This window comes from Stutzerimonas kirkiae (assembly GCF_004327335.1).
In the GTDB taxonomy this organism is placed as follows: Bacteria; Pseudomonadota; Gammaproteobacteria; order Pseudomonadales; family Pseudomonadaceae; genus Stutzerimonas; species Stutzerimonas kirkiae.
Genome location: NZ_QJUO01000030.1, coordinates 1 through 57671, shown reverse-complemented (window position 1 = coordinate 57671; position 57671 = coordinate 1). Strand labels below are relative to the sequence as shown.

At 65.3% G+C, this 57671-nt stretch carries 42 protein-coding genes and 3 pseudogenes (1 of these 45 running past the window's edge); 25 read left to right on the top strand and 20 right to left on the bottom strand.

All coding sequences use genetic code 11. The annotated features are described in order from the left end of the window. The 5 genes from DNJ95_RS15225 to DNJ95_RS15205 form a co-directional block, all read left to right on the top strand. On the top strand, window positions 1–7698 hold the 3' portion of the coding sequence (locus DNJ95_RS15225; protein WP_220445720.1) for a DUF5801 repeats-in-toxin domain-containing protein. 273 nt of this gene lie to the left of the window's left edge; the window shows 7698 of its 7971 coding nt (coding positions 274–7971); its start codon lies off the left edge, out of view; it ends in the stop codon at window positions 7696–7698. Window positions 7699–7917: 219 nt separating this feature from the next. Continuing rightward, complete coding sequence (locus tag DNJ95_RS15220) at window positions 7918–8181, top strand: tryptophan synthase subunit beta (protein WP_338069370.1); 264 nt, start codon at window positions 7918–7920, stop codon at window positions 8179–8181. Between the two features lie 121 nt (window positions 8182–8302). Then, the gene (locus tag DNJ95_RS15215; RefSeq protein ID WP_131185581.1) at window positions 8303–8632 is read left to right on the top strand and encodes a tryptophan synthase subunit beta; all 330 of its coding nucleotides are present in this window, start codon (window positions 8303–8305) and stop codon (window positions 8630–8632) included. A gap of 72 nt (window positions 8633–8704) precedes the next feature. Continuing rightward, window positions 8705–9331 (top strand): cysteine protease LapG, encoded by a 627-nt coding sequence (lapG, locus tag DNJ95_RS15210; protein ID WP_207388750.1) that lies wholly within the window; start codon window positions 8705–8707, stop codon window positions 9329–9331. A gap of 5 nt (window positions 9332–9336) precedes the next feature. Then, on the top strand, window positions 9337–11295 hold the full coding sequence (locus DNJ95_RS15205; RefSeq protein WP_131185579.1) for an EAL domain-containing protein: 1959 nt from the start codon (window positions 9337–9339) through the stop codon (window positions 11293–11295). Window positions 11296–11610: 315 nt separating this feature from the next. On the opposite strand, the gene DNJ95_RS15200 is transcribed toward DNJ95_RS15205, so the two are convergent. The 3 genes from DNJ95_RS15200 to DNJ95_RS15190 all read right to left on the bottom strand — a co-directional run bounded on the left by DNJ95_RS15200 (window position 11611) and on the right by DNJ95_RS15190 (window position 17938). Continuing rightward, window positions 11611–13899, bottom strand: coding sequence for a DEAD/DEAH box helicase (locus tag DNJ95_RS15200; protein WP_131185578.1), 2289 nt, complete (start codon window positions 13897–13899; stop codon window positions 11611–11613). A gap of 3 nt (window positions 13900–13902) precedes the next feature. After that, window positions 13903–17346, bottom strand: a complete 3444-nt coding sequence (mfd, locus tag DNJ95_RS15195; protein ID WP_131185577.1) for a transcription-repair coupling factor — start codon at window positions 17344–17346, stop codon at window positions 13903–13905. A gap of 139 nt (window positions 17347–17485) precedes the next feature. Further along, window positions 17486–17938, bottom strand: a complete 453-nt coding sequence (locus DNJ95_RS15190) for a thioesterase domain-containing protein (protein WP_131185576.1) — start codon at window positions 17936–17938, stop codon at window positions 17486–17488. 270 nt (window positions 17939–18208) lie between these two features. On the opposite strand from DNJ95_RS15190, the gene DNJ95_RS15185 reads away from it, so the two are divergent. Both DNJ95_RS15185 and DNJ95_RS15180 read left to right on the top strand, forming a co-directional pair. After that, window positions 18209–19222, top strand: coding sequence for a class 1 fructose-bisphosphatase (locus tag DNJ95_RS15185; RefSeq protein WP_131185575.1), 1014 nt, complete (start codon window positions 18209–18211; stop codon window positions 19220–19222). A 148-nt stretch (window positions 19223–19370) separates the two neighbouring features. Further along, window positions 19371–20309 (top strand): Rpn family recombination-promoting nuclease/putative transposase, encoded by a 939-nt coding sequence (locus DNJ95_RS15180; RefSeq protein ID WP_131185574.1) that lies wholly within the window; start codon window positions 19371–19373, stop codon window positions 20307–20309. A 372-nt stretch (window positions 20310–20681) separates the two neighbouring features. On the opposite strand, the gene rep is transcribed toward DNJ95_RS15180, so the two are convergent. The 3 genes from rep to DNJ95_RS15165 all read right to left on the bottom strand — a co-directional run bounded on the left by rep (window position 20682) and on the right by DNJ95_RS15165 (window position 25065). Continuing rightward, on the bottom strand, window positions 20682–22691 hold the full coding sequence (rep, locus tag DNJ95_RS15175) for a DNA helicase Rep (protein ID WP_131185573.1): 2010 nt from the start codon (window positions 22689–22691) through the stop codon (window positions 20682–20684). Window positions 22692–22936: 245 nt separating this feature from the next. Further along, window positions 22937–23695 (bottom strand): sulfite exporter TauE/SafE family protein, encoded by a 759-nt coding sequence (locus DNJ95_RS15170; protein ID WP_131185572.1) that lies wholly within the window; start codon window positions 23693–23695, stop codon window positions 22937–22939. Window positions 23696–23925: 230 nt separating this feature from the next. Beyond that, window positions 23926–25065, bottom strand: coding sequence for an aminotransferase class V-fold PLP-dependent enzyme (locus DNJ95_RS15165; RefSeq protein ID WP_131185571.1), 1140 nt, complete (start codon window positions 25063–25065; stop codon window positions 23926–23928). A gap of 213 nt (window positions 25066–25278) precedes the next feature. On the opposite strand from DNJ95_RS15165, the gene DNJ95_RS15160 reads away from it, so the two are divergent. From DNJ95_RS15160 to DNJ95_RS15140, 5 genes are all read left to right on the top strand, one after another. Then, complete coding sequence (locus DNJ95_RS15160; protein WP_131185570.1) at window positions 25279–25755, top strand: Lrp/AsnC family transcriptional regulator; 477 nt, start codon at window positions 25279–25281, stop codon at window positions 25753–25755. A gap of 395 nt (window positions 25756–26150) precedes the next feature. After that, complete coding sequence (locus DNJ95_RS15155) at window positions 26151–26933, top strand: substrate-binding periplasmic protein (protein WP_131185569.1); 783 nt, start codon at window positions 26151–26153, stop codon at window positions 26931–26933. A 151-nt stretch (window positions 26934–27084) separates the two neighbouring features. Further along, on the top strand, window positions 27085–27456 hold the full coding sequence (locus tag DNJ95_RS15150; protein WP_131185568.1) for a DUF4398 domain-containing protein: 372 nt from the start codon (window positions 27085–27087) through the stop codon (window positions 27454–27456). Next, window positions 27453–28241: an OmpA family protein gene (locus DNJ95_RS15145; RefSeq protein WP_131185567.1), complete on the top strand. Its 789-nt coding sequence runs from the start codon at window positions 27453–27455 to the stop codon at window positions 28239–28241. Before DNJ95_RS15150 ends, DNJ95_RS15145 begins: the two co-directional genes overlap by 4 nt. 274 nt (window positions 28242–28515) lie before the next feature. Continuing rightward, window positions 28516–29955 carry an aminotransferase-like domain-containing protein gene (locus DNJ95_RS15140; protein WP_131185566.1) on the top strand — a complete coding sequence of 480 codons (1440 nt, stop codon included), beginning with the start codon at window positions 28516–28518 and terminating at the stop codon, window positions 29953–29955. 145 nt (window positions 29956–30100) lie between these two features. Here DNJ95_RS15140 and DNJ95_RS15135 read toward each other — a convergent pair whose 3' ends face one another. Further along, entirely contained in the window at window positions 30101–30928 is an 828-nt protein-coding gene (locus tag DNJ95_RS15135; RefSeq protein ID WP_131185565.1) for an ABC transporter ATP-binding protein, read from the bottom strand. Continuing rightward, window positions 30925–32442, bottom strand: a pseudogene (locus tag DNJ95_RS15130) (ABC transporter permease); the annotation flags it as partial. The gene DNJ95_RS15135 and the pseudogene DNJ95_RS15130, both read right to left, overlap by 4 nt. A 351-nt stretch (window positions 32443–32793) precedes the next feature. Between DNJ95_RS15130 and DNJ95_RS15125 the strand changes: the two are divergent. Then, window positions 32794–33873 carry an ABC transporter substrate-binding protein gene (locus tag DNJ95_RS15125; protein ID WP_131185563.1) on the top strand — a complete coding sequence of 360 codons (1080 nt, stop codon included), beginning with the start codon at window positions 32794–32796 and terminating at the stop codon, window positions 33871–33873. 120 nt (window positions 33874–33993) lie between these two features. Here the strand turns inward: DNJ95_RS15125 and DNJ95_RS19830 are convergent. Further along, window positions 33994–34251: pseudogene (locus tag DNJ95_RS19830) on the bottom strand (AMP-binding protein); the annotation flags it as partial. Window positions 34252–34372: 121 nt separating this feature from the next. Between DNJ95_RS19830 and DNJ95_RS19825 the strand changes: the two are divergent. Both DNJ95_RS19825 and DNJ95_RS15115 read left to right on the top strand, forming a co-directional pair. Next, a pseudogene (locus DNJ95_RS19825) lies at window positions 34373–34429 on the top strand (hypothetical protein); the annotation flags it as partial. A 27-nt stretch (window positions 34430–34456) separates the two neighbouring features. Then, window positions 34457–35206, top strand: a complete 750-nt coding sequence (locus tag DNJ95_RS15115; RefSeq protein ID WP_242671922.1) for a LysR substrate-binding domain-containing protein — start codon at window positions 34457–34459, stop codon at window positions 35204–35206. A 41-nt stretch (window positions 35207–35247) separates the two neighbouring features. On the opposite strand, the gene DNJ95_RS15110 is transcribed toward DNJ95_RS15115, so the two are convergent. Continuing rightward, complete coding sequence (locus DNJ95_RS15110; RefSeq protein WP_131185562.1) at window positions 35248–36174, bottom strand: LysR family transcriptional regulator; 927 nt, start codon at window positions 36172–36174, stop codon at window positions 35248–35250. Window positions 36175–36392: 218 nt separating this feature from the next. On the opposite strand from DNJ95_RS15110, the gene DNJ95_RS15105 reads away from it, so the two are divergent. From DNJ95_RS15105 to DNJ95_RS15095, 3 genes are read left to right on the top strand one after another with little or no spacing between them, the layout of a single operon-like run. Beyond that, window positions 36393–38777 (top strand): TonB-dependent receptor, encoded by a 2385-nt coding sequence (locus DNJ95_RS15105; RefSeq protein ID WP_131185561.1) that lies wholly within the window; start codon window positions 36393–36395, stop codon window positions 38775–38777. 19 nt (window positions 38778–38796) lie between these two features. Next, on the top strand, window positions 38797–39696 hold the full coding sequence (locus DNJ95_RS15100; protein WP_131185560.1) for a TauD/TfdA dioxygenase family protein: 900 nt from the start codon (window positions 38797–38799) through the stop codon (window positions 39694–39696). A 15-nt stretch (window positions 39697–39711) separates the two neighbouring features. Beyond that, entirely contained in the window at window positions 39712–40602 is an 891-nt protein-coding gene (locus tag DNJ95_RS15095; protein ID WP_131185559.1) for a TauD/TfdA dioxygenase family protein, read from the top strand. A gap of 336 nt (window positions 40603–40938) precedes the next feature. On the opposite strand, the gene rhlB is transcribed toward DNJ95_RS15095, so the two are convergent. Then, on the bottom strand, window positions 40939–42357 hold the full coding sequence (gene rhlB / locus DNJ95_RS15090; RefSeq protein WP_242671921.1) for an ATP-dependent RNA helicase RhlB: 1419 nt from the start codon (window positions 42355–42357) through the stop codon (window positions 40939–40941). A 104-nt stretch (window positions 42358–42461) separates the two neighbouring features. Then, the gene (locus DNJ95_RS15085) at window positions 42462–43124 is read right to left on the bottom strand and encodes an alpha/beta hydrolase (RefSeq protein ID WP_131185557.1); all 663 of its coding nucleotides are present in this window, start codon (window positions 43122–43124) and stop codon (window positions 42462–42464) included. A gap of 398 nt (window positions 43125–43522) precedes the next feature. Here DNJ95_RS15085 and DNJ95_RS15080 point away from each other — a divergent pair, with 398 nt between their 5' ends. After that, on the top strand, window positions 43523–44176 hold the full coding sequence (locus DNJ95_RS15080; RefSeq protein ID WP_131185556.1) for a YiaD family glycine zipper/OmpA-like lipoprotein: 654 nt from the start codon (window positions 43523–43525) through the stop codon (window positions 44174–44176). Window positions 44177–44327: 151 nt separating this feature from the next. Here DNJ95_RS15080 and dauA read toward each other — a convergent pair whose 3' ends face one another. After that, the gene (gene dauA / locus DNJ95_RS15075) at window positions 44328–46034 is read right to left on the bottom strand and encodes a C4-dicarboxylic acid transporter DauA (protein ID WP_131185555.1); all 1707 of its coding nucleotides are present in this window, start codon (window positions 46032–46034) and stop codon (window positions 44328–44330) included. A gap of 184 nt (window positions 46035–46218) precedes the next feature. Here dauA and DNJ95_RS15070 point away from each other — a divergent pair, with 184 nt between their 5' ends. From DNJ95_RS15070 to DNJ95_RS15055, 4 genes are all read left to right on the top strand, one after another. Continuing rightward, a complete protein-coding gene (locus DNJ95_RS15070; RefSeq protein ID WP_131185554.1) occupies window positions 46219–46506 on the top strand; it encodes a PA4642 family protein in 288 nt (95 codons plus the stop codon). Window positions 46507–46755: 249 nt separating this feature from the next. Further along, entirely contained in the window at window positions 46756–48279 is a 1524-nt protein-coding gene (gene mqo / locus DNJ95_RS15065) for a malate dehydrogenase (quinone) (protein ID WP_131185553.1), read from the top strand. A 304-nt stretch (window positions 48280–48583) separates the two neighbouring features. Next, the gene (locus DNJ95_RS15060) at window positions 48584–49168 is read left to right on the top strand and encodes a YajG family lipoprotein (RefSeq protein ID WP_131185552.1); all 585 of its coding nucleotides are present in this window, start codon (window positions 48584–48586) and stop codon (window positions 49166–49168) included. 375 nt (window positions 49169–49543) lie between these two features. After that, entirely contained in the window at window positions 49544–49795 is a 252-nt protein-coding gene (locus DNJ95_RS15055) for a hypothetical protein (RefSeq protein WP_242672142.1), read from the top strand. Window positions 49796–49862: 67 nt separating this feature from the next. Here DNJ95_RS15055 and DNJ95_RS15050 read toward each other — a convergent pair whose 3' ends face one another. Continuing rightward, window positions 49863–51029, bottom strand: coding sequence for a 1-acyl-sn-glycerol-3-phosphate acyltransferase (locus tag DNJ95_RS15050; RefSeq protein WP_131185550.1), 1167 nt, complete (start codon window positions 51027–51029; stop codon window positions 49863–49865). A gap of 325 nt (window positions 51030–51354) precedes the next feature. On the opposite strand from DNJ95_RS15050, the gene DNJ95_RS15045 reads away from it, so the two are divergent. After that, window positions 51355–52293 carry a class I SAM-dependent methyltransferase gene (locus tag DNJ95_RS15045; protein WP_131185549.1) on the top strand — a complete coding sequence of 313 codons (939 nt, stop codon included), beginning with the start codon at window positions 51355–51357 and terminating at the stop codon, window positions 52291–52293. Here DNJ95_RS15045 and DNJ95_RS15040 read toward each other — a convergent pair whose 3' ends face one another. The 6 genes from DNJ95_RS15040 to DNJ95_RS15020 form a co-directional block, all read right to left on the bottom strand. Further along, a complete protein-coding gene (locus DNJ95_RS15040; protein WP_131185548.1) occupies window positions 52294–52704 on the bottom strand; it encodes a type IV pilin protein in 411 nt (136 codons plus the stop codon). It lies immediately after the preceding gene. Beyond that, the gene (locus tag DNJ95_RS15035; RefSeq protein ID WP_165491589.1) at window positions 52701–54701 is read right to left on the bottom strand and encodes a pilus assembly protein; all 2001 of its coding nucleotides are present in this window, start codon (window positions 54699–54701) and stop codon (window positions 52701–52703) included. Before DNJ95_RS15035 ends, DNJ95_RS15040 begins: the two co-directional genes overlap by 4 nt. Before the next feature lie 235 nt (window positions 54702–54936). Further along, window positions 54937–55470: a pilus assembly protein PilX gene (locus tag DNJ95_RS19240; RefSeq protein ID WP_165491588.1), complete on the bottom strand. Its 534-nt coding sequence runs from the start codon at window positions 55468–55470 to the stop codon at window positions 54937–54939. Next, entirely contained in the window at window positions 55467–56213 is a 747-nt protein-coding gene (locus DNJ95_RS15030) for a PilW family protein (protein ID WP_131185546.1), read from the bottom strand. The genes DNJ95_RS19240 and DNJ95_RS15030 overlap by 4 nt, the downstream gene beginning before the upstream one ends. An 8-nt stretch (window positions 56214–56221) precedes the next feature. Continuing rightward, window positions 56222–56713 (bottom strand): PilV family protein, encoded by a 492-nt coding sequence (locus DNJ95_RS15025; protein WP_131185545.1) that lies wholly within the window; start codon window positions 56711–56713, stop codon window positions 56222–56224. Window positions 56714–56837: 124 nt separating this feature from the next. After that, a complete protein-coding gene (locus DNJ95_RS15020; RefSeq protein ID WP_242671918.1) occupies window positions 56838–57410 on the bottom strand; it encodes a GspH/FimT family pseudopilin in 573 nt (190 codons plus the stop codon). A gap of 17 nt (window positions 57411–57427) precedes the next feature. Between DNJ95_RS15020 and DNJ95_RS19550 the strand changes: the two genes are divergently transcribed. Then, window positions 57428–57671 (top strand): FAD-dependent oxidoreductase (locus DNJ95_RS19550; protein WP_244944427.1); only part of this gene is annotated, 244 nt, incomplete at its 3' end.

The following is a 57671-nucleotide window of genomic DNA, read 5'->3' as shown; positions in this document are numbered from 1 at the left end:
TGGAGCGGCGACGCCGCCAATCTGGCGGATGTCACGTCACTGCCGTCCTCCATCACCATTGCGGGTGGCAAGTCGCAGGAAACCTTTACGGTGACCAGCAAGGTCGACAGTGCCTACGAAGTTTCCGAACCGCTGACCGTCACTATCGACGGTGTCAACGGCGGTGCCGCGAATGGCTTCGAGGATCTGCGCGTCGGCGCCCAGGACACCGCTGCGTCCACTATCTATGACAATCCGAGCATTACGCCAGTCGATGCGAACGGCAATGCGAGCGGCCAGATCACGGTCTATGAGAAGGGCCTGAGCACGGGCAGCGAGGCCGCTGGTGATAGCGAGAAGGCCGATGGCGTACTGAAATTCGAGTCCAGCACCGGCCTGCAGAGCGTCACCATCGCCGGCCAGGAAATCAGCCTTGCCGACTTGCAGGCGCTGCCTGGAACGCCGCTGACGATAACCGTCGCGGGCCACGGTACGCTGACCCTGACCGGCTTTACGCCCGATACGCAAGGCGGTTCGGTGGTCTCCGGGGAGATCACCTATACCTATGAGCTGACGAACAGCCAGGCCCATGCCGATGCGGATGGCGCCAACGAGCTGCTCAAGGAACTCGCGCTCGGCGTCAAGGCCGGCCCCCTGCCCGGGGCCAGCGGCAGTGTCTCGGCTGGCGGGACTCTGGGCGTCCAGGTCATCGACGATGTGCCCGAGGTCGAGTTGACCGGGACCCAGGTCAATGGCCTGACGGTCGACGAGTCCAACCTGGGGACGGCCACGGCGTCTTCCTCGGAAGATTTCGCCTCCGCCTTCAATCTGGTCCAGGGCGCGGACAGCGCCAGCATCACCGGCTATGAGCTGGGCCTGGGCAGCAATGTGGCGACCGGCCTTGTCGACAGCCTGACGGGGCAGGCGATCACGCTGTCGCTCAACAACGGTGTGGTCGAAGGCAAGGCGGGTGGTGTCACGGTGTTCACCATTTCGGTGAATGCGACAGGCAACGTCACGCTGACCCAGCTACGCGCCGTCGAGCATGCCGACACGGCGGATCACAATGACGAAAGCAGCCCGTTCGCTTCCTCCGCGATTACCCTGAAAGCTGTCGCCAAGGACAGCGATGGCGATATCGCACGCTCGGAAGCGCTGGAAATCGGCGATAAATTCACCTTCCTGGATGATGGCCCGGCCATCACCGCGCCCCAGGATGCCACGGTGAGCGAGTCCGCCCTGGCGACGGGGACGGCGCCGAACAGCGGCCAGACCACGGTGAGTGGCAGCCTCGGTGTGGACTATGGTTCCGACGCCGGCGCCAGCAAGGCCACCTATTTCACCAATGACACGCTGGACGCGCTCGACCAGTTGCAACTGGCGTCCAACGGTGCGCCGCTGGTCTTCAGCCTGGCCAACGACGGCACGACCCTGAACGCCGTCGCCGCTGGGCAGGCCGTGTTCCAGGTGCAGATCAACGCTAACGGCACCTACAGCTTCACCCTGCAGGGTGCGCTGGATCACCAGGTCGCGAACGGCGCTGGCGGCTTCGAGGCGCTCGACCTGCCATTCCTCTTCACGGCCCGTGACAGCGATGGCGATACCGCCACTGGCAGCTTCAAGGTCGCGGTCAGCGACGATGTGGAGCGGGCATCGCACGTCATTACCGTGACCGAGGACAGCACGGTGGCCACCGCCGCCAACAATTTCTCGCTGGGCGCCGACGTGGCCGCCAGCGAGATCAAGATCCTTGCCGCCGATGGTGTCACGGTCATCGGCAGCGGGCCCGGGAGCTATGGCGTCGAGACCGGCCACGGCCTGCAGGGCACCGTGATCGTCAATGCCAATGGCAGCATCAGCTATGTGCCGACCGGCAACTACAGCAACCAGTTGCAGGGCAGCAACCAGTTCGCCGCGGATGTGCTGAAGTATTCGATCAGCAAGGACGATGGCTCCGCCGTCGAGGGCAGCGTCACGGTCAATGTCCGGGCGGTCGCGGACCAGCCTGACCTGGGCCGCGGCAGCGCATCGGTCACGACCGACGAGGATGTAGCCATCGCCCTGGGCTTCAAGGCCCCCGTGGTGAAGGACGCGACCGACCAGAGCGGAGCCGATGCCGGTGATAACCCCGAGCTGCTGGGCGCCATCACCCTGTCCGGCTTCCCGGTCGGGGCCGTGCTGCAGGATGCGAGCGGCAACACGCTGTTCACTTCCACCAGCGGCAAGACATCGGTCACCATCAAGCTGAGCGATGGCAGCCATACCAGCGACAGCAGCGCCGAGCTGACCATGACCAAGGCGCAGTTCGAGGCGCTCAAGGTGCTGCCACCAGCGGAAAGCCATGTGAACTTCAGCGTGAAAGCCAGCGTGACCAGCTTCGAGGTGGACGCTACCGGCGTGAAGCTGAGCCAGGTCAATGGCAGCACCAGGAACACCAGCGTGGAAGTGAAGGTACAGGCCGTCACCGACCCCATCGAGCTGAAGATCAATGGCGAGGACAGCCATGACCTGACGCTTGCCGAGGACAGCACCTTCAACCTGAAGTCCCTGTTGCAGGTCACGCTGGACACCAGTACCGATGGCAACAGCGGTGCCGATGTCGATGGCAGCGAAAAACGCTGGTTCGAAATCACCGGCCTGCCGGTCGGCTCCAAGGTCAACGGTACGGAAATCACCAGCGCCGATCAGGTCGTCAAGGTGGATATCACCAGCAATGACGCCAGCACCCTGCCGGACCTGAACATCACCCCGCCCAAGGATTTCAGTGGCGATATCAATAGCATCACCGTGACCCTGAAGGCCCAGGACCTGGACTCGGATGGGCCGGCCCATGGCGTGGTGCTGAGCGATCCGGTGACCCTCAATCTGCATGTCACCCCGGTGGCGGGCGATGTGCTGGCCAGCAACCCGGCCGCCGTGCCGGAAGACACCGCGGTGGCCTTCCTGGCCGGTGTGCGGGTGACGGACGAAGGTTCGGCCAACGGCACCGAGGTCATCACCCAGGTGCAGTTCGCCCTGGCCGATGGCTGGACGCTGAGCGACCAGCCCGCCGCCGGCTCGGCAGGCGATGCCGTCTGGACGGTCAGCGGCAGCGGCAGCGCGGCCGATCCCTATGTCATCGAGTTCAGTGCGGGTTCCGAGGCCAACCGCGAGCTGGCCCTGGATGCCTTCAAGGTCACCCCGCCGGCCCATAGCAGCCTGGATGCGACGGTGCAGGTTGCCGTCACCACGACCGATAGCAATCCGTCGGTGACCGGTGGCGGGGCTACCAGCGATACGCAGACCAGCGTATTGCCGATCAAGATCACCGTGACGCCGGTGGCCGAGAGAACCTCGACCAACGATTCCGACGGGAACGGCACGGCGGACCTGATCGTCCCCACCACCAACCACCTGTATACCGCCGTGGGCAAGGAAGACACGGTGTTCGACCTGAATGCCGAGAGTGTCGCCCTGCTGAACAAGGCCGGCTGGATCAACGAAGACGCGGACGAAACCACGACTGCGCTGCTGACGCCGGTGAAACTGGCGGCCGATGGGGTGAGCACGACTCCGGCGATCGGTTCGGTGTTCACCTGGGATGGCGGTTCCGCGACCTTCAATGGCACGCCGATCGAAGTGCCACTGGATGCCCTGGCCAGCCTCAAGTTCCAGGCGCCGCTGAATGATGCCGGTACCTTCCAGATCAAGGTGCAGGCGAAAACCTACGACTGGGATGACGACAACGAGGGCAGCGGTACGCCCGATACGGCCATCTCCGACGCCGCGACGCTGACCATCCGGATCACGCCGGATGCGGACCTTGCGAGCCTGTCGGTCAGCCCGACGCAGGGCCTGGAAGACACGGCAATCGCACTGTCGATCCGCCCGGCCACCTCGGACAGTTCGGAAACCCTCAATGTCGGCATCGACAAGATCCCGGCGGGCGCCAAGCTGAACTACGGCGGCGTGGAGATCACGGCGGACACCACGGGTGTCGCCGGTATCGAGGTGACCTCCAACGGCGATTCCTGGTCGGTGGTGATCTCCGGCTTCAACCCGGCCACCCCGCTGACGGTGACGCCGCCACTGAACAGTAACGTCGATTTCACCCTGGAGGTGAAAGCCCAGACGGTCGATGCCCTGCCGGGCTTCGATACCAGCGTTGGCGCCTGGAGTTCGGTGCAGAAACTGCCGATCAAGGTCACCGGTGTGGCGGACGATGCCAGCGTGCTGGCCAAGGCCCATACCTATACCGAGGCCGACCTGGACAGTGGCGCGGCCACCGTCAAGCTGGCCGACCTGATCGACAGCGTGAGCCAGTTCGACACGGACGCTTCCGAGAAGCTGACCTTCAGGATCACCGGTCTGGCCGAGGAGTTCAGCCTGCAAGGCGCTCGCTACCTGGGCGGCAGCGGTGCCGACCGGGTCTGGGAAGTGGACTCCGAGGCGGCCCTGAAGGCCCTGACCATCAAGGTGCCCGAGCACTTCAGCGGCACGGTCGCGGTGACGGTCACACCGATCACCACGGAGAACGATGGTGACTGGAAAGTCAATGCGCCGACGACCCTGGCGGCCATCGTGACGCCTTCTCCCGAAGCGACTGGCGGCAATGGCTCGACCCTGCTCGAGGACCAGGTTTCCCCGGTGGGCTTCTCCATCTCCGGGCCGGATGGCAACGAAACTCTGAGCGGTGTGCATATCAAGGTCGAGGACTTCGCGGCCAAAGGCTTCACGCTGTACCTGAATGGCGTCGAACTGGATGCCTCGGGTGTGGCCACTGTCACGGATGTCAACGGCGACCAGTGGTATGTGCTGGATGCCACGCAGGCCGGCCAGGTGACTGCGCTGGCGACCACCGAGCACAAGGCTGACAACCAGGCGGATGCGCCTGAGCTGAAGTTCACGGTCAGGTACGAGGTCACCGACATTTCCAATGACGGTACTGTCGCTCCCGTGAGCGAACTTGGCGATCCGCTGGAGTACCAACTGAGCGTGGCGCCGGTGACCGACGCGGTCGAGGTCAACCTCGAATCCATCACTACTGATGGCGCGGCGCTGACGGCGGATCTGGGTGCTGCGGTGCCGACGGTGACCCTGCAGAGCAGCGGCAAGTTCAATGTCGGCATCGAGCTGAGCACGGCGGATGTCGATGGCAGCGAGGCCTTCACCCAGGTCATCGTCACCGGTGTTCCGAATGGCCTGCTGGTCAACGGCCTGAGTATCGATGGCACTTCCGTCGGTGTCGCGCGCCAACTGGATGATGGCAAATGGCTGATCGAAGTGGCGCAATCGCAGTTGTCGAAGTTCGTCGAGGCGACCAACAACGGTGCCATCGATGCCCAGGTATCCTTCACCGCGGGCTCCGAACTGGCGGCTGATATCGGTGCGACCATCGGCATCCAGGTATTCAGCCACGATACCGGGGCCAGCAACCTGGCGAGCGACACTACGCAATACCGCTTCAATACCGCCTCGGACTACCAGGGCGGCACCGGTGTCGGCGCGAATGTCTCCCTGACGTTCGCGCAGGACGACAGCTTCACGGCAACGGAAGATACGCCTTTCACCCTGGACCAACTGTTCGATGCCGGGATCGGCAACAACCTGGATGGCCAGGACGTCAACTTCACGCTGAGCCTGAAACTGCCGGCGGGTGCGGTCATTACCCAGGACGGCAATGCCCTGACGGCCACCAGGGTTGGCGATGGCAGCGAAGAGCTGTGGCTGATTTCCGGTACGGCGAGCACCACGGAAGAGCTGCAGGCCCTGCTGAGCAAGGTCGTAGTCACCCCTCCGGCCAACCTGAACGATAACTTCGGCGGCCTGAACGTCGATGCGACCCTCGCCGGGAGCGTGTCCGCCACGGGCCAGCAGACGGTGGTGAAGGTGCCGGCGGTGCTGCCCATCACTCCGGCTACCGATGGTGTCAGTGTCGGCGTGACCCTGTCGGCCGCCGACGCCACTGGCGCCGCGACTTCCGGCAAGCCGGTGGAAGGCAGCGACATCGCCATCACGGTCGATATCGGCCGAGGTGTGGATGGGCCGTCGCAACTGGGCGAAACCCTGAGCATCCGGCTGACCGAAGGCGATGGCTTCAGCGGCGGCAAGCTGTATTACGGCAACTCCGAACTGACCCAGGAAAGCGACGGCAGCTACACGCTGGTGCTCGACCAGGCCACGCGTGAAGCACTGCTGTCGAGCGGCGATACCTCCATCGGCGGGTTGCGCTATCAGCCGGCGGACGGCCAGAAGTATGTCGATGGCAGCCTGAAGGTCGAGGTTTCCGTGGAGAGCCAGGAGCAGGGCTCGGAAGACTGGAACACCGCGCAAGGCTGGGCTTCCAGTGAGGGCGACAGTGGCGCCGTGGTGGTCGACAAGATCAACAACAGCTTCGAGTTCACCGCCGTTGGTTCCAACGACCCGTACCAGGATGGCAGCATCGGCACCCTGACCGGCGTGGAGAACCAGGATGGTACGAGCCGCATCCCGCTGAACATCTCCGGGCAACTGCTGGACGCCGATGGCTCCGAGCAGGTGCATACGGCCATCCTGGAAAACCTGCCCAATGGCTTCCTGGTGTTCTATACCAATGCCGACGGTGACGAGGTGCAGGCCTCCAACACCGGCACGGGCTGGAGTATCCCGGTGGACGGTGCAGGCTTGCCCGCCATCAGTATCCAGGCGCCGCAGAACTGGAGCGGTACGCTGGATGACCTGAAACTGAGCGTGCTCAGTGGCGAGAAGTCCGACCTGGAGAACCAGCGTGTCGATACCGCAACCTTCAATCTGGAGGTGACGCCGCTGGCCGATGGTTTCGAGTCCGATACGCCGGTCGTGGAGAAATCCTTTGGCCGCGAAGGGAACATCATTGCTCTGAACCTGAACCTGGCGATGAAGGACCGGCAGCAGGCGGGGGCGACCGACACTTCGGTCGAGGCGATCATCCTGACCCTGATCGGCCTGGGGGCGAATGCGACCTTCTTCGTCGGCAGTACCGCCGTCGCGGCGGACCAGGTGACCTACGCCGACGGCACCTATACGCTGACCGGCCTGAGCCAGGGTGACCTGGACAGCCTGGGCTTTATCCAGGCGAAGGATTCGCTGGTCGACCAGGACGCCGGCAAGAGTGGCGTACAGATCGGTTTCACTGCCAGGACGGTGGATGGCGACAGTGAGTCGGCCGAGGTTTCCGGCACGTTCGATCTCACGCTGTTCGACCAGGTCGGCAGCGGTGTGGTACTGGATGGTTCCGGCAATAGCCTGAACAACCTGATCGGCGGTGCCGGCGATGACATCCTGACTGGCGGCGACGGCGACGACATCCTGCGTGGCGGTGCCGGCGATGACACCCTGATCGGTGGCGCGGGCAACGACATCCTGATCGGCGGCGACGGCGACGATATCCTGATCGGCGGTAGCGGTGACGATATCCTCACCGGCGGTGCCGGAGCCGATACCTTCAAGTGGCAGGCCGGTGATGGCGGCAATGACAGGATCACCGACTTCGATGCCGACGAAGGTGACAAGATAGATCTCAGTGGCCTGTTGGCCGAGCTGCATGGCAGCAACGACGATTTCGTCATCGAGAACTATGTCACCCAGGCCGTTTCGGGCAGCGATACCGTGTTGACGATCAAGTCCGGCGAGGATGTCAAGGCCACTATCACCCTGGAAGGGGTGAGCAATTTCGACCTTGGCAGCATCATCGCCACCCCGACGCAGCAGGAAAACCCTTGATACCTATGGTTGAATAGGCGCGTTTGGGCCCTGCCGGGGCGCTTCGAGCGCTTCGGCAGGGCCCGTCACGATGAGCGAGGTATTCCCGCGTCGGCTGGAATGCCCTTATTGTCAGGCGTCTTCAACGTGAGGGGCACGACCATGCTCTATGTTCAACATGATAGTGCGGGCAATCTGTTGCGGGTCGAAGAGCAACCCTTTCCGGAGATGAATGGGAAAATGGCAGCGAAGACTTTCGAGATACAGTCCTGGCAACAACAGCAGGCGATCAAGCAGAGCCTGCAGCATCTGCGCCAGAGCGACCTGGATATGATCCGTGTGCTGGAGGATCTGATCCAGGTGCTGATCGGCAAGGGCGTGATCAGCATCACCGATCTGCCGGAGGCGGCCCAGGCGAAGCTGAACAGCCGTTTCGAAACCCGGGCGAACCTCAGCGAACTCGGCAATCTGATTGCCGAGGACGAGGATGTGCGACTGGCCTGAACAGGCGCTGATATGGTGTCATGCCGGGCCGTAGGCGCGGGCTTGCCCGCGAATGGGGCGCCGCTGGCCAGAAACTTCGCGGCCAAAGGCCGCTCCTACGATTGTCCTGTGCGTGAGAGCCATGTTTTATATCCAGCGAGATGACAAGGGGTTGATCGCGCATGTCGCCTCCCAGCCCTTCGAGCAGGCGACCGAGATCGTCGAGAGCGCCACGCCGGAGATCGAGCTGTGGCAGTCCCGGCATGCGGGCATGCGCTCGCTGGCCGAGCAGGATCTGTCGATGGTGCGTGTCCAGGAAGACATCATCGAAGCCTTGCTGAGCAAGGCCGCTTTCAGCATCACCGACCTGCCTTCGGTTGCCCAGGAGAAGCTTTACAGTCGCATGGCGGCGCGTCGTGCGCTCAGTGATTCGGTCGAGCCGCAAGGTGATGATGACAGCCTGCTGCCCTGAGCGGATGTCGTGTCGTTGAGCCGACGGCATAACAAGGTGTGCTCCGCAGGCCGGTTCGCCTGCCTGTTTTTTCTGTTCGCGTGCGTCGGATTTTCCTTTGGCTGGGACTTCCAGCGCATTCTGCGCCAGAGCGACCAGTTGTATGGTCCGGCAGCGGCGGAGGCGCGGCAGCGGGTCGGGGATTGGCAGGCGCTGCTGCGCCAGGGCCAGGCGGAAAGCGAGCAGGCCACCCTGGCGCGCGCCAACCTGTTCTTCAACAGGGCGCTGGAGTTCCAGGACGACCGGGTGATCTGGCGCCAGACGGATTACTGGGCGACGCCGATCGAGGCCTTGCGCAAGGGCGCGGCGGACTGCGAGGACTACGCCATCGCCAAGTATTTCACCCTGCGTCAACTGGGTATTCCCAGCAGCAAGCTGCAGATCACCTACGTCAAGGCGATTCGCCTGAACCAGGCCCATATGGTGCTGACCTATTACCCCACGCCGAGCAGCATCCCGCTGGTGCTGGACAACCTGACCGACTCCATCCTACCCGCCACTGAACGTACCGATCTGGTGCCCGTCTATTCGTTCAACGCCGACGGCATGTGGTTGCCGGGGGCCGCGGGCAACCGGCGGGTGGGGGATAGCAAGCGCCTGTCCCGCTGGCAGGACCTACTGACAAAAATGCGGGCTGAAGGCTTCGTGATCGAGGATTGACGACTATGTCTCTATTTAAGCAACTGCTGGTTGGGATCACGCTGTTCGCCCTGCTGATTTTCACCGGCAGTTTCGTGGTCGGGCTGGAAAGCTCGCGCGAGCAGTTGAACAACCAGTTGAGTTCCCATGCCCAGGATGCGGCGACGGCGCTGGGTGTTTCGCTGACGCCGCATATCGACGATCCGGTGATGATCGAGCTGTTGCTCAACTCGATCTTCGACAGTGGCTATTACTCCAGCATTCGCCTGATCGACCAGCGCACCGGCCAGGCGCTTGATGAACGTGTCTCCAATATCCGCCAGAGCAGCGTGCCCGACTGGTTCACCGGGCTGGTGCGGCTGCAGCCGGGGATCGGCGAAGCGGTCGTGATGCGCGGCTGGGAACAGGCGGCGCGGGTCGAGGTGGTCAGCCATCCGCAGTTCGCCCTGGAACGTTTGTGGAAAGGCACCCTGGGCAGTCTGTTGTGGCTGCTGCTGTGCAGTGTCGCCAGCCTGGCGCTGGGTGCCTGGCTGCTGAGCCGGCAATTGCGGCCATTGATCTATATGGTCGAGCAATCCCTGGCGATCACCCGGCGCGAGTTCATCAGCCTGCCGGATCTGCCGTCCACCCCGGAATTCCGGCGGGTGGTCGAGGCGATGAACCTGATGGTCGAGAAGCTCAAGGCGCTGTTCGCCGAAGAGGCCAGGCGCACCGAGGAATTGCGTGTCCAGGCTTATCAGGACAGCCTGACCGGGCTGGCCAACCGGCGTGCCTTCGATATGCATGTGCAGGACCAACTGAACGATACCGACATATCCGATGGCTATCTGTTGCTGGTGCGCATCTGTGACCTGGCCGGGCTGAACCAGAAGATCGGTGGCGAGCGTACCGACCGCCTGCTGGCCGCCCTGGCGGAGCAGTTGCTGCAGATCTGCCCGAGCACCGACGATGAAGGAGGCTTTCAGGCGGCGCGGGTCCGCGGCGGCGAGTTCGCGATGTTCATGCCCGGGCTGTTGCGTTTCGAAGCGCAGACGATGGCTGAGGAGCTGGCCCTGGCCATCGAGAACCTGCATACCATCGGCGAGGCGCCCTCCACGCCGGTCGCCCACCTGGGGTTGGTGCCGTTCCAGCATGGCGATTCGCTTTCGGCGCTGATGCGCCTGGGCGACCAGGCCCTGTGCGATGCGGAGAACCAGGGCCTGGGGGGCTACAGCATGGCGCAGTGGCAACATGGTCAGGTGCTGGCCGATGATCGTCATGTATGGTTCGAACGGTTGGACCAGGCGCTTTCGGGGGGGCAGGTAGCGCTCTATCTGCAACCGACCCACGATGCCCGGGATACTTCGCGAATCCTGCATCACAAGGTGCTCGCGCGTTTGCAGGGCGCCACTGGCGAACCGATTGCCGCTGGCCAGTTTCTGCCGTGGCTCAATCGCTTCGGCTGGAGCGGGCGGCTCGACCGCTTGATGTTGCGCAAGGTGTTCGAGTCGTTACCTCGCAGTGACGTGCCCTTGGCGCTCAACCTGTCCACCGGAACCCTGAGCAATCTCGAATTGCTCAAGGAACTGCTGCAGCCTTTGCCCGATGCGGGTGGCAAACTGATCCTCGAGGTCGAGGAAAGCCAACTGCAAGCCAGTGTCGAACTCGAAGCGCTGGCCGGGTTGCTGGCTGGCCATGGCTGCCTGCTCGGGGTCCAGCACTTTGGCGGGCGTTTCAGCATGATCGGCAACCTGTCCCGGCTTGGCCTGGCCTATCTCAAGGTGGACGGCAGCTTTATCCGCCAGATCGACCAGGAGGACGACAAGTGCCTGTTCATCGAGTCACTGCAGCGCGCGGCCAACAGTATCGACCTGCCGCTGATCGCGGAGCGGGTCGAGACGGCGGGGGAGTTGCATGTGCTGGCGGAAATGGGCATTCACGGCGTGACCGGGCGCCTGTTCGGCGAGCCGCAGCCCAGCGCTGTCTTCATCGGCAAGCAGGCGTAGGCGCGGGGCCTGCCCGCGAAGCCCTTTGCCCCGGCAGCGCCGTTCGCGGCCGAAGGGGGCGAGACAGTGCGAGCGGATTGGCAATCAAGTCTGCGACAGATCGTATGCCGCTGGCGGTGTCCTGATGCCCGTGGTGCCGTGAACCCGGCCAGCTCCGCTACGCAACACGCATGAACCCGTCCCGCCAGCAGGCATTCGCACAGGGACGGTTACGCTCCAGAAGCCAGCACACTATTGCCAATCCGTTCGCAACGAGGCCGCGTTGCGACGAAGACGCAGAGGAAGCTCATGCGGTTGGAGCGCCGCAGTACCGGGTCAGGTACCCGGTTTCGGCAGGGGCGCGAACAGGCTGTCCACTTCCCGCTCGTCCAGTGCCCAGTTGCCTTCGCTGTCACTGCCCAGCAGTTCCTGGGCGAGGCGGGACTTTTCCAGTTGCATCTGGCGGATGCGTTCCTCGACGGTGCCGCGGGTGATCAGGCGATAGATGAATACCGGTTTGTCCTGGCCGATGCGGTAGGCGCGATCGCTGGCCTGGTTTTCCGCCGCCGGGTTCCACCAGGGATCGTAGTGGATCACGGTGTCGGCGGCGGTCAGGTTGAGGCCGGTACCGCCGGCCTTGAGGCTGATCAGGAACAACGGCACTTCGCCGGCCTGGAAGCGCTCGACCGGGGTACGGCGATCCTGGGTCGCACCAGTCAGCATCAGGTAGTCGATGCCACGCTTGTGCAACGCCTGCTCGACCAGTTCCAGCATCGAGGTGAACTGCGAGAACAGCAGCACCCGGTGCCCCTCCGCCAGCAGTTCGTCGAGCATTTCCAGCAGGCTGTCGAGCTTGGCCGAGCTGCTGCCGCGCAGCGGTCGGGCCGGCTTCAGCAGGCGCAGGTCGCAGCAGGCCTGGCGCAGGCGCAGCAGGGCGTCGAGGATGACGATCTGGCTACGCGCCAGGCCGTTGCGTTCGATCTGCGCGCGGACCTTGTGCTGCATCTCTTCGCGCACCCATTCGTAGTATTCGCGCTGGGCCTCGTTCAGTTCCACCCAGTGGACGATCTCGGTCTTGGCCGGCAGTTCGCGGGCCACGTCCTCCTTGCGCCGTCGCAGCAGGAAGGGCGCGATGCGTTGGCGCAACTGTTCCAGGCGCAGGCGGTCGCCCTGTTTCTCGATCGGGGTGCGGTAGTTGCGGGTAAAGGCGCGCAGGTCGCCCAGCCAGCCCGGCATGAGGATATGGAACAGCGACCAGAGTTCGCCCAGGTGGTTCTCCACCGGCGTGCCCGACAGGCACAGGCGCTGCCCGGCCTGCAGTTGCTGGGCGGCCAGGGCGGCCTTGCTCCTGGGGTTCTTGAGGTTCTGCGCCTCGTCGAAGATCAGCAGGTGCAGCGGTTGCTCGCGCAGGTAGTCGATATCCCTGGGCAGCAGGGCGTAGGTGCTCAGCAGCAGGTCGTACTCGGCCAGCTCCTGGCGATGACGGTGGCGGTTGCCGCCGTGCAGGGCGAGCACGCGCAACTGTGGGGTGAAGCGCGCGGCCTCGTCCTGCCAGTTGGGGATCAGGCTGGTCGGCATGATCGCCAGCGCCGGCTGGCGCTGGCGCCCGGCCTGTTTTTCCTGCAGCAGGTAGGCGAGGCTCTGCAGGGTCTTGCCCAACCCCATGTCATCGCCGAGGATGCCGCAGGCACCCAGTTCGCGCAGGTGGGTCATCCAGGCCAGCCCCTGCAACTGGTAGGGCCGCAGGCTGGCCTTGAGGCCGCTCGGGGAGACGCCGGCGGTTGCCGGGGCGGCCGCTGCCGGCAACTGCCGGTCACCCTGCCAGCGCAGGCCGTTCTGGCCCAGTTGGGCCAGGCGCGACAGGTCGAGGCGATGCAGCCTGAGGCTGTTGCCGCCAGGCTGGTCGGGCAGGTACAGCTCGCCGAGGGTGCCGAGGATGGCGTTCAGGCGGGCGAACGGCAGTATCACGTTGGCGCCCGATTCCAGGCGTACCCGCAGCCCGCCACGGGTCTTGTGCGAACGGCTGTTGAGCAGTTCCGGGGCCTGTCGCAGCAGCCGCACCAGCAAGGGCAGCAGGCTGTGGCGATGCCCGTCGATGACGATGCCCAGCTCCAGTTCGATATGGTTCGGCTCGCCATCGCCATGGCGGATGTCCAGGTACCAGTCATCCACCGGGCTGAAGTCGTAGAGGAAACCCGGCTGGATCTCGATCCGCCAGCCCTCGCGGCGCAGTTCCGGCAGGCCATGCTGGACGAACTGCAGCCAGCCTTCCTCGCTGGCGGCCTGGAACATTTCCGCCGAGTCGTTGGGCAGCGCCTGGCTCTGCCGCAGTGCCGGGCTCAGCCCCAGTTCACGCAGGCGCTGGCGCAACGCCTGTTCCGCCTGCGGCTGGCGGGCGATCAGGCGTTCGCCGTCGGCCTGCGGCAGGCGCACTGGTTCGCCGTCGCGCCGGCCATGCACGCTGGCGCCGGCATAGACGAACACCAGGCCGGCGCGGTGCTGGTACTCGCGCACCATGCGCTGTTGGCCCGCGCGATAGGTCAGCCCCAGGTGGCTGGCCAGGCTCAGGCGGGCGACGGGCTGCACACCCTGCTCCGGATGTACCTGCTCGGCTGGCGGCGTCATGGCTCAGCCACTGGCTTGCATGCGTTCGAGCAATGCTTCCAGGGTGTTGAAGCGTTCTTCCGCGCGCTCCATCGGTACCTGGAAGCGGAACGAGGTGGCGCCGTCGAAACGGTAGCGCCTGGGCTGGGCCTGGATCAGCTTGATCAGCACCATCGGATCGACGCTGGTCTGGGCATCGAATTCGATACGCCCGCCCTGCGGGCCGGCGTCGATCTTGCGGATGCCCAGGGTGGCCGCCTGCAATTTGAGCAGGGTCAGGCGCATCAGGTGCTTGGCCGGTTCCGGCAGCAGGCCGAAGCGGTCGATCATCTCCACCTGCAGCTCCTTCAGGCCATCCTCGTCGCTGGCGTTGGCAATGCGCTTGTAGAGGATCAAGCGGGCGTGCACGTCCGGCAGGTAGTCCTCTGGGATCAGCGCCGGTACCCGCAGGTTGATCTCCGGGCCGTTGCCCAGCGGCTGCTCCAGGTTCGGCTGTTCGCCCTTCTGGATGGCCTTGACCGCACGTTCGAGCATTTCCATGTAGAGGGTGAAGCCGACCGCCTGGATCTGCCCGCTCTGGCCGTCGCCGAGCAGTTCGCCGGCGCCGCGTATCTCCAGGTCGTGGGTGGCCAGCACGAAGCCGGCGCCGAGGTCCTGGGCATTGGCGATGGCCTCCAGGCGCCGGCTGGCGTCCTCGGTCATCTGCTTGCGCGGCGGCGTCAGCAGGTAGGCGTAGGCCTGGTGGTGGCTGCGCCCGACGCGGCCGCGCAACTGGTGCAGTTGCGCCAGGCCGAACTTGTCGGCGCGCTCGATGATGATGGTGTTGGCGCTGGGCACGTCGATGCCGGTCTCGATGATGGTCGAGGCCACCAGCACATTGAAGCGCTTGTGGTAGAAGTCGCCCATCACCTGTTCCAGCTCGCGCTCACGCATCTGCCCGTGGCCGATGCCGATGCGCGCCTCGGGCACCAGCTCGGCGAGGTCGGCGGCGCACTTGTCGATGGTCTTCACATCGTTGTGCAGGTAGTAGACCTGGCCGCCGCGCAGCAGCTCGCGCAGCAGCGCTTCCTTGATGGTCGGCTTGTTCGCCTCCATGACGAAGGTGCGCACCGACAGCCGCCGCGCCGGCGGGGTGGCGATGATCGACAGGTCGCGCATGCCGGCCACCGCCATGTTCAGGGTGCGCGGGATCGGCGTGGCGGTCAGGGTGAGGATGTCCACCTCGCTGCGCAGCGCCTTGAGCTGTTCCTTCTGGCGTACGCCGAAGCGGTGTTCCTCGTCGATGATGACCAGCCCCAGGTTGGCGAACTTCACGTCGTCCTGCAGTAGCTTGTGGGTGCCGATGACGATATCCAGCTTGCCTTCGGCCAGTTGTCGCACCGCGCTTTCCACGTCCTTGGCGCTCTTGAAGCGGCTCATCACCTCGACCTTCACCGGCCAGTCGGCGAAGCGGTCGCGGAAGCTGTTGTAGTGCTGCTGGGCGAGCAGGGTGGTGGGCACCAGCACGGCGACCTGCCTGCCGCTGTGCACGGCGATAAAGGCGGCGCGCATGGCCACCTCGGTCTTGCCGAAGCCGACATCGCCGCAGACCAGGCGGTCCATCGGTCGCGGCGCCAGCATGTCGGCGCGCACGGCGTCGATGGCGGCCTGCTGGTCCGGGGTTTCCTCGAACGGGAAGCCGGCGCTGAAGGTTTCGTAGTCCAGTTGCGGGTCGCGGAAGGCATAGCCTTCGCGGGCGGCGCGGCGGGCATAGATGTCAAGCAGCTCGGCGGCGACATCGCGTACCTGTTCGGCGGCCTTGCTGCGCGCCTTCTGCCATTGCTCCGAACCGAGCCGGTGCAGGGGCGCCAGGGCATCGTCGCTGCCGGTGTAGCGGGCGATCAGGTGCAGGCTGGCGACCGGCACGTAGAGCTTGGCCTCATCGGCGTATTGCAGGGCGAGGAATTCGGCGGGCTGGTCTTCGATCTCCAGGGTGACCAGCCCCAGGTAGCGGCCGACGCCGTGGTCGATATGCACCACCGGCGCGCCTTCGCGCAGCTCGGTGAGGTTCTTGATCACATTGTCGCCGCCATCGCGGCCTTTCTCGCGGCGCCGGCGCTGCATGATGCGCTGGCCGAACAGCGGGCTTTCGGCGATCAGCGCCAGCTCCGGGTGTTGCAGCAGCAGGCCGTCGTCCAGCGGGGCGATGGTGATCGCCAGGCGTTCCTCGCTGGCGAGGAAGCCCGGCCAGCCGTCGACGCTCTGCGGCCGCAGCTTGAGCCGCGCCAGCAGCTCCAGCAGCACTTCCCGGCGCCCCGCCGATTCGGCGGTGAACAATACCCGTCCGGGGAAGCCGTCGAGGAAACGGCGCAGGGCGCCCAACGGCTCGCTGGCCTTGGCTTCTATCGCCAGCTCCGGCAACGCTTGCGCCGGGAAACGCTCGCGCCCGATGCCGGGCTCGATATCCTGTGTGTCGGCGACCACCCGTGGCCACTGTTTCAGGCGCGCGAAGCAATCCTCCACCGGCAGGAACAGCTCGCCCGGCGGCAGCAGCGGGCGCTCGGGATCGACCCGGCGGTCTTCATAGCGGCTGCGCACGTCCTTCCAGAACTGCTCGGCGGCCTGCTCGATGCCCGGCAGCGAGAACACCTGGGTGTCGGCGGGGATATAGTCGAACAGCGTGGCGGTTTCGTCGAAGAACAGTGGCAGGTAGTACTCGATGCCCGCCGGGGTGATGCCGGTGGACAGGTCCTGGTAGATCGGGCAGCGGCGGAAGTCCACGTCGAAGCGCTCGCGAAAGCGTGCGCGAAAGCCGGTCACCGAGGTTTTCTGCAACGGGAACTCGCGGGCCGGCAGCAGGCGGATGGACTCCACCTTGTCGATGGAGCGCTGGTTCTCCGGGTCGAAGGTGCGCAGGCTCTCGATTTCGTCGTCGAACAGGTCGATGCGGTAGGGCAGCGGGCTGCCCATCGGGAACAGGTCGATCAGCGCCCCGCGCACGGCGAACTCGCCATGCTCGTAGACGGTTTCCACGCAGCGGTAGCCGGCGCCTTCCAGGTTGCTGCGCATCTGCTCCACGTTGAGCTTCTGCCCGACATCCAGCACCAGGCTGGAACCGAGCAGGAAGCGCTTGGGCGCCAGCCGGTGCAGGGCGGTGCTGACCGGCACCACCAGCACGCCGTGCTCCAGTTGCGGCAACTGGTAGAGCGCGGCGATACGCTGGGAAATGATGTCCTGGTGCGGCGAGAACAGATCGTAGGGCAGGGTTTCCCAGTCGGGAAAGTGCAGCACCGGCAGCTCGGGGGCGAAGAACGCCAGCTCTTCCTGCAGGCGATCGGCGCTGCGGCTGTCGGCGGTGAGCAGCAGGGTGAATCGTTTGGCGCTGCTGGCGGCCTCGGCGATGGCCAGGCTCAGCGCGGCACCGGGCAGGTTGCCCCAGTGTTGCCTGCCGCTCGCGGCAGGCATGGACGGAAGGCGCAATACGGACACGGGCGGGCGTGGCTCCGGGGGTGATTGAAACAGGGGATTGTAGCGTCAGATGCGGTTGGAAGCTGGAAGTAAAAAGCCGACAAGAGCGCTGGAGGCTGGAAGGCGCTCTTGTCGGCTTTGGGGCGTGCGTAGCGCGTTATTACCTGTGCAGCACGAACTGGCCACTGAAGCGCACGGCTTCGCGACCGTCGGCGGTCAGGATGTGGCTGTCGAGGGCGATACGCGAGCGGCCGCGGCGGCGGTAGATGGTCTCGAAGCGATTCCATGCTTCGTCCGTGGGCGGTGGGCAGACGGCGACCGCATCGTCGACCACCGGCAGCGGGTAGGCGATCTGTCCTTCATGGATGACGATATGGCCATCCTCGATACCGGCCTCGCGCAGGCGCAGGTGCATCCAGCCCCAGCCGGCCAGGACCGATACGCAGTAAAGGCTGCCACCGAACATACTGCTCTTGTGGTTGATGTTCTCCTGCAGTGGCGCACGCAGGCGCAGCTCGTGGTTTTCCCACTGTTCGACGCGCAGGCCCATGGCGCGCGTCAGCGGGATATCGTGATGAAGGATGGCTTCCAGGTAACGGCTATCGCGGCTCATGCCGGGGAGATTCCTAAAACAGAACGTTGCGGATACAGGCAGACGCCAAGCATGACGCTTGAGTCACCGTTTTACCAGCGTCGAACGCTTTTTTAGCGTGCTCGCAGTCAATTGGTAACCTCGCTCTGGTAGGCGCGCTGGGCATGGCAGTCGTTGCACAGGACCTGTGCCATGGAGCACCCTGTAACGGCTTCAAGCCTATGGCTGCTTTTACCATTGCACGCCGAGTCGCGCTAAACTGCGCGCATTTTCCAGCCCCGGAGCCTTTCCATGTCCCGCGTAACCCTGAGCCGCTACCTGATCGAACAGACCCGCAGCAATGACACGCCTGCGGATCTGCGTTTCCTTATCGAAGTGGTGGCGCGTGCGTGCAAGGAAATCAGCCATGCGGTTTCCAAGGGCGCGCTGGGTGGCGTGCTGGGCAGCATGGGCACCGAGAACGTGCAGGGCGAGGTGCAGAAGAAGCTGGACGTGCTCTCCAATGAAATCCTGCTGGAGGCCAACGAGTGGGGCGGGCACCTGGCCGGCATGGCTTCCGAGGAAATGGACAATGCCTACCAGATCCCCGGCAAGTACCCCAAGGGCGCCTACCTGCTGGTCTTCGACCCGCTGGACGGCTCCAGCAACATCGATGTCAACGTTTCGGTCGGCACCATCTTCTCGGTGCTGCGTTGCCCGGGCGAATGCTTCAGCCAGAACGATGCCCTGGGCGAGGAAGCCTTCCTGCAACCCGGCACCCGCCAGGTAGCGGCCGGTTATGCGATCTACGGGCCGCAGACCATGCTGATGCTGACCCTGGGCAATGGCGTCAAGGGTTTCACCCTGGATCGCGAACTGGGCAGCTTCGTACTGACCCATGACGATATCCGCGTGCCGCCGGCCACCGCCGAGTTCGCCATCAACATGTCCAACCAGCGCCACTGGGAAGCGCCGGTGCAGCGTTACGTCGAGGAACTGCTGGCGGGCGAGACCGGGCCGCTGGAGAAGAACTACAACATGCGCTGGATCGCCTCGATGGTGGCGGACGTGCACCGCATCCTCACCCGTGGCGGCGTGTTCATGTACCCACGCGATGCCCGCGAGCCGGAAAAGCCCGGCAAGCTGCGGCTGATGTACGAAGCCAACCCGATGTCGTTCATCATCGAGCAGGCCGGCGGCGCCGCCACCAACGGCCACCAGCGCATCCTCGATATCCAGCCCGAGTCCCTGCACCAGCGCGTGGCGGTCTTCCTCGGTTCGAAGGACGAAGTCGAACGTATCACTGGGTATCATCGGGAAGGCTAGAGGCTGGAAAGGGGGTGCTTGGTTTTCCCCCCTTTCCCTTTGCGAGGAATCATCCCTACTGGCGTGTTCCATCCGTGAACGGCTTCACGGTCTTTCCTGGCGAGACTCGATACAGTGCGGGCATCCATCAGCGACAAGGATGCCCGCCGTGCCCGGACAGCCCCTGCTCGACCCCAAGCTCGATGTCATCTTCAAGCGCCTGTTCGCCGAGGCACCGGATCTGTTGGCCAACCTGATCAACGCCGTGCGCAGCAACGAGCCACCGATTGTCGAGCTGCAGGTGCTCAACCCGCAGATCGCCCCGGAGGAGCTGACCGACAAATTCATCGTACTGGACATCCTCGCCCGCGACGGCAACGGGCAGTTGTTCAATATCGAGATGCAGACCCGCAACCACGCCGGCTGGCCCTCGCGCAGCCTCTACTACCTGGCGCGCAACCTGGGCCGGCAATTGCAGGCGGGCGATGGCTACCAGCAGGTGCAACCGGTAATCGGCATCCACCTGATGGACTTCGACCTGTTCGAGGAGGAACAGGCCTGCTGGGCCTTCGAACTGCGCGACCGGCAACGGCCGCAGATACGCCTGGACCGCAGCCTGCAACTGCACCTGATCGAGCTGCCCAAGGCCGACCGCCTGCATTCCCAAGGTGGCAGCACTCTGGCAGACTGGATTCTCTATTTGAAGCACTGGCAGGAGGTCGTCCTCATGCAAAGCATCGAAAGCCCGGCAGTCAAGAAGGCCCACGCGCGCCTGCAAGCACTCTCCGACGATGACGAAGCCCGGCGCCTGGCCTTCGTGCGTGAGCGCGCACTGCATGACGAGGTAACGGAAAAGGCGGAAGCCGAAGCCAGGGGGCGTCTGGCAGGCAAGGTCGAGGGGAAAATCGAAGGAAAGATCGAAGGAAAGATCGAAGGCCGCACAGACACCCTGCGTCGCCAGTTGCAGCTCAAGTTCGGCGCACTGCCCGATGCGCTCGAACAGCGCCTGCAAAGCGCCGATGAGGCCACACTGACCACCTGGTCCGAGCGGGTGTTGTTCGCCGAGCGGTTGCAGCAAGTGTTCGGGGCGGATGGTATCAAGGGGTAAGGCCTGCGCAGGGTGGAACGTTTGAGCGCCAACAGAGCATCCGCAGGCTCGTGTGCATACGCTAGCCCCTCGCGGGAGAGGGCTGGGGAGGGGCTGCCGCCAGGCAGTCAGGCGTTTCGAACTGAACAACAGCGCCCTGGCGAGCGCTACCCCTCTTCCCCAGCCCTTCTCCCGCAAGGGGAGAAGGGCGCCGTACTGCGTCACCCCAGCGGTAGATTACCCACGACACCTCGCGGGTAGGCTGGACGAAAGCGCGTGGCAAGCAGTGTTTTTCGTCCAGCTTTCCAGCGCTTTTATCGAAGCACCTTCCCGCTGAATAACGGCATAGCGCGATCGCCTTGCCTTTCACGCTGATTAAGCTTGCAGCCGCTTCTATCGCTTCAACATCGCCCGGATATCCGCCAGGGCGGTGTTGCCGCGGGCGGCCTTGACTTCCACCGGGGCTTCTTCCTGGCCTTCCCATTCCAGGTCTTCGGGCGGCAGTTCATCGAGGAAGCGGCTGGGCAGGCAGTCGATCACCTCGCCGTACTGCTTGCGCTTGGCGGCGAAGGTGAAGGCCAGGGTCTGGCGTGCGCGGGTGATGCCGACGTAGGCCAGGCGGCGTTCTTCCTCGATGGTGTCGGCCTCGATGCTGGAGCGGTGCGGGAGGATTTCTTCCTCCATGCCGATGACGAACACATAGGGAAACTCCAGGCCCTTGGAGGCATGCAGGGTCATCATCTGCACGCCCTCGGCGCCGTCTTCCTCTTCCTGCTGGCGTTCCAGCATGTCGCGCAGCACCAGCTTGGCGATGGCCTGCTCGATGGTCATGTCGCCATCCTCGTCCTTCTCCAGGGTGTTCTTCAGCGCTTCGATGAGGAACCAGACGTTGCCCATGCGGAAGTCGGCGGCCTTGTCGCTGGAGGTGTGCTGGCGTATCCAGTTCTCGTAGTCGATGTCCATCACCATGCTGCGCAGGGCGGCGATCGGGTCGTCCTGGGCGCACTGCTGGCGCAGCCGGTCCATGTAGTGCTTGAAGCGTTGCAGGCGGTCGATGTAGCGGCTGTCGAGGTGTTCGCCGAGACCGATCTCGTCGCAGGCGTCGTACATCGAGGTCTTGCGTTCGGTGGCGTAGTTGCCGAGCTTTTCCAGGGTGGCCGAGCCGATTTCCCGGCGAGGCACGTTGATCACCCGCAGGAAGGCGTTGTCGTCGTCCGGGTTGACCAGCAGGCGGAAGTAGCTCATCAGGTCCTTGACTTCCTGGCGGGCGAAGAAGCTGGTGCCGCCGGACAGCCGGTAGGGAATCTGGTGGTGCTGCAGTTTCAGCTCGATCAGCTTGGCCTGGTGGTTGCCCCGGTAGAGGATGGCGAAGTCGCTGTAGGGGCGCTGGTGGCGCATGTGCAGGGTGAGGATTTCCAGCGCCACGCGCTCGGCCTCGGCGTCCTCGTTGCGGCAGCGGATCACGCGGATCGGGTCGCCGTGGCCCATCTCGCTCCACAATTGCTTCTCGAAGGCGTGGGGGTTGTTGGCGATCAGCACGTTGGCGCACTTGAGGATGCGGCTGGTGGAGCGGTAGTTCTGCTCCAGCATCACCACCTTCAGCGACGGGAAGTCCTCCTTGAGCTGCATCAGGTTCTCCGGCCGCGCGCCGCGCCAGGCGTAGATCGACTGGTCGTCGTCGCCGACCACGGTGAAGTGCGCGCGCTCCTGCACCAGCAGCTTGACCAGCAGGTACTGGCTGGCATTGGTGTCCTGGTATTCGTCCACCAGCATGTAACGCACGCGGTTACGCCATTTCTCCAGCACCTCGGGGTGCTCCTGGAACAGCTTCACCGGCTGCAGGATCAGGTCGTCGAAGTCCACCGCGTTGTAAGCCTTGAGGGTGCGCTGGTAATGGGTGTAGACGATGGCGGCGGTCTGCTCCCTGGGGTTGCGCGCCTCGGCCAGCGCCTGTTCCGGCAGCACCAGGTCGTTCTTCCAGTTACCGATGTAGCCCTTGATTTCGTCCACGCCGTCATCGCCGGAATATTCCTTCTGCATGATGTCGGACAGCAGCGACTTGATATCGCCTTCGTCGAAGATCGAGAAACCGGGCTTGTAGCCCAGCCGGGCGTATTCCCTGCGGATGATGTTCAGGCCCAGGTTGTGGAAGGTGGAAACCGTCAGGCCCTTGCCCTCGCCGGGGCGCAGCAGGCTGCCGACGCGCTCCTTCATCTCGCGGGCGGCCTTGTTGGTGAAGGTCACCGCGCAGATGTACTGGGCGCGGATGCCGCATTGCTGGATCAGGTAGGCGATCTTGCGGGTGATCACGCTGGTCTTGCCGGAACCGGCGCCGGCCAGCACCAGCATCGGGCCACCGATGTAGTGGACGGCTTCCTGCTGGCGGGGATTGAGGCGGGACATGGCGATGATCGGCTGTCGTGCGAAAGGCCGGGCATTCTAGCAGTTCGGTCGCCGCTGCCGTAGGGTCCGTCGTGCGCACCGCAGGGCACGGCAAACAGCCGAAAACAGCGCTGGAGGCTGGACGAAAGCGCGTGGCAAGCGGTGTTTTTCGTCCAGCCTCCAGCCTCCAGCGCTTTTGTCGAAGCTCCTTTCCGGGAATAACGGCATAGTGTGATCGCCCTGGTGCGCATGGCGCACGCTGCGATTCAGGTGATGCAGAAATAGTAGAGGGTCATCCCGCCGCCGACGGTGATGACCAGCACGCGCAGCCAGCGCGCCGGCAGTTTCTGGCTCAGGGCGCCGCCCGCGTAGCCGCCGAGGATGGTACCGGCCAACAGCACCAGCAACTCGGGCCAACTGACGCGCCCGGCGATGATGAAGGTCAGGCTGGCGACGCTGTAGATCACCGCCGAGATCAGGTTCTTCAAGGCATTCGAGCGTACCAGTGGGTGCCCTTCGATGGAGAAGGCCGCCAGTTGCAGGATGCCCATGCCGGCGCCGAAGTAGCCGCCGTAGACCGATACCAGCCCGTGTGCGGCGAGGGAGGCCGGTGTGTGCGGCGGGCGCTCGGCTTCTTCGCGTCGGGCCGCCAGCAGCCGTCCCAGCCAGGGGCTGAAGGCGAACAGCAGGGTCGCGACGAGCAGCAGCCAGGGGATCATCCGGCGAAACACATCGTCGCCGCCGCCCAGCAGCGACAGCCCGCCCAGCAGGCCACCGGCCAGGCCCGCCAGCAACAGCGGCAGCAGGTAGCGCCCGAGGGGTTGCAGGCTGGAACGGGCCGCCCAGGCGCCGGACAGGCTGGCCGGCCAGAGCGCGACGGCATTGGTGGCATTGGCGGTGACCGGTGGCAGGCCGATGGCCAGCAGCGCCGGGAACGAGAAGAAGGTACCGCCGCCGGCCAGTGCATTCATACCGCCTGCGGCAAAGCCGGCTAGCACCAGCAGGAGAATATCGCTGAGGGACATGGGCTGCTCCGTCGATTGTTTTTATTGGAATCGTCGCGGAGTGGGATCATAAGCAAGCTACAAGCTACAAGCTACAAGTCGGAAGGCTGTGGTGTCAGGGCGATCGTGTTACAGGTCAGGGGCTTCGATAAAAGCGCTGGAGGCTGGAGGCTGGACGAAAAAGCATCCGAAACCAAGGCTTCCACGTCCAGCCAGCGCTTTTAATCGGCTCTTTGGGCTTGCTGCTGCCTCTATCCCGCCAATGCCTGGCGGATGATTTCGATGGCCCGTTGCACTTCCTCGCGCCGGGTGTGCCGGCCCAGGCTCAGGCGCAGGCTGCTGTAGGCCTGGGCCGGGCTCAGGCCGAGGGCCAGCAGCACATGGGAAGGGCCGCCGCTGGCCGAGTTGCAGGCGGAGGTGGTGGACAGCGCCAGGTCCGCGCCGAGGTCGCCGGGTTCGAAGCCGGGGCGCTCGATCAGCAGGTTGAGGGTGTGCGGGATGCGCTGCTTGGCGCTGCCGTTGAGGCGCACGCCGGGCAAGGCCAGCAGGGCATCGCGCAACAGCGCGGAGAGCTCGCCGATACGCTGGCGTTCTTCCGCCATTTCCGCCCGGGCGAAGGCGAAGGCGCTGCCCATGCCGACGATCTGGTGGGTGGCCAGGGTGCCGGAGCGCAAGCCCTGTTCATGCCCGCCGCCGTGGATCTGCGCCCGTAGCAGTTCGCGGGCGCGCTCGCCGACGTAGAGCATGCCGATGCCCTTCGGCCCATAGGTCTTGTGCGCGGAGAAGGACATCAGGTCCACCGCCAGCCCGGCCAGGTCGATGTCCACCTTGCCGGTCGCCTGGGCGGCATCGACGTGGAACAGGGCGCCATGCTCACGGACCAGCGCGCCGATGGCGGCGATGTCGGTCAGGGTGCCCAGCTCGTTGTTGACCCGCATCAGCGACACCAGCAGGGTGTCGTCGCGCAGGGCGGCGCGTACCGCCTCGGGCTGGATCAGGCCCTCATGGTCGGGTTCCAGCCAGGTCACCGGGAAACCTTGCTGCTCCAGTTGCAGGACCGTATCCAGCACCGCCTTGTGTTCCAGGCGGCTGGTGATGATGTGCCGGCGTGTGCCGTCGCCGCCCTGGGCGACGCCCTTGAGGGCCAGGTTGTTCGATTCGGTGGCGCCGGAGGTCCAGATCAGGTCGTCCGCACTGGCGCCGACCAGTTCCGCCACCTGGCGCCGCGCCAGCTCCACGGCGGCGCGGGCATGCTGGCCGAAGGCATGGGAGCTGGAAGCGGGGTTGCCAAAGGTGCCGCTATTGCCCAGGCAGCCGAGCATGGCCTGGATGACACGGTCGTCGACGGGGGTGGTGGCGGCGTAATCGAAGTACAGGGGTAATGTGGTCATGGTGTTTCGCGGACGATTTCGGTGGATATGTGGCTGGAAATGCTACTAACGCTGTTGGAGAATTTTTTTGATTATTGATCCCTGTTTTTGTATTAATGGAGAATATTTTTTCATTTCGGCCATTTTTTTAGACTGATATTTCCATGGATAAAATCCATGTGAATTTATTTATTCCAATCTGGAATAAATGGCCCCTGGCGCGGAAGTGCAGCCGTGGACAAGTTCGATCGGGGGATTCTGGATCTGTTGCAGGATGACTGCGTGCGTTCCGTTGCGCAGATCGCCGAGCGGGTCGGCCTGGGCAACACCGCCTGCTGGCGGCGTATCCAGCGCCTGGAAGAGCTGGGGGTGATTCGTGGCCGCGTGGCGCTGCTCGATCCGCGCCAGTTGAATGTCGCGGTCACGGTGTTCGCGGCGATCCGCACCAACCAGCACAATGCCGACTGGCTCGAGCAGTTCCACGCCGCTATCAGCACCATGGAGGAAGTGGTCGACTGCTACCGCATGGCCGGCGACACCGACTACCTGCTGCGTATCGTGATCCCGGATATCTCCGGCTACGACACGGTCTACAAGCGCCTGATCCGGATTCCCGGCATCACCGATGTAAGCTCCAGCTTCGCCATGGAGCAGATCAAGTCCACCACCCGCTTGCCCCTGCATTACCTCGCCAGCAAGGCAGGCGCCTGAGAACCTGTTCACGATCTGCCGCGCGTCGGCCCCGCTGCGTTAAAAACAGGCCCGGCAAGCCGCTTGCGGCTAACGCACTTCCAGTGCGGCGCCGAAGGGGCGAGCGAAGCGAGCCATGCTCATTTGCCACTGGTAAACTCCGCTTGACTCGCCGCGCGCCACCCTGGCGGGCCAGCCTTCGGCTGTTACTTCGCTCCGCTATGTTTCTCGCCTGTTTGATTCGCTGGCGCTCACCCTTAGGAACAGCCTTCGGCTGTTACTCCCTTGGGTCGTTGCGCCTTGCCGGACCCCGCTCGCGAGATCGTGAACAGGTTCTGGGCGTCGCCCCGGGGCGGCGGATGCTACTATGCGCGGCCTTGCCGGTCGCTCATGGATTCGAAGGAGGCTGTCGGCCCATGCGTCTTGTCTGTTCCATTCTGCTGAGTGTTCTCGCGGCGCTGCCTCAGTGGGCCACTGCCGCCGTAGGCAAGTGCGATTACCTGGTCGCCACCGGTGCGCAGGACAACCCGCCGTTCCTCTGGCGCGACCCGCAGGACGGCAAGCGCCTGATCGGTAGCAATGCGGACTTGCTCAAGCGTATCGGCAATTCCCTTGGCCTGACCATCGACGTACTGCGCAGCGGTGATGCACAGGCGGCCTGGCGCGAGGTCGAGAGCGGGCGCATGGATATCCTGGCCGATGCCCTGGTGCCAGCGTCGGTGCCGACCATGGACTTCATCGAGCCGGCGATTGCGGTATTGGATACCTCCGCCTGGGTACGCCGTGACCAGCCCATGGTCTATGCCGAGCCCGGGCATCTGCTCGGGCATCGTGGCCTGCTGCCCAGGGGCGGCGATGGCGTGATTGACGGGCACTTGCAACTGGAGAATGCGGCCAGTTTCGCCCAGGGCCTGCAGCAGTTGTTGGGCGGCAAGGTCGATTACCTGCTGTACGAACGCTATGGCGCCGTGGCGCGGTTAGGCGCGTTGGGCGAGCTGGATTCGCTGCAGCGCCTGGAGCCTGCCGTCGCGCAGCGCGGCATGCACTTGGCGATCGGCCACGACTCGTCCTGCAACGATGCCGCCTTGCGCGTACAACTGGAGCGGAAAATGCGAGAATTGCAGGCTTCCGGTGTGACCCGCAAGCTGCTGCTGGATAACCTGAAACGCTGGCAGGAACAGCAGACCTCACAGCGTTGAGAACCCTCCATTGCCAGGTGTTCGATACAGGTAGGAGCGGCCTTGGCCGCGCCGGGCCTTCGAGCCTCGAGTGCTTCGCGGCCTGCCCGCTTCTGTGAGAGGCCTTTGCCGGTGGCTGTGGCGCCGGCGTTTCTTCGAGGATCGCGATTTTATGAGAAAGACTGGCTGCCATGCCTTGTTTCCCCTGGCGCTCGTGCCATTGGCGCTGCTGTATGGCTGTGCCCGTGATCCGCTGCCCACCGAGCAATTGCGCTTGAGCGAGCAGGTGATCGTGCAGGCGCGTGCGGTTGGCGGCGCCAGTGAGGATGCGCCCGAGTTGAGACTGGCGCAGCAGAAGCTCGGCCTGGCCCATGCCGAGATGGTGCACCAGCGTTACCGGCAGGCGCGCATCCTGGCCGAGCAGGCCGAACTGGATGCACGCCTGGCCGAGGCGCGGGTGCTCAATGAAAAGAACAGGGCCCAGCAGGCCGAGCTGGAGCGGCAGATCGAGCAGTTGCGCAAACAGGTGGGGGCCCTGCAATGAAAATATCGATGCTGGCGCCATTGCTGGCGCTGGGCCTGGCGGGATGTGCCACGGAAGAACAGACGCGTGCGCTGGCAGAGGCGGAGGCGGCCTACCGTGCGTTGCAGGACGATCAGGCGATCATGCGCGAGGCGCCGAAGGATGTCTTGCGGGCTGCTGAAACCCTGGAGCGGGCGCAGCGTTTCCAGGGCTACCTCGGCAGTGGCGAGGATGTCCGGCACTACAGTTACCTGAGCCAGCGCTATAGCCAGATCGCCCGTGAGCATGCCGAGCTGGCGCAAGGCCGCGAGCGTGAGCGGCAGTTGCAGCGCCAGCGCGAGCGCATGCAACTGGCGCTGCAGGGTGCCAGGGTGGCCGTGCCCAGGCAGGATCAGCAGGAGCAGTTGATCAGCCTGGCGGCCACCGAGACCGATCGCGGCCTGCTGATGACCCTGGGCGATGTGTTGTTCCCGGCGAACTCCACCGAGTTGAGCCCGGCGGCCAATCGCACCCTGCTCAAGCTCGTGCAGTTCCTGCAATTGAATCCGGCGCGCTCGGTACGGATCGAGGGTTATACCGACAATCGTGGCGATGAAGAGGATAACCAGCGACTTTCCCGGGCGCGCGCGCAGGTGGTCGCCGACCTGCTGGTCAGCCTGGGGGTCGAGGCTTCGCGTATCGACGTGGTCGGTTACGGGCACCTGTATCCGCTGGCGGAGAATGCCTCGGCGCGTGGCCGGGCGCAGAATCGCCGGGTGGAAATTCTCTTCTCGGACGAGCAGGGACGGCTGGCGCCGCTGCGCTGACACGCTCGTTCCGTGTCGGCTGCGCGGTGCGCACCGGCGGCACCGCGGCGGATAACCTCGGTGCGCCCTGCAACCGGAGGCCGAACGAAACAGCGGGGAGCTGATGCTTTTCGTCCGGCTTTCCAGCCTCCAGCGCCTTTTTCTAAGCGTCTCGCCGGTGTAGCACGATGCCCTGGCTGGTGGTGGTATATCCATCTGTTCGACGCAAACTGTACCGGTCAATTCGTGGCGAGATAGGCTACTGTTACGGTTCAGTTGCCTGGGAACTCGCGTCATGACCAATCTGTTGCTCTACCAACGCATAGCCCGGCAGTTGGCCGAGGATATTCGCCGTGGCGTCTACCGGCCGGGAGAGCGTGTGCCCTCGGTGCGCAAGATGAGCCAGCGGCTGAATGTCAGCCATGCGACGGTGCTGCAGGCCTACGCCAACCTGGAAGACCAGGGCATGATCCGCGCGCGCCCGCAGTCGGGTTTCTATGTGCACCAGACGCCGGCGTTGACCGCGCCTACACCGGATATCGCCCAGGTGGAGCGGCCGCAACTGGTCACACGCAGCAGCATCATCGCCCAGGTGCTCAGCGAGTCGCGGCGCGAGGGTGTGATTCCGCTGGGAGCTGCCGTACCGCATGCCGATTACCTGCCGATCCGCGCATTGCGCCAGTACCTGTCGCGGGTCACCCGTTTCCAGAGCGCCCGGGCCTTCAGCTATGTGTTCAGCCCCGGCTACGAGCCCTTGCGCCGGCAGGTGGCGATTCGCATGCGCGATGCCGGCGTGGTGGTCGATCCCGGCGAGGTGATCATCACCCATGGCTGTGTCGATGCGCTGCAGATGGCGCTGCGGGTGCTGACCGGGCCGGGTGACCTGATCGCCGTTGAGTCGCCGAGCTACTACGGCCTGCTGCAACTGGCCGACCTGCTGGGGCTGAAGGTCATCGAGATTCCCAGCGACCCGGACACCGGCATCAGCGTCGAGGCACTGCAACTGGCCGCCGCCCAGTGGCCGATCAAGACCCTGGTGATGACCGCGCGGCTGAGCAACCCGCTGGGTGGCGCCATGAGCGACAGCCGCCAGAAGCAGTTGCTGGAGGTCGCCGAGCGTTTCGATTTCCGCGTCATCGAGGACGATATCTACGGTGAGCTGGTGTTCGAGCAGGGTGTGTTCAAGGCGCTCAAGTCACAGGACCGCAATGACCGCGTGCTCTATTGCTCCAGTTTTTCCAAGACCCTGTCGCCGGGCGTGCGCATCGGCTGGGTGATCGCCGGGCGTTACCACGATGCGTTGCAGCGCTTGCAGACCTTCAGCACCTACTCGGCGTGCAGCGTGACGCAACTGGGGGTGGCGGCCTACCTGGAGAATGGCGGCTACGACCGCCACCTGCGCTATATCCGCCAGGAATACTGCAGCAATATCTCGGCCTATCAACTGGCGGTGCAGCGCTATTTCCCCGACGGCACGCAGATGACCCGGCCCAAGGGCAACTTCATCCTATGGGTCAGCCTGCCGGCCAGGGTCAATACCAAGATCCTGCATGCCTGGGCGCTGGAGCGGGGCATCAGCATCGCCCCGGGGCTGATCTTCAGCAACACCGAACAGTTCAACCATTGCATCCGCCTGAATTGCGGGATTCCCTGGAGCGCCAGCGTCGACCAGGCGTTGCAGACCCTGGGCGAACTGGCGGCGCGGCTATGCATGGAAGGAGCAGTCGTAGGCTAGAGGCTAGAAGCGGGAGGCTGCTTGGCTTCCAGTTCGTAGGATGGGTTGAGCGCAGCGATACCCATCGAGTGCATGCCCTGGGTATCGCTGCGCTCAACCCAGGCTACGAGAAAGCGGCGGGACAGCGACGTTGAAAGACATGCTTTCAATACGCCAACCGGTCCAACGGCAGGTTTTCGATGCGCGGCGGCGGCGCCTGGTAGTCGCCGTCGCCGGTCAGTTCGAACAGCAGTTCCTCGCGCAGGCGGTTGAATTCGTAGCCGTTGCGGTTGCGCGGGTGCGGCAGGTCGATGGATACGATCCGCTTGATGCGGCCGGGGCGCGGCGCCATGACCACCACGCGGTCGGCGACGAAGATGGCTTCCTCGACATCATGGGTGACCAGCAGGCTGGTGATGCCGGCGCGGGCGCGGATGGCCAGCAGTTCTTCCTGCATCTGCTGGCGGGTCAGCGCGTCCAGCGCGCCGAAGGGCTCGTCCAGCAGCAGGATGCGCGGGCTGGCGACCAGGCCACGGGCGATCGCCACCCGTTGCGCCATGCCACCGGAAAGCTGGTGCGGGTAGGCGTGCTGGAAGCCGTCCAGGCCGACCAGTTGGATCAATTGTTCGATGCGCCGCGTGCGTTCCGCGCTGGTGAGTTTTTCGTTGACCTGGCCGAGGTCGATGTTCTGCTCGACGGTCAGCCAGGGGAACAGCCGGTGCTCCTGGAAGACGATGCCGCGCTCGCTGCCGATGCCGCGCACGGCCTTGCCGTCGATGCGTATCTCGCCGTCGAACTCGGTGTCCAGGCCGATCAGCAGGCGCAGCAGGGTGGACTTGCCGCAACCGCTGGAGCCGAGCAGGGCGATGGATTCGCCGTCGGCGATGTCCAGGTCGAATGCGCGGATGGCCTCCAGCTCGCCGCCGGCCACGGCGAAGCGTTTGCCGATGCCGGAGAAGCTGACGATCGGCAGCGGTGGGGTGAAGCTGTTCATGCGTGTCTCCAGCGCGTGGCGCGCGTTTCGAGCTGTTGTCCGAGGGCATTGAGCAGGGCGCCGGTGAGGCCCACCAGCAGCATGCCGGCCATTACCTGGTCCATGCGGAAGAGTTGCTGGGCGCTGATCATCAGGCTGCCGATGCCACCGTTGGACGGCATGAAGTACTCGGCGCCGATGGTGCCGAGCCAGGCGAAGATCAGCGCCAGGCGCAGGCCGGCGAAGATCGCCGGGGCGGCGCCCGGCAGGATCAGTTTGCGCAGTCGCAGCATTGGGCTCAGGCGCAGCACGCGGGCGGCTTCGTCGAGCTGCGGCGACAGGTTGGCGATGCCGCGCTGGGTGGCGATGAGCAGCGGGAAGAAGGTCGCCAGCGAGACGAAGACGATCTTGGCCGGCTCGCCCAGGCCGAACCAGGCGGTGAGCAACGGTACCCAGGCGAAGATCGCCACATGTCGCAGTACGCTGAAGGTCGGGCCGAACAGGTGTTCGGCGGGCCGCCACAGGCCGAGCAGCAGGCCGAGCAGGATGCCCAGCCCGCCGCCGAGCAACAGCCCGCCGACGGCGCGGCCGAGGCTGCGCAGCATGGCGTCGAGCAGGGTGGCGTCCAGCAGCCCCTGCCAGGTGGCCTGCAACACGGCCAGCGGCGTGGCGAGGATATTGGCATCGACCCACTGCCGCTCGCAGGCCAGTTGCCAGAGCGCCAGCAGGGCCAGCGGTAGCAACAGCGATTGCAGGCGCTGCCAGCCGCTGGCCGCGGCGCCCCGGCGGAACTCGGCGGTGGGCGGGTGCGGCCAGTGGATCAGGCGGCGGTCGAGGACGGCGATGCCCTTGTCCATGCCGATGCCGATCAGGCCGATGACCAGGATGCAGACGAAGACGATATCCAGCATGAACAGTTGCCGGCCCCAGACCATCAGGTAGCCGATGCCTTCGCTGGAGGCCAGCAGCTCCACCGCCAGCAGTGACGACCAGCCGGTGGCCAGGGCCAGGCGCAGCCCGGCCATGAACGAAGGCAGCGCCGCCGGGATGGTCAGGCGCCAGATACGCAGGTGCAGCGGCAATCGCAGTACCGCGGCGGCTTCGCGCAGGCGCGGTTGGGCATCGCGTACGCCGACCAGGGTATGCACGGTGATGGGGACGATGATGGCCTTGACCAGCACCACCAGCTTCAGGGCTTCGCCGATGCCGAAGAACAGCATGAACAGCGGGATCCAGGCCAGCGTCGGCACCTGTGCGAGGCTGGCGAAGGTCGGCCAGATCAGGCGCTCGGCGCGTGGGCTGGCGCCGAGCAGGGCGCCCAGCAGGATGCCGCTGCCGACGCCGCCCAACAGCCCCCAGCCCAGGCGCTGCAGGCTGATGCCCAGGTGCTCCCAGAGCTCGCCGCTGCCGAACTCCAGCAGGGTCTGCCAGACCAGCGAAGGCGCGGGCAGGATCTGTTCGCTCATCCAGCCGAAGCGGCTGGCCAGCGACCACAGGCTGAACAGCCCCAGCGGCAGCAGCCAGGGCAGCACCCTCGGCAGCCAGAGCGCGGCGCCGTGCGGTGTGGGCAGGGATGTGGTCTGGGCGGTGGACATCGCAGGTTTTCCGGTGAAAAGGGGAAGAGTTTTTATGGATATATAAAAATGAAATTAAATTCTTTTGCGTGATAAGTCGGGCATTAAAAGGAAGGGCGATGCCTGGCAGCCAATGCATTTTCCGAATATTTTCGATGCCGTCGCTGCATGCTCCCCTGCGACGGGCGCTGTGGATTCTCTTATATCAAGGTGATTTAAAAAAATAATTTAATATTATTTATTTATATCTAAATCCCTGGCCTATGGTGATGTTCCCGGAAGGACGCTTTCGTCATCGCCACGGAGCCCATCATGAAGAGCATCTCCCGATTCCTGCTTGAAAAGATCCTGCCCGCCGCTCTGGGGCTGGGTGTCTATGCCAGTGCACAAGCCAGCGAGACCTGGCCCGAGGAAATCCGTATCGCCGTGCCCGACCTGAGCGCCGGCAGCCAGCATAGCGGCGGCGGTGTGGTCGATGTGTTGCGTAGCCAGCGTATCTTCGAGGAGGCATTCGCCGCCGAGGGCATCAAGGTTCGCTGGCTGTTCTTCAAGGGCGCCGGCCCGGTGATCAACGAAGCTTTCGCCAATGGCCAGGTGGACCTGGCCTACCTGGGCGATTTCGCCGCGATCATCGGCAAGGCCAGTGGCCTCGACACGCGCCTGCTGAGTGCCTCGGCGCGTAACGTCCAGCATTACCTGGGCGTACCCAAGGGCTCGCCGATCGACTCCCTCGAGGCCCTGCGCGGCAAGCGTGTCGCGGTGTTCCGCGGCACCGCCAGCCAGTTGTCGTTCGCCCAGGCGCTGGCCAGCCGAGGCCTGAGCGAGCGTGACCTGAAAGCGGTCAACCTGGATTACAACGCCTCGACCGCCGCCCTGGCCGCTGGCCAGATCGATGCGGCCTGGGGTGGCACCAACCTGCTGGCGTTGCAATTGCGCGGCCTGGCCGACCTGCCCTTGAGCACCCAGGCCCTGGGTGGCGCCGGCGCCCTGCAGGGGGTACTGGTCGGCAATGGGGCGTTCGTCGACCGTTACCCGCACCTGATCCAGCGGTTGTTGAGCGAGCAGCGCAAGGCCAGCGACTGGTTGCGCCAGGCGCGCAACAAGGAAGCCTATATCCAGTTGGTGGCAGGGTTGGCCAGCTACCCGCCCGAGTTGCTGGAGCTGGACCTGCGCGACCGGGATTTCGCGACGATCTTCGATCCCCGGCTGGACCAGGGCTTTCTCGAACGCCTGCAGCAGGGCGTGACCTTCGCCGCCGAGCAGCGGCTGATCCGCAAGGGCTTCGACGTGGACGACTGGCTGGCCACGCGCTCCGCGCGGGTCGCTGAGGGCGCGCTGGCGCCTGCGCTGGTGGTGGATCTCGGGCTGCTCTCCAGCGCTTTCGCCCACTGATCGGGCATGACGCCGGCCGATACACTCGCCACCCGGGCCGACGGGGTCATGCTCAGCCTGCTCGCCGATGGCATCGCCACTGACTTCCCGGCCCTGTTCGTCGACCACCCGCACTTCGCTCTCGCCCAGGGGCCGGCCACAGGAGGCCAGCCGTTCGGGGCGTTGCGCCAGCGCCAGGGCATGGTCCTGCACCGACAGGCCGGTCACCCCGGAGGTCGATTCGCTGGTGCCATAGCCCTGCGTGAGGATCGGCTCGAAGCGCTCCCAGGCTTCGCGGATGCGTTGCGGCGCCATGGGCGCGGCACCGTAGGCCAGCCCCTTGAGGCTGCCCAGGTCGGCATGGGCGAGGGCCGGTTCGGCCAGCAGCAGGTTGATCATGGAATGCCTTTGTAATGAAGTCATCACTATCAGGAATGACTTTGATGGATACCCGCGACCTGCAATACCTCCTCGAGGTCGCCGACCAGGGCGGCCTCGGCCGCGCGGTGGAGGCCCTGGCATCAGCCAGCCGGCCCTGAGCAAGGCCATCCAGCGTGTCGAGCAGCAGGTCGGCGCCCGCCTGTTCGAGCGTACCTCCCGTGGCATGCGGCCCAGCGAGGCTGGCCAGCGTTTCATCGAGCGGGCGCGGCGCATCTGCCTGGAATACCAGGATGCCCTGCTGGAGATGCACGAACTCGACTCGGGGCAACAGGGCCTGCTGCGCCTGGGCTATTCGCCGACCATGCCGGAGGAAGCGATCCTCGACGCCTGCCGGCGGCTGATCCGCGAGCGGCCGAAGGCGCAACTGCGCCTGGTCAAGCGCTTCGCCCTGGAACTGCTGGACAGCCTGCTGGCCGGTGAACTGGACCTGCTACTGGCGCCCCTGCCGGAAACCGGGATGGATGGGACCGACGGTCGGCGCCTGTTCGACGACCGCCTGCTGGTCGTCGCCGATGCCGAGCACCCGTTGTTGCAGCGGCGGCAATTGAAGCTGGCGGATATCTGCAGCGCGCAATGGCTGTTGCCGGGGCCGCGCTTCTCGATCCGCCAATACGTGGAAAGGGCCTTCCGCCTGCAGGGGCTGCCGCTGCCGCAGGCGCGGGTGGAAGTGGACTTCGGCACGCCGACCCTGTTCCAGTTGATCGCCGGGACACGCATCCTTTGCATCGCCACCGAGGAAACCCTGCAGTCGAGGATGCTCGAGGGCATGCGCGTGCTGGACCTGGCGCCCGGGCAGCTCGATCTGCGCCGCGAGGTCGGGCTGATCGTCCGTTCCGGCGCCTACCTCTCGCCGGTGGCCGAGCGGATGATCGAGATCCTGCGCGGGCGGCTGGGCCAGGCCACGCCACCATAGCGAGCCGTACGCCGCCCCGTGCGGCGCCCTGGCGTATGGCGTCAGGCGGCGGCGCTGTGCGGCAGCAGGCCGCGATCCATCCGCCGCAGCAGTTCGATCATCGCCCGGGCGGCGGGGGAGAGGCGGAAGCCGGTGCGGGTGACGATGCCGCAGCAGGCGTGGAAATTGTCGAGCCCTGCTGGCAGGTTGCGTGGCTGCAGGCGCACCACCTCGCCTTGTTGCAGGGGCTGGCGCAGCGCTTCGAGGCTGCTGAGGCCGATCGCGTCACTGCCGCAGACCACTTCCCGCAGGATCTGTGGGTGGTCGCATTCCAGGTGCAATTCGAGATCGGTCCTGCCGCTCAGGTTGGCCAGCGCCTTGCGTACCCCGGAGGGCAGGCGCGAGCCCACCAGCGGGTAGTCGAACAGGTCGTTGGTGGACAGGCTTTCCTTCGCCAGCAGTGGATGCCCCGGGCGGCAGTAGAACAGCCCCGGACGCGGTTGCAACGGCTGCGTCTGGAAGTTCGGCTCGGCCTCGAACTGGCGGGTGTCGGCGATGAAGAACTCGATCTCCTCGCGCGCCAGGCTACGGCTGAGGTGCTCCCAGTTGTTCACTTCGAGGCGTGTGTGGATGCGCGGGTAGCGCTGCATGAACAGGCGCAGGCCATCCGGCACCAGGCGTGCGGCCGGCGCCGGGCCGCAGCCGAAGCGCAGCTCGCCAGCGTCGAGCTTGGTCATCCGGCCGATTTCCTGGGTCAGGTTGTTCGCCCCCCGCACCAGCGCCAGGGCGTGCTGCAGCACCACCTTGCCCTCGGGCGTGGGGCGCAGTTCCTTGTCGCCGCGATCCACCAGCAGGCACCCCAGTTCCTCCTCCAGGCCACGGATGGCGCGGCTGAAGGCCGGCTGGGTGATGCCTGTGGCCTCGGCACCACGGACGAAGCTGCGGTGTTCGTTGAGGGCCAGGAAATAGCGGAGCTGGCGCAGGTCCATGGATGCTCTCCGGGCATTCGAAATATAGCGGGAGGGTATTTGTAAGCATCGAAGGCCTCGTTTTAAATGGAGGCTCTTATTCCGTCAATGGCGAATGTATATGTCGTCAATAACTAAATTGAATAAGAATATTCGTCCGGAAACGGGCGGAACACTGCCATTGCCGTCGCTGCGGGGCCGGGGGATGCCGGCCTGCCGACCCTGATGAGGAGCCTTGTATGCCCGTCTTCGTGCAAAATCGTTTCACCCGCTTGGCGGACGCCATCGCCGCACATGTCCGCCGCCAGCAACGCCCGGTCCTGGCCGCCCTGCTATTGCTGGCCAGCCCCGGCGGGTTGCTGGCCGATGAGGCCGGCAGCGCCAGGCGCACCGCCGAAAACACCCAAAGCGCCGAGGCGGACCCGACCCTGGCGAAAGTCACGGTCACCGCCCGTCGCCGCGAGGAAAACGCCCAGGACGTGCCGACGCCGATCACCGTGCTCGACGGCGCCACCCTGGAGCGACAGCGGCTGTACAAGGTGCAGGACCTGCAGCAGGTGCTGCCCAGCGTCAACGTCGCCTATATCCATGCGCGCCAGTCCAGCTTCGCGGTGCGCGGTATCGGCAACAACCCGGCCAGCGATGGCCTGGAGGGCAGCGCCGGCATCTACCTGGACAATATCTACCTGGGGCGCCCCGGCATGGCGGTGTTCGACCTGCTGGATGTCGAGCAGCTCGAACTGTTGCGGGGGCCGCAGGGCACCCTGTTCGGCAAGAACACCACGGCCGGGGTGCTCAATATCAGCACGCGCAAGCCGACCTTCACGCCGGAGCGCAGCCTGGAAATCAGCGGCGGGGACTATGGCCACTTCCAGGCCAAGGGCTCGGTTTCCGGGCCGTTGAGCGAGACCCTGGCCGGCCGCCTGTCGGCCTACCGCACCCGCGAGGACGGCTATATCGACAACCGCCACGACAGCCGCACCTTCATCGGCGGCGAGCGCGAGGGCGTGCGCGGGCAGTTGCTGTTCCAGCCGCATGAGGATTTCAGCCTGCGCTGGATCGCCGACTACAACCAGGAAGATTCCGGCAACGGCGTGTGGGCACTGTATGGCGTGTCCGAGCGCTTCCGTGAGCGCGCCGCGCTGATCGGCGCCCAGTCCCAGTACGACATCGGCAAGCGCGAGGTGAATATCGACAGCGAGCAGTCGGTCAACGTCTGGCAGGGTGGTACTTCGCTGGAGGCCAACTGGACCCTGGGCAGCGGCCATACCCTGACCTCGGTGACCGGCTACCGCTACTGGCACTTCATCCCGCGCAACGATGCCGACCTGACCGAGGTTCCGGCGGTCATCCATTCCGGCGTGGAAGTGCATGACCGCCAGTTCTCCCAGGAGATCCGCCTGGCCTCGCCCAGCGGCGGCGTCTTCGACTACGTGCTCGGCGCCTATGCCTTCCGCCAGAACCTCGGCAACAAGACGGTGACCCAGTACGGCCCGGCCGCCGACCTGTTCGTGCTGGGCAGCCCCACCGGCATCTTCAACGACGTGCGCAGCCAGACCAACGGCAAGATCGAGACCGACAGCCTGGCGCTGTTCGCCCAGGGCACCTGGCACCTCGGCGAGCGGCTGGACCTGAGCGCCGGCGTGCGTGGCACCTACGAGGAAAAACGTGCGCGCCTGCATCGCTTCGCCCCGTTCGGCGGCGCCAGCCTGCCGGCCGGCCAGGAAGCGATCCGGCAACGCCAGATGGGCGCCCTGGACACCGGCGAGTTCGGCCTGCACAACGTATCGCCTTCCGGCCTGCTCAGCCTCAGCTATCGCTTCAGCGACGACCTGCTCGGCTATGCCAGCCTGGCCCATGGCGAGAAATCCGGCGGCATCAACCTGAGCGCCCCGGTGGCGGGGCTGGGCAGCGACTCGCTGGTGGTCGGCCCGGAACGCGCCAACGACGCCGAGCTGGGCTTCAAGAGCAGCCTGCTGGAGCGGCGCCTGCAACTCAATGCCAACCTGTTCTGGACCGGCATCCACGGCTACCAGGCCACTACCCTGGCCCAGGTGCCCGGCTCGCTGACAGTGGCCCAGGTGCTGGCCAATGCCGGCAGCGTGCGTTCGCGCGGGCTGGAGTTCGAAGCCTCCTGGCTGCCGCTGCGGGGGCTGGTGCTGAACTTCAACGGCTCCTACAACGATGTCACCTACCTGTCGTTCAAGGACGCGCCGTGCCCCAGCGAGATCAGCCTGCAACCCAATGCCCCGGCCAGTTGTGACCTGAGCGGCGAGCGGGTGGTCGGCGCCTCGAAATGGATCGGCAACTTCAACGGGCAGTACCAGTGGCAACTCGACAACGGGCTGCAGCCCTACCTGGGCCTGGGCTATTCGTACCGCTCCAGGGCGGTCGGCACCCTGGACAACTCCGAGCTGTCGCGCATCGACGGCTACGGCCTGCTCAATCTCTCCGCCGGCGTACGTGCCGATCTCGGCAAGGGCCAGGCGGATGTCTCGCTGTGGCTGAAGAACGCCACCGACGAGGACTACTACCTGACCAGCTTTGCCTGGAGCAACGGTGCCTACACCGCCTCGGTGGGCGCACCGCGCAGCGCCGGCCTGACCCTGCGCTACGACTTCTGAAACCTGTAAGGAAACTGCCATGAGCGAATCCGCTGTCGCTTCTCCGGTTCAGCCCGCGCTGCTGGACATCCATCCCATCTCCGGACGCATCGGTGCCGAAGTCCGTGGCGTGCGCCTGTCCGGCCAGCTCGACGCCGCCACCGTCGAGGCCATCCAGCAGGCGCTGCTGGACTACAAGGTGGTGTTCTTCCGTGGCCAGTCGCAGCTCGACGACCAGGGCCAGGAGGCGTTCGCCAAGCTGCTCGGCGAGCCGGTGGCACACCCCACCGTACCGGTGCGCGAGGGCACCCGCTACCTGCTGGAGCTGGACGGCGAGCGCCGCGCCAACTCCTGGCACACCGACGTGACCTTCGTCGACGCCTACCCCAAGGCCTCCATCCTGCGCAGCGTGGTGGCGCCCGCCGCCGGCGGCGACACTGTCTGGGCCAACGCCGCCACGGCCTATACCGACCTGCCGGCGGAATTGCGCGAACTGGCCGACAGCCTCTGGGCCATCCACAGCAACGAATACGACTACGCCGGGTACAAGCCCAATGTCGATCCCGCGCGCCTGGCCGAATTCCGCAAGGTATTCGTCGCCTCGGTCTATGAAACCGAACACCCGGTGGTACGGGTGCACCCGCTCAGCGGCGAGCGCAGCCTGTTGCTGGGGCATTTCGTCAAACGCTTCAAGGGGCTGTCGAAGCGCGACTCGCAAGCGCTGTTCGAGCTGTTGCAAGGCTACGTCACCCGCCTGGAAAACAGCGTGCGCTGGCGCTGGCAGGCCGGCGACGTGGCGATCTGGGACAACCGCGCCACCCAGCATTACGCCGTCGACGACTACGGCGACCAGCCCCGCGTGGTCCGCCGCGTGACCCTCGCGGGAGAAGTGCCGGTGGCCGTCGACGGCCGCCGCAGCCAGACCCTGCGTCATCAATGAACCCGGAGCCTTTCCATGAGCCAGACCGCAAGGGCCACTGTCGTGGCCGATGAATTCCGTATCACCGCCCTGGATGCGCCGCTGGGCGCCGAGGTGCATGGGCTGGACCTGCGCCAGCCGCCGTCGCCGCAGCAGGTGCTGGCGCTGCGCCAGGGGCTGCGTGAGCACCATGTCCTGCTGTTCCGTGGGCAGTCGCCGACGGATCGCCAGTACCTGGACTTCGTGACGCTGTTCGGCCCGGTGTTCCAGCCGCCGGTGGACGTGCCGGTGCTGTCCTCGGGGGCCGACGGCAAGGCGCCGGAGATCGTCAAGGTGGCCAATTCCGAGGATGGCGAACTGGGCAATGCGCCGCTGGCGGCGCATATCGACCACCAGTGGACGCCGGCGCCCTCGGCCAGCTCCTTCCTGCAGGCGCTGCAAGTGCCCGGCAGTGGCGGGGAAACCCTGTTCACCAATCTGGCACTGGCCTATGACAGTCTCGATGCGGCCACGCGCGAGGAAATCGACGGGCTACGACTGATCACCTACAACCCCTTCGTGCGTATCCGCCAGAACGGCGGCTATGGCGGCGCCTTCCATCGCTACCGCACACCGGATATCGAGCCAGTGCAGGGTAGCGAGCACCCGCTGGTGCGCACTCATCCCGAGAGCGGGCGGCGCCTGCTGTTCCTCAGTGCGCACACCGAAGTGGAAATCCCCGGCTACGATCCCGCGCGCGGCGCGGCGCTGATCGCCCGCCTGCGCGAGCACCTGGCGCGGCCGGAGCTGACCTATACGCACCATTGGCGGGTGGGCGATATCCTCTGGTGGGACAACCAGGCCACGTTGCACGCCCGCAACGGTTTCCCGGAAGACCAGCAGCGGCGCTTGCAACGCATCAGTCTCGGCGGTGGACGACCGTTCTGAGAACCATGCCTTTCAACATGTTTGTACCACTTGCGGAGAGAAGCCGTTGCTGGGTGTCTCAAGCGTATGGCTTGGGCCTGGCGCGCTACAGGCTCCCTTCTCCCCTTGCGGGAGAAAGGGGTGGGGAAGAGGGGGAGCGCCCGCCAGGGCGCTTTGGATCAAGAGTGGGTAGCGCCCGCCAGGGCGCTGTTGCGATGGCCCGGACTGCCTGGCGGCAGCCCCCTCTCCCCGGCCCTCTCCCGCGAGGGGAGGGGGAAATGCAGCTTCGCGTCCCCGCGATTCATTCTGCAAAGACCTTGCAAGGCCTGGTTCTAAGAACCGCGCTGCAAGCGTGGCTCAGGCGCGGCGTGGGACGGCGGCGAGCAGTTCGGCGGGCGGCATTTCGCAGTGGATCTTGCGCCCGATGAGTTCCTCGATCGGCGGCAGGGCGAAGGCGTCGTCCTCGCCGGCGAAGCTGATCGAGGTGCCGCTGCTGCCGGCGCGTCCGGTACGACCGATGCGGTGCACGTAGTCGTCCGGGTCTTCCGGCAGGGTGAAGTTGATCACATGGCTGATGGCATCGACATGGATGCCCCGGCCCGCCACGTCGGTGGCCACCAGCACGCGGATCTTGCCTTCGCGGAAGCCTTCCAGCACCTTGATGCGCTTGTGCTGCGGCACGTCGCCGGACATCTGCGCGGCGCTGATGCCGTCGCGGGTCAGGCGCTCTTCGATGCGGCGTACTTCGTCCTTGCGATTGGCGAAGACCATCACGCGGGTCCAGTCGTTCTGGTCGATCAGGTTGTACAGCAGCTTGTACTTGTCGCTGGATGCGACGGCATAGACATGCTGCTCCACGGTATCGCTGGCGACGTTCTCCGGCTCGATCTCGACGATCGCCGGATCGGTGGTCCACTGCTTGGCCAGGTTCATCACATCTTCGGTAAAGGTGGCGGAGAACAGCAGGGTCTGGCGCTCGGATTTCGGCGGGGTCTGGCGGATGATCTGGCGCACCTGCGGGATGAAGCCCATGTCGAGCATGCGGTCGGCTTCGTCCAGCACCATCACCTCGACCATGTCCAGGTGCACCTCGCCGCGCTGGTTGAAGTCCAGCAGACGGCCCGGCGTGGCCACCAGAATGTCGCAAAAGCGCGATTCGAGGGCCTTGAGCTGTTTGTCGAAGTCCATGCCACCGACGAAGCTCATGACGTTGAGACCGGTGTATTTGGTCAGGTCAGCGGCATCCTTGGCGATCTGCACCACCAGTTCACGGGTCGGTGCGATGATCAGCGCACGCGGTTCGCCCATGTAGCGCTCCGCCGGCGGCGGCGTCTGTTGCAACTGGGTGATGGTGGAGATGAGGAAGGCGGCGGTCTTGCCGGTGCCGGTCTGGGCACGGCCAATGGCATCGCGACCCTTCAGGGTGTAGCCCAGCACCTGCGCCTGGATCGGTGTGCAATAGGGGAAGCCCAGGTCATGGATGGCATGCATCAGGCTGTCCGAGAGCTGGAAGTCATGGAAGCGGGTCTTGCCTTCCGCAGCCTCGACCTGGAAGTCCTCGCGCTTCCAGGCGGGAACTGCCGGCGCCTTGTCCTTCTTCGGGCGTGGGTGGCGGCTTTTCTCCGCTCTTTCGGGTTGCCTTGCGCTGGGGCGTTCCGCTCTTGCCGGCGTTTCCTGCTCCCTGGCGGGGATGGCTGGCGCCGCATCCGCTGCGGCTTGGGTGGCTGGCTGTGGCGCCGCGTTATGGCTGAAAATCTTCTTGAGTGCCTTGAGCACGGTCATCTCATCGTTGAGTTCTGGGAAAGTCCGCCGCCAGTGTAATGCAAGACGCCAGCGGGGCGAAGCATTGCCCGCCGCTCCAGTGCCGAGGTTGGGGCGGTTCAGCCTCGCCGCAGGCGTTCGGCCAGCCAGTCGCCGATATCGAGCACCTCTTCGGGCAGTACTTCGTGCCCCATCGGGTAGTCGCGCCATTGCACGTCGACGCCAGCGGCCAGCAGGCTGTCGTGGGCGGCGCGGCCCATGGCGGTCGGCACCACGTCATCGTTCGTGCCGTGCAGGCAGAGGGCCGGGTATTGGCGGGCGCTGGCGGGCAATTGCAGGGGCTCTGGAAAGGTCGGCGCATAGGTGGAGAGGGCGATGACACCGCCCAGAGGACCCTGCCAGCGCAGGAAAGCGGCGTGCAGGGCGACCGCGCCGCCCTGGGAGAAGCCGGCGAAGAAGATGCGCGCCGGGTCGATGCCGCTATCGCGCTGCGCTTCGGCGAGGCCGATGACCGCCTGGGCCGAGGCTTCCATCTGTTCACGGTCGATGGCGCGTGCCGGGGACAGCGCGATGATGTCGTACCAGCTCGGCATGCTCCAGCCGCCATTGATGCTGACCGGGCGTGTCGGTGCCTGTGGCAGGATGAAACGGGTCGAGTCCAGGCGCTGCTGCAGGGCGCTGGCGACCGGCTGGAAGTCATAGCGGTCGGCGCCCAGGCCATGCAGCCAGATCACGCAGGCATCGGCTTTATGGCTGGGGTCGATAACGAGTGGCTCGGTCATGTCGAAGGGCTCCGCGGGGTATATAGGGCGGCAGGCTATAAGCTGCGGGCGGCAGCTTGCAAGCGAAAGCGCAACCGGCCCGGGGGGCTCGCGCTGTCCGCCAAAGTATTCGATAAAAGCGCTGGTGGCTGGAAAGCTGGACGAAAAACGCCCGCCGTCACGCCCTTTCGTCCAGCGTCCAGCGCTCTTGTCGGCTCTTTGCTGCACATGGCACGATCATCCAGAAGGCCGGCATCGTCGCCTGTGCCTGAGTGAACTCCCGATTTCAGGCGCAGTCTTTCGCACAGCGTGTTTCCGCTCGGCCACTTTCCCCCGGGCGCTCTGGTGTTAATCTTGAGGCGCCTTGCAGGTGTGGCGAGCGCCGTGCCTGCCAATAGAAGTAGATGAAGGAAAATCATATGAAGAAGCTGAGCTTGACTGCCCTGGCCGTCAGTGTCGCGTTGCTTGCAGGCTGTACCTCGAATCCCTATACCGGCGAGCAGCAGGCTGGCAAGGCGGGCGTCTATGGCGGTATCGGTGCCGCCACCGGCGCGGTGATCGGCGCTGCCACCTCGAGCAAGAAGGACCGTGCCAAGGGCGCCCTGATCGGCGCCGCGGTCGCCGGGGCTGCGGCGGGGGGCTATGGCTACTATGTCGACACCCAGGAAGCCAAGCTGCGCCAGACGTTGCAGGGCACCGGCGTGCAGGTGCAGCGCAATGGCGACAACCTGACCCTGATCATGCCGGGCAATATCACCTTCGCCAGCAATTCGGCGGACATTTCCAGCAGCTTCTACCCGACCCTGAACTCCCTGGTACTGGTGTTCAAGGAGTTCGACAAGAACGGCGTGGACATCGTCGGCCATACCGACAGCACGGGTTCCGCGCAGCTCAACCAGGACCTCTCCACCCGTCGCGCCCAGAGCGTGGCTTCCTACCTGTCTGCCAACGGCGTAGCGGCCAGCCGCATCTCCTCCTACGGCGCCTCTTCCAGCCAGCCGATCGCCAGCAATGCCTCGGTGGAGGGGCGTGCGCAGAACCGCCGCGTGGAAATCAACCTGCGCCCGCTGTAACGCGGGGCGCTCGCGCTATGTCGCTATCCGCTGGCAAGCGGATCGGATAAAGGCACTGGACGAAAACATCGGCTACCTGCCATTTTCGTCCAGCGCTCCGCGCATCGCGCGTGTGGCGGATGCGCAGGCGTGACGCCGGGCCGCGCCGGGGTCACGCCTCGGCCAGCAGGCCGACAGCCTTGCTGCGCGCCTGGTTGAGGTCCCGGGCATGATGAGGGCGATGGCCCTGCCCGAGAGCGTGGCGCAGTTTCAGGCGTATCTGGGCATTGCAGCCCGACAGGATCAGGGCCACCCCCTGGCGCTGGTAGTCATGCAGCACGCTTTCGAAGGCCGCCAGGGCGGTCATGTCCAGCATCGGCACCGCGCTCATGTCGACGATCACCACCTTCACATCCGGATTGAAGCGGCGCAGCACGCCCAGTGCCTTTTCCGCCGCGCCGAAAAACAGCGGGCCACGTATCGCATAAGCCGCGACATGCGCGGGCAATTCCTGCATCTGCCGTGCCTGGATGCGCGACAGGCCTGACGTGCCGGTCAGGTCGCTCATGCGCTTGATGAACAGGCCGGCCGCCAGCAGCAGGCCGACGCCCACCGCCAGCACCATGTCGAACAGCACGGTCAGCGACAGGCAGGTCAGCAGCACCAGTACATCGTTGCGTGGCGCGATACGCAGCGTGCGCAACACATGCGGCGCTTCGCTCATGTTCCACGCCACCATCAGCAGCAGCGCCGCCAGGGCCGCCATTGGCAGGTAGCTGAACAGCGGCGCCAGCCAGAGCATGGCCAGCAGCACCACCCCGGCGTGGATGATCGCCGCCAGCGGCGAGAAGGCGCCCGCCCGTACGTTGGCGGCGCTGCGGGCGATGGCCGCGGTGGCGGTGATACCGCCGAACAGCGGCGCCACCAGGTTGCCGAGCCCCTGGCCGAGCAGTTCGGCATTGGGGTCGTGGCTGGCGCCGGTCATGCCATCGGCGACCACCGCGCACAGCAGCGACTCGATGGCGCCGAGCATGGCGATGGCGAAGGCCGGCCCCATCAACTGGTGCAGCAGTTCATAGGACAGTTGCAGCGGTTGCCCATCGGCGCCGGGCAATTGCCAGGGCCAGGCGAAGTCCGGCAGGAACGGCGGGATGCCGGGATGGGAGACGCCATCGACCTCATAGCTGAAACGCTCGCCCAGGGTGGCCACTGCCAGCCCGTTGCTCTCCAGCAGCCAGCCCAGCAGCGCGCCCACCGCCAGCGCCACCAGATGGCCGGGCACCCTGGGCACCCAGCGTGGCCAGACGATCAGTACCGCGAGGCAAGCGATGGCGACCAGGGCATCGCCCAGGTGGGCGGTGGGCAGCGCGCTCGCCAGCATGGAGATGCCTTCCACGTAGTTCTGCGGCTGGCCGTCCAGTTGCAGCCCCAGCGCGTCCTTGACCTGCAGGGTGGCGATGACGATGCCGATGCCGGCGGTGAAGCCGAGCGTGACCGGGTAGGGGATGAAGCCGATCAGCTTGCCGGCCCGCAGCAGGCCGAGCACGATCAGGATCAGGCCGGCCATCATGGTGCACAGCAGCAGGCCGCCGATACCGTATTGCTGGGTGATCGGCAGCAGGATGACGACGAAGGCCGCGGTCGGACCGGAGACGTTGAAGCGCGATCCGCCGGTGAGCGCAATCAGCGGCGCGGCGACCAGGATGGTATAGAGGCCGTGTTGCGGCGGCACACCGACGGCGATGGCCAGCGCCATGGCCAGGGGGATGGCGATGATTCCCACCGTCAGGCCAGCGCTGATGTCGCCGCGCAGTGACCGGGCGTTGTAACCCATGTTCAAGGTTTGACGCCATGCGGCGAACAGCGGCGGCAACTTCATGCAGGCCCTCCCGGGTCGAAATGACGATGGAAATGCCTTGTTACTTTCCGCCTTTTGATTTCTCCCGTCCATGTCCGCGCCTCGTATGTACGACCTTGGTCGCAACCTGGCCTGGCGCGTTGAGCATGCTGCCTGCGAGGAGTAAACTGCCGCCCCCGTAAGTGTCCGTAGGTCCGGTGGCAACATGCGCAAAGACAAGAAGCAGGTAATCGGTGACGAAATCTCGGACGAGTGGGTCAAGCTTTTCCTCGGCCCCGAGCCGGCCGACGATACCCCGCCGTCCCTGCACAAGCTGGTCAAGGCATACCGTGGCCTGCGCCTGGACGATTTCGAGCGTTTCATTGCCTTCTTCGTCGAGGCCGGCCATGACCTCGGTGCCCGGGATGCCCAGGGCAATGACTTCGTCGCACTGGTGGCCGACCAGCCCCAGGCCCAGCCCTATATCGAACTGATCGAGAAGGCGCGCGCCTGACCGCTTGGTTTCGGACATTGCGGCGTTTGCGCCGCACAAAACGGATTCAGCCGTTACCGATTGTCTGCCGAGAGCCGCCAGGCGCGCTCCGGACAGCAGGTAGCGGAAGGAAGGGGGCCAAAAGCCGGCCTTCCACAGTTGGCCGGAGTTTCCAACCGGCCCTCGGGCGCAAGGTCCCGAGCAGCGACCATGGCGGCCTTCGCCGGAGTCGTCTGGCTGGTGGGTTTCACGTGTCCGCGTACTGCGGTCATGACAGTTAATGCTGTGATTCTGGAGAACGCGTTGATGACGCAACACGAAAGCGAAGCAGTGGATGTGGTGTTGGTTGGGGCCGGCATCATGAGCGCAACTCTGGCTGTGCTGCTCAAGGAACTGAACCCCGACGTCAGGCTGGAAATCGTCGAATTGCGGGAGGCTGGAGCATCCGAGAGTTCCAACCCCTGGAACAACGCCGGCACCGGTCACGCCGGGCTTTGCGAGCTGAACTACACGCCGGAAGGCAAGGACGGCTCGATCGACATCAAGAAGGCGGTGAACATCAACACCCAGTTCGAGGTGTCCAAGCAGTTCTGGGCCTACATGACCGGCCAGCCCGGTTTCGGCTCTCCGCGCTCCTTCATCAATTCCGTGCCGCACCTCAGCTTCGTTCGTGGCCCCAAGGACATCGGCTACCTGAAGAAGCGTTTCGACGTGCTGACCCAGCACCACGCCTTTGCCGACATGGTCTACTCGGAAGACCGCCAGGTGCTGGCTGAATGGATGCCGCTGATGATGCCCGGGCGCGATACCGACGAGCCGATCGCCGCCACCCGTGCGCTGAATGGCACAGATGTCAACTTCGGTGCCCTGACCAATCAATTGCTGGATTACCTGGGGACGCGCGAAGGCGTCAGGATTTCCTATAACCACAAGGTCGCGGGCCTCGAGCGCAAGGGCAGCGGCTGGGCGATCGAAGCACGCAATACCCGCGACGGCAGCGTGCGCAAGCTGGAGGCCGGCTTCGTCTTCCTCGGCGCTGGTGGTGCCGCGCTGCCCCTGCTGCAACTTTCCGGTATCGAGGAGGGCAAGGGCTACGGTGGCTTCCCGGTCAGTGGCCAGTGGCTGCGTTGCGACAACCCCGAGGTCGTCAGCCAGCACCAGGCCAAGGTCTACAGCATGGCGGCGGTGGGGGCTCCGCCGATGTCGGTGCCGCACCTCGACACCCGTGTCGTCGATGGCAAGAAGTCCCTGCTGTTCGGGCCCTATGCCGGTTTCACCACCAAGTTCCTCAAGCAGGGCTCGATCCTCGACCTGCCCTTGTCCATACGTCCCGCCAATATAGGGCCGATGCTGGCCGTCGCCCGTGACAACATGGACCTGACGCGCTACCTGATCAAGGAAGTACGCCAGTCCATGGCCGAGCGCCTGGCGTCGTTGCGCGCCTTCTATCCCGAGGCGAAGGACGAGGACTGGCGCCTGGAGATCGCCGGGCAGCGCGTGCAGATCATCAAGAAGGACGCCAAGAAAGGCGGCGTACTGCAGTTCGGCACCGAACTGGTCGCCGCCGGTGATGGCAGTATCGCCGCCCTGCTGGGCGCTTCGCCGGGTGCATCGGTCACAGTGTCGATCATGCTCGAGCTGATCGAGCGCTGCTTCCCCGAGCAGGCACGCAGCGAGGCCTGGACGGCCAAGCTGGCCGAGATCTTCCCGGCGCGCGAGGCGGCACTGCGCGACGATGCGCAGGTCTACCGCGAAGTCAGTGCGCAATCCAGCCAGCGGCTGGAAATCGTCTGAGCCGAGGGCAACGCCGGTCCCGCGGTGTGAACCCATAGCGGCATTCGATCGTTGTCAGGCGCTACTGTCGCGTCAACGAGCAAGTGTCGCGGTGGGTAGCAGCGCTGCTGCGTAGCGCACCTTAGCGCCCGCCTTCGCTATCCCTGGTGCGCATCGCGCACCCTATGGCAAATCACCCGGGCACCGCCGGCATTCTGGACCGTCCAGCGTTCTTTTCGGCCCAAGCATATCCGGTGATGGCTGGGCGGCCATGGCGGCTCTGGATATACTGCGGCCCTTGGATTCATTACCGGGAGAAAGCAGCATGTTCCAGCGTCTGTTGTCGGGTTTCATCGCCGCATCCGTTCTGGTGCTGGCCGGTTGCGCGCACAGTCCGCAGCAACTGGACCCTCAGCCGAAACTCAATGAAAGCATTGCGGCAGTCGGCCAGGGCCAGCCTGTGGTGGTGCGCGTGGTCGATGGCCGGCCGTCGCCGAACCTCGGTACCCGTGGCGGCCTCTATCCCGAGACCAGCGCCATCGTGGTGCCCGCCGCGAAGGTCCTGCCCAGGTTGCAGGAGCAGGTCGAGGCCGCGGTGCGCCTGCTGGGCTTCACGCCTACGCCGAATGCCTACAACGCACCGCAGTTGACCCTGACCCTGGCCGAGTTGAAATACCAGTCGCCCAAGGAAGGCCTGTACGTGACCGAGGCCGATATCAGTGCGACCTACCGGGTCGAGGTGCAGAACGCCGGGCGCAGCTACAGTGGCCGTTATGGCGCATCGCTGAACCAGCGCTTCGGCATGGCGCCCAACGAGCAGACCAACACCCGGCTGATCAGCGAAGTCATGAGCGATGCGTTGACCCGGGTCTTCCGCGATCAGCGTATCGGCCAGACCCTGGCCCAGTGAGGCGGGATGGCGTCATGCCGTTATCCACGGGTAAGGTGCTTCGATAAAGGCGCTGTAGGCTGGAAAGCTGGACGAAAGACGCCGGTTGCCATGCGCTGTCGTTCAGTTTGCAGCCCTCCAGCGCTCTTTTTGGTCCTCTGGTGGTGCATCGCGCGATCGCCCTTGGCCTGTCTCCGATCGTTCCGGTTATCCGGTGAATGCCGTTTATCCGTGGGCCATCGTCGACGGTGCTCGTTCGTGACAAGCCAGGCCCATGTCCGATGGTTTCCCTGTGCTGCCCGGGCCGGGTAGCGCCTGGCGATACCCTGGAGAAGGGGATCCTGTGTCCAACCGCCCATGTCGTGTCCGGGCCAATCGCAGAGTGAATGTATTTCCGTGTCCCTGGTACTCAACTGCCTTGCGCTCATTATCAGCCTCACCGGTTCCTGGGTGCTGGTGAGCACACGTCGCCGTCAGCGGGTCGTGGCGGCCATGCGCCGGCCGCTGAACGATGCCTCGCAGCGTGCCCGGCGTGAGCGCCAGGAGGAGGTGCAGCGCGAGGCGCGTGTCGATTTCGTATTCTACGCGGCCGGCTTCGCCGGCCTGGGCCTGGGGCTGGCGGTTTCCTGGTTGAGCCGGGTGTTCTGAACAGGCATGCATCGCATGGTTTCAGGCTTCCGGCTGCTTCTGGCCGGACACCGCTGTATCGAACACCCTAGAGCGGTAGTCCCGCCTTGACCCGGTACTGGTTGCGTACCGGGGTGGCGTATTGCCGGATCAGGTAGGGGCGTTGTTCGACGGGGCAGGCCTGCAGGCGCCTGTTCCATTCCTGCCGGGCGCGTTCCAGCTCATCGCTGGAGAACAGCGTCGCAGCTTGTGGCACCGCCAACTGCGGGTCGCGTTCATCCCAACTGGCGTAGGCCAGGTAGTGGACCGGGAACAGCCGGTAGCCGGAGAGGATCTGCTGGTCCAGGGCATAGGCCAGTTGCTTGGCATCTTCCTGGGGCGCGACCACCGGCTGGCCGAAATGCACATGGACCCTGCCTTTGTAGCCGGTAATACCCAGCGCGATGCTGGCATCGTCCTCTCCCGGCGTTTTCTGGTAGCTGCCCGTACTGGCTCGGGTATACAGTTCGCGGGCCTTGGCCTGGTCGCAGGGGTCGTATTCGTAGCTGATGGATACCGGCGTCAGGTGCAGGGCCGCCAGGGTTTCGGCGAAGGCCTCGTCCTTGCGGCTCATGTGCAGCATCTTGAGAATCGCCGAGTCGGTGCGATCGTCACCATCCTTGGCGCGGCCTTCCGCCTGGGCAATCCAGATCGACTCGCCATCGCTGCGGATCGAGTGGTTGATATAGGCGGAGAGCAGTTGGTACGCCGCCAGTTTCTCGCGGCGCCCGGTCAACGAGCGTTGCACGATGAAGCTCTTGTTCAGGCGCATCAGGTCGCTGACGAAGGGGCGTTGCAGCAGGTTGTCGCCAATGGCGATCCTGGGGGTGCGCATGCCGGTCTGGAATACCGCGTAATTGACGAATGCCGGGTCCATCACGATGTCCCGGTGGTTGGCCAGGAACAGGTAGGACTGACCGGCCTGCAGGCCATCCAGGCCCGAATAGGTGACGCCGTCGGTGGCGCGCGCGATGGTGCGCTCCACATAGGACTCTATACGCTGCTGCAGCATATCCACCGAGTGGATGCCGGCGAATTCCTTGTGCAATTTCCGCGAAATCAGGGGTTTGAGCAGCCAGCCCAGCGGCCCGGCCAGCTTCGGAAAGCGGAAGCGGGCGAGGATATCGAGAAATTCACGGTCGGCGAAAAGACGCGCCATGACGGTGGGGACTTCTCTGTCGGTATAGGGGCGGATGGCTTCGAATTCGTCCATCATGTTCTCTGTGAGGGTTGCGGCGGATAGGGTCCGGTTGGACCGTTCGGGAGCAATTATACCGGTAAGTCGTCATTGTTGATGGCCAGGGGCTGTTGCCGTTTCGTCGCGGCCAGGGGCACGAACAGCGTGCTGGGGTGCCGGAGGCTGAACGGAACAGCGGCGCCGCCCGTATCGTTCGTCCAGCGTTCCAGCCGCCAGCGCCTCTATCGAGGCACCTTGACGCGCAACGACATGGCGTGATCGCCCTGGTATGGGCAGGGGCGCGTGCGGGCATCGGCAAGCGGAGCACAGTACAATGCGGCTCCTTTCATAGCTGGCCTTCTCCATGACGCCCGACGCTCTCCATTTCCTGCAACAGTATCTGACCCGTGCCCTGGCCGCGGCGCCGGATGAGGTGCGGCGTCTGTTCCATGGGCGCGGCCGGCGCTGGCCGGGTCTGGAGCAGATAACCGTGGACTGGCTGCAGGGCAGCCTGCTGGTCGCTCTGTTCCGTGAACCGCTGCCCGAGCAACTGGCGGCGCTGGAACGGATGCTGCTGGAGCTGACCCGCTCCGATGCCTGGGCAGCTTGTGGCGCCCATACGCTGCTACTGCAGCAGCGCTACCTGCCGGACAGCGCGACTCGCTGGCTGCTGGGCACCGAGGTGGAGCACTGGCCGGTCAGCGAGGATGGCCTGCGTTTTCGCCTCGATCCCGGGCGTAACCAGAATATCGGGCTGTTTCTGGATATGCGCCATGGCCGGCGCTGGGTCAGGGAGCATGCCAGCGGGCGGCGTGTGCTGAACCTGTTCGCCTATACCTGCGCGTTTTCGGTGGCGGCGATTGCCGGTGGCGCCGAGCATGTGGTGAATCTGGACATGGCCAGGGCGGCGCTGGCGCGCGGGCGAGAGAATCATCGCCTGAACGGGCATGACCTGGAAAAGGTGAGTTTCCTCGGGCATGAGCTGTTTCGCTCATGGGGCAAGGTACGCAGGCTGGGCCCCTATGACCTGGTGATCATCGACCCGCCATCCTTCCAGAAAGGCAGCTTTGCCCTGAGCCGGGATTACCGCAAGATCCTGCGCCGCCTGCCCGAGCTATTGAGCGAGCAGGGGCAGGTACTGGCCTGTGTCAACGATCCCGCGACCGGGACGGCTTTCCTGCTCGAATGCATGGCCGAAGAGGCACCGGAGCTGCAGTTCTGCCAGCGCCTGGAAAATCCTCCCGAGTTCGAGGATATCGATGCCGAGGCTGGCCTGAAGGCGATGGTGTTCGCCCGGCGCTGATCAACGCCAGCAGCGCTCCGGCCCGGCCCGGCCGCTGTTGCCGCGATTGCCCAGGGCGTCCAGGCTGAGATTCGCGCAATCGTCGTCGCGAAAGCGCGCCAGCGCGGCCAGGCTGTAGCCGCCGTCGCCTGCCGCCACGGCGGCCCCATAGTGCCCGTGAGCCGAGACCGACAGGCCCAACTGGTCGAAGTCGCTGGCGCTGATCGCATAACGGTTGTACTGGGCGAAGTAGGCTTCCTGCCGGGTCGCCAGCTCCAGCAGCAGGGCCTGGCCTTCGCTACGCAGGCCGCGCAGGCGGTATTCCCGGTAGTCGGGATAGGCGATGGCGGCCAGGGTGCCGATGATGGCCGCGACGATCGTCAGTTCCATCAGGCTGAAGCCGCCTTGTAGCGCCCGGGCGTACGCTTTCATCGGTATTGTTCTGGGAGGACCAGCCAGCTCCGACGCCCCGAGTCGTCGCTGGCGGCATTCATCTGCTGGCCACCGAGGGCGTCCGTATCGTTGCCGAAGACCCGCCCTTCGGCCGCCAGGGCGAAGCCTCCCCGGGTCCCCAGGCTGATGGGCGGGGGCTGCTGGTCCGGGTTGCTGTCGCTGTCATCCGTTCCCGGGCCTGCCAAGGCGCTGGCGCCACTGCGCGCATCGATGCTGTGGAGCCAGCTTTCACGGGGGCCGGAGCAGATGGCCGGGCCATGCCCCTGGCTGCTGAATAACAGGGTATGGCCATGGCGGGTCATGTCGGCGATGACCCTTTCGCCCGTTCGGGCAGCGTCCATTGGCAGGTCGAGCTTCCAGCCCCAATGGGCAGTGCCGTTTTCTCCGTACCAGTCGACCGTGCGCTGGCTACCCGGGTGCTGGGTCAGCAGGTTGTCGCGGCGGGCTCCGGTATCGCTTGCCAGTGTCCGCTGGCCTTTGCTCTTGCGATCCCATATGGCATAGACGCTGGCGGTCTGACTGTGGTCCGTGCCGCCGTCCACAGCGGAATGCCTGCCAGTGGCCAACAGGACCAGGTAGCCCAACCGGCCAGGATGGCGAATGAGGGATGGCTGGAGGGTGATGGGTTGGCGCTTTCCCTGGTCGTCCCGGGCGCTGAACAACGGTGTCGCCTGGTAGGCGATGGCGAAGTCCGCGAGGTTGACCGGGCCGAGGGCCGATGGAGCGAGTGGGTCCTGTTGCGTTTCGCCGGACGGCAGGCCGGTTGGCAGCAGGTCGAAGCGCCACAGGTTGCCCTGCAGGTCCCCGGCATAGGCATAGTCGGCCAGGCCGTCGCTGTCGTTATCGGCGGCGCGGACGCTGGAGAGGCCATTGGGTGCCTCTACGGTCGGGGGCGGCAGCAGTTTGCCGAGTAGCCGGCCGCTCTGGATGTCGATGATAAGCAGGGCCGCACGCCGCTGGGCACTGGCCGGGCCGTTGCCCTGCAGTACGGCCCACTGGCCGCTGTGCAGGCGGACGATCTCGGGGCGTGGCAGGCTGTAGCCCAGGTCCGGATCGCCCTGGGGCGTGTTGTCGCCGAATTCCCAGAGCAGGCTGATGGCGTCCGGGTGTGTCACGTCCAGGGCGAAGAGGGCGCGGCCTCCGCGCCCCAGGGTGCCGACCAGCACGCTACGCCAGCCGAGGCTGTCGTTGAAGTAGACATCCCGCACCACGGGTGTGCCGTCGACGAAGAAGGGGGGGCCATCCTGGCCGAAGTTCTGGCTGGTCAGCCGGTGCAGGCCGGGTATGGCCGCAGTGGGGATGAAGGCGAATGTGGATACGCCCGTTTCGGCGTCGATAGCGTGCAGCATGCCGTCGTTGGCGCCGATGTAGAGGCGTTTCTGGCGCCCGTCGTTGCCGGCAAGGGCCATGCGGAATGCCTGGTAGTCGCGATAGCCTGCGCGGCCTTCGGGGTTCTCGATGGCGTCGGCCAGGTGCGCGAGGTAGCCGGGTGTCGAGACGATGGCCGGGCTGGCGTGAACGATGGCGCCGATCAGCCCCTGGCGCTTGCGGAAGTCATCCTGCCCGTCTCCTTCATTCAGGCGTTCGCCGAGGAGATAGGCGACTCGCTCTCGGCCCCGGCCATCCCCGCGTCCTGCAGGGTCGTCCGGGTTCCTGTGCAACATCTCCTGCTGGTCGCCGTTGAGGTTGTCCCAGGTGAATGCCTTGAGGCCATTGGCGGCTGCCGGGTCGGCCAGCATGACGTTGGCCAGGCTGCCCTGGTTGCGTTCCCTGGCCGACCATCGGCGGATGCTGGTGCCATCGGCGGCGCGGTCGCTCCGACTCAGGTCGCCGCTCCAGTCGGTACAGGAGAAGCTGCCGCTGTAGACGCTGTCGATCAGTCCATCGGAGCCTTGCCGGGTCGATACGGCCGGGCGGGCATTATCGACCTCGAACGGCAACTGCTCATCCAGGGGGGCGGCCTGGCCGCTGGCCATGCTGGCGAGGAACAGGGCCAGTGTTGCAACGATGGTTGGGTATCGGAGGGGTGTTCGTCTTCGCCGCAGCGCTGTCGCGCACTGCTGGGAGCGAGCTTGCCCGCGGGGTTTCTGCGGTCCCCGCTGTTCGCGGCCAGGGTCGCCCCGGTGGAGCCTGGCCATAGCGATATCCGACCGCTGGATCGACACCGGGGTGATGCTGGGCATGGGCTCAGGCATGGCGTGGATAGGCGATTCATGGTGCCGCATGTTCGATCCTGCCCCTGGCGTCCAGTGCCAGTGTGGAGCGCAAGCCGGCATGGCGTTCGCCATTTTCCGCCCGGCTGTTGATCTCATAGTGGAAGATTCCCTCGCCCTGCAGCAGGCTGCCGTACTCGGGCGTTGCCGTCTCGGCCTCGCGCTCGCCACCGGGGATGGCCAGGGCATACCAGTAAACGTCGTAATCGAGCGTCGCGGCATCTTCGGCCAGGTAGGCCTGGCGTTCGCTGAAGTCCGCGGGGTAGCCGGGCTGGCGTGCGAGCAGGCAGATATCGCCGCAGTTTTGCCGTGGCTCCAGGGGACCTGCCTGGCGTATGCGCCGTTCGGCATCGCTGATCCCGGCTGCCGCGGCCGCCAGCAGGCGTTGCCGTTCGGCGAGATGGCCGGTGAGGCGGGTTTCCAGGGCGACACTGCGCATACCGGCGCTGGCCAGGGCGCTCAGGACCAGTAGCAGGGCGAGTGCCGGCAGCAGCGTGAAACCGTCCGGGCGTGGTGCTTGGCGGTTCGTCATGGTCGGTGGTTCCTCAGGGCAATGCCGTTGCCGAAGCTGGCATACAGGCGCCTGTCGGCGGGGCCGGGGCAATCTTCCGGGCGGGGGGCCGTGTCGCGCCTGACTTCGCGCGTGCTGGCCAGGCAGGCGAGGTAGCGGATGGCGCTTATCGCCTGGCTGGGCCCGGGCGTATCGGTGTAGTGCTGAGAGCCCGCTGCGGCGGTGTCGGCAACCGCGTATTCGAAGCGTATATGTTCGAGATCATGCACGATGGCGTCGCCATTGCAGCGCAGTTCGCGCGTCTGCCGGTCCGCTGAGAACAGGGCAATGACCGGCGCGCCAGGGTGGGTGGTGTAGGGCGTTGCGGGGATGGCGTCGATCGGCTTGCCGTCGCAACTGTAGCTGTCGGGGAGTGCGGGCTGGTAACGCAGGCAGAAGCTGCTGTCGTCGATGTATTTGAATACCTGCCCCTGTTCCAGGTCGCAGAGTTTGCCGGCGGCGCCGAACTGCTGGGGGCCGAAGGCGATTTCGTAGGGCTGGTCGGGCTGGCGCCGGTAGCCTGCCCTGGAAACCTCCTGCTCCAGCAGGAGAAAGGCATGACGGGCATTTTCCAGGTTTTCCAGTTGGCTCTGCAGGAACAGGTAGTGACGTCGGTTATCGATGTAGAACAGGCTCAGGCCGAGCAGCAGGGCGCTGCCGATGGCCATGCCGAGCAACAGCTCCGCCAGCGAGAGGCCGCCTTGTAGCCGGGTTGGGCCGGGCATGCAGGCGTTCATGGCGCGGTCCGCAGGCGGTAGTGGCAGATCGGGCGTGCCCCTGACGTTCCTCGGGCGGTACAGCCGGCGCCGCTGGCATGCCAGGCCAGTTGCAGTTCCAGCAGGCTACCGCCGTTGCAGAGGCCGGGCGTGGTCGAATGGCATAGATGGAATTGGTCTTCCAGGGCCCTGGCTCCGGGCAGTTCGCTTTCCACCGCCTGCGCCCAGCAGGCGAGCCGCTGCGCCATCGGTTGCAGCGCGCCGCTGCCGCAGGCGGCAGCCGGCAGCTTTGCGAAACCATGAGCCGCCATCCACGCAGGGTCGCCAGCGAATTGTTCGAGCAGGTCGTTGGCGAGGAATATGGCTTTCTGCTGCTGTGTCGCCGCCAGGACATGGCGGATTGCCTGGCCCTGCATGGCAATCATGCCGAGCAGGGCGGTGCTGGTCAGTAGCAGGGTGACCAGCAGTTCGAGCAGGCCGAAGCCCTGGCTGGCGTGGGGAGCGGACATGGCGAAGTCCCGTGTCTGGCCTGTGCATGGGAGGGATTATCGCCGTTCGGTGTTTTTGCTTCCGTGATGGAGTCGAGGTTTCCGAAAGGTGTGCCGGCTCGAGGCGTGCCGCAGGTTTCAGGTTTCAGGTTTCAGGCGTATGGCTGCTCTTACTCCGGCATAGCGCGTCCCTGGCGGCGTTCTCCTTGTGTGTCGTGGTCTTCAGGCGGCCCTGGCGGTTGAGGACCAGTTGCCAGGCCAGCCGTTCGCCGCGGCACTGGTAGAAACGACCGTTTCCGCTGGGGCTGGTGCCGTTGGGCAGGAAGCGTATGCGCTGGGTGAAACCGCTCCAGTGCAGGTGCTCGCCGTGCGCCAGGCGGTGGTGCTGGAGCGCCTGGTCGCGCCCGGGGCGGTGCAGCCTCCAGCCGGACGACCAGTCGTCATTGCAGCTTGTGGCCTGCGCCGAGCCGCAGATCTCGACGCTTTCGCCCAGCAGCAGCGCCTGCGCGCGCGCATGCTGCAGGCTGTTGCGCAACTGGCCGAGCAGGGCCTGCTGGCGCTGCTGCGTGACCATCTGTGCCAGGGGCTGGGCGCCCAGGCCGATGAGGATGCCGAGCAGGGCGGTGACCAGCAGCAGTTCGCCGAGACTGAAGGCGAGTTGCCGTTCACGAGTGAAGGCGGATTGCCGCTCATGCTGCATGCGCTTTGGACGTATCATGTTCGCCTGCCAATGCAATGTCGTGTCGTACCGTGGAATGTTCCGATACGGGTAGCTGTGTTGTAGCCCGGTTCGTCGTTCGCACAAGGTGCGGATGGCAGAAATGTGACGTGGGTAACGGGGGATGTGTGAACAGAGAAACGGTTGTAGTGGGGGCCGGGGTCATCGGCCTGTTGTCGGCCTATCACCTGGCGCGGGCCGGGGAGCCGGTGGTGGTGGTGGAGGCCGGGGCGGTCGGGCATGAGTCGTCATGGGCGGGCG

Coding starts and splice junctions, on each gene's coding strand:
- DNJ95_RS15035 (WP_165491589.1), bottom strand. CDS start 54,701: ATGGCCAGCGGCCAGGCCGCCCCCCTGGATGAGCAGTTGCCGTTCGAG.
- DNJ95_RS15040 (WP_131185548.1), bottom strand. CDS start 52,704: ATGAAAGCGTACGCCCGGGCGCTACAAGGCGGCTTCAGCCTGATGGAA.
- mqo (WP_131185553.1), top strand. CDS start 46,756: ATGACAGTTAATGCTGTGATTCTGGAGAACGCGTTGATGACGCAACAC.
- DNJ95_RS15185 (WP_131185575.1), top strand. CDS start 18,209: ATGTCCCGCGTAACCCTGAGCCGCTACCTGATCGAACAGACCCGCAGC.
- DNJ95_RS15105 (WP_131185561.1), top strand. CDS start 36,393: ATGCCCGTCTTCGTGCAAAATCGTTTCACCCGCTTGGCGGACGCCATC.
- DNJ95_RS15215 (WP_131185581.1), top strand. CDS start 8,303: ATGTTTTATATCCAGCGAGATGACAAGGGGTTGATCGCGCATGTCGCC.
- DNJ95_RS15220 (WP_338069370.1), top strand. CDS start 7,918: ATGGCAGCGAAGACTTTCGAGATACAGTCCTGGCAACAACAGCAGGCG.
- DNJ95_RS15135 (WP_131185565.1), bottom strand. CDS start 30,928: ATGAACAGCTTCACCCCACCGCTGCCGATCGTCAGCTTCTCCGGCATC.
- DNJ95_RS15020 (WP_242671918.1), bottom strand. CDS start 57,410: ATGATACGTCCAAAGCGCATGCAGCATGAGCGGCAATCCGCCTTCACT.
- DNJ95_RS15110 (WP_131185562.1), bottom strand. CDS start 36,174: ATGGACCTGCGCCAGCTCCGCTATTTCCTGGCCCTCAACGAACACCGC.
- DNJ95_RS15115 (WP_242671922.1), top strand. CDS start 34,457: ATGCGGCCCAGCGAGGCTGGCCAGCGTTTCATCGAGCGGGCGCGGCGC.
- rep (WP_131185573.1), bottom strand. CDS start 22,691: ATGTCCCGCCTCAATCCCCGCCAGCAGGAAGCCGTCCACTACATCGGT.
- DNJ95_RS15125 (WP_131185563.1), top strand. CDS start 32,794: ATGAAGAGCATCTCCCGATTCCTGCTTGAAAAGATCCTGCCCGCCGCT.
- DNJ95_RS15190 (WP_131185576.1), bottom strand. CDS start 17,938: ATGAGCCGCGATAGCCGTTACCTGGAAGCCATCCTTCATCACGATATC.
- DNJ95_RS15060 (WP_131185552.1), top strand. CDS start 48,584: ATGTTCCAGCGTCTGTTGTCGGGTTTCATCGCCGCATCCGTTCTGGTG.
- DNJ95_RS15070 (WP_131185554.1), top strand. CDS start 46,219: ATGCGCAAAGACAAGAAGCAGGTAATCGGTGACGAAATCTCGGACGAG.
- DNJ95_RS15150 (WP_131185568.1), top strand. CDS start 27,085: ATGAGAAAGACTGGCTGCCATGCCTTGTTTCCCCTGGCGCTCGTGCCA.
- DNJ95_RS15155 (WP_131185569.1), top strand. CDS start 26,151: ATGCGTCTTGTCTGTTCCATTCTGCTGAGTGTTCTCGCGGCGCTGCCT.
- DNJ95_RS15030 (WP_131185546.1), bottom strand. CDS start 56,213: ATGCCCGGCCCAACCCGGCTACAAGGCGGCCTCTCGCTGGCGGAGCTG.
- DNJ95_RS15140 (WP_131185566.1), top strand. CDS start 28,516: ATGACCAATCTGTTGCTCTACCAACGCATAGCCCGGCAGTTGGCCGAG.
- DNJ95_RS15050 (WP_131185550.1), bottom strand. CDS start 51,029: ATGATGGACGAATTCGAAGCCATCCGCCCCTATACCGACAGAGAAGTC.
- DNJ95_RS15085 (WP_131185557.1), bottom strand. CDS start 43,124: ATGACCGAGCCACTCGTTATCGACCCCAGCCATAAAGCCGATGCCTGC.
- DNJ95_RS15200 (WP_131185578.1), bottom strand. CDS start 13,899: ATGACGCCGCCAGCCGAGCAGGTACATCCGGAGCAGGGTGTGCAGCCC.
- DNJ95_RS15145 (WP_131185567.1), top strand. CDS start 27,453: ATGAAAATATCGATGCTGGCGCCATTGCTGGCGCTGGGCCTGGCGGGA.
- DNJ95_RS15170 (WP_131185572.1), bottom strand. CDS start 23,695: ATGTCCCTCAGCGATATTCTCCTGCTGGTGCTAGCCGGCTTTGCCGCA.
- DNJ95_RS15100 (WP_131185560.1), top strand. CDS start 38,797: ATGAGCGAATCCGCTGTCGCTTCTCCGGTTCAGCCCGCGCTGCTGGAC.
- DNJ95_RS19240 (WP_165491588.1), bottom strand. CDS start 55,470: ATGACGAACCGCCAAGCACCACGCCCGGACGGTTTCACGCTGCTGCCG.
- DNJ95_RS15045 (WP_131185549.1), top strand. CDS start 51,355: ATGACGCCCGACGCTCTCCATTTCCTGCAACAGTATCTGACCCGTGCC.
- DNJ95_RS15165 (WP_131185571.1), bottom strand. CDS start 25,065: ATGACCACATTACCCCTGTACTTCGATTACGCCGCCACCACCCCCGTC.
- DNJ95_RS15025 (WP_131185545.1), bottom strand. CDS start 56,713: ATGTCCGCTCCCCACGCCAGCCAGGGCTTCGGCCTGCTCGAACTGCTG.
- DNJ95_RS15205 (WP_131185579.1), top strand. CDS start 9,337: ATGTCTCTATTTAAGCAACTGCTGGTTGGGATCACGCTGTTCGCCCTG.
- DNJ95_RS15080 (WP_131185556.1), top strand. CDS start 43,523: ATGAAGAAGCTGAGCTTGACTGCCCTGGCCGTCAGTGTCGCGTTGCTT.
- DNJ95_RS15095 (WP_131185559.1), top strand. CDS start 39,712: ATGAGCCAGACCGCAAGGGCCACTGTCGTGGCCGATGAATTCCGTATC.
- dauA (WP_131185555.1), bottom strand. CDS start 46,034: ATGAAGTTGCCGCCGCTGTTCGCCGCATGGCGTCAAACCTTGAACATG.